Genomic DNA, 44,619 nt, shown 5'->3' on the forward strand with positions numbered 1-44,619 from the left:
AAAATTATGAGTTAGAAGAAATCGACTTACTTTTAACTGATGCCAATATTGCCACTATGGATAGCAATATAAATGCCCCTTATGGCGCAATCGAAAATGCTGCTATAGCCATTAAAAATGGTAAAATTGCGTGGATTGGAGAGCAATCAACATTGCCTAGTTTTGATGTGTTTGCAACGCCGACATTGAGTGTAAAAGGACAGTGGTTAACGCCGGGCTTAGTAGATTGCCATACTCACTTAGTATTTGCAGGTTCAAGATCGCAAGAGTTTGAACAGCGTTTGCAAGGCGTAAGCTATGAGCAAATCGCAGCACAAGGCGGTGGCATAGCAAGTACGGTTAAAGCCACAAGAGCAGCCGACCGTGAACAATTGTTTGTAGATGCAAAAGATCGCTTAAATACGTTGTTAAAAGAAGGTGTAACCACCGTTGAAATAAAGTCTGGTTATGGGCTAGATACTGAAAACGAGATAAAAATATTAGAAGTCGCTCGTTTATTAGGTGAACATCACCCTATTGATATTAAAACTACTTTTTTAGGGGCGCATGCTCTACCGCCTGAATACAAAGGCCGTGCTGATGAATATATTGATTTAGTGTGTACTGACATGCTTGATCAGGTAGTAGCTAATAATCTTGCTGATGCAGTCGATGTATTTTGTGAAAATGTTGGGTTTAGTTATTCGCAAACCAAACGTGTTTTCCAGGCGGCTAAAAAGCATAACCTCCCAGTAAAATGCCATGCTGAGCAGTTATCTAATCAACAGGGTGCTAAGCTGGTGGCGCAGTTTAATGGCCTTTCGGCTGATCATATTGAGCATCTAGATGAAGAGGGTGTAAAAGCCATGGCAGACGCTGGGACGGTAGCGGTGTTATTGCCAGGCGCATTTTATTTTTTAAGAGAAACTAAATTCCCACCTATTGAATTACTTAATCAATATAAAGTACCGATAGCTATTGCGAGTGACTTTAATCCAGGTACTTCACCGCTGTGCTCAGTGCACTTGATGATGAACATGGCATGCACATTGTTTAGATTAACACCTGAGCAAGCATTAGCTGGTGTTACTCGAAATGCAGCTAAAGCACTAGGTTTAGACGACCGTGGTATTTTAAAGGTTGGCGCAAGAGCTGATATTGCGCATTGGCAAATAAGTCATCCATCACAATTAAGTTACCAATTTGGCGTAAATAAACTGTTAAATTTATGGATTTTGGGTAGAATTAATTAGTTTGTATTATTTTTACCCACATATAACTTGGTTTAAACTTTTTTAGCGAATACGGATGCCGTTAATTTGAACATACTAACCGACAGTAATTTCCCAATATTTTTTAGTGGTGCACTATTAATGGCGATGATCGCCACTTTATTTGCTGTTAAAAATACCAGTATTAAACTTAGTTATTTATGCACAGCTGCTGTTGGTTTAGCTATCTTAAGCAGCGGTGCGGCTTGGCTTGCTATTTTACTAGCCTTTGGGTTTTGTTTTCACTTATGGCAAGCATTTGAGCGAAATAATTGGAGCATGATAATTACCAGCTCAATGGCTGGTCTTTTATTTGTTGTTCTATTTTCAGCTCATTTATTATTGGAAGTTCCGCTATTTTGGGTTGTGTTAGCAATATTATTATTAGCTATTGTAGGTTTTTTAAATGATGAAAGTGCTGAAATAGAAGTCGTTATAGAGCCAGAACCTGAAGGTGATGCATTTGTTGAAGAGTCTCCGCTTTCAGTTTTTGCAGATAGAAAACAGTTACGTCAAGGTTACTATACATGGTGCGACAACAAACAAATAAGCGCAGCGTTAATCGTTATTCGCCTTGAAGGCTTTGAGCAAGTTAACCAGCATATTGGACGCGACTTTGGCGATATACTGTTAGCGCAATCGGCTAATCGAATAAAAGAGCTACTTTCAAGTGACGAAATAGTGACTTTAACTGGACAAGAAAAGCTAGCCCACTTAGGGGGTCTTAACTTTGCATTTATTTGTAGTTTCGCGAATCAAAAACACTTACATGAATTAGTTATTGACCAAATACTGGGTGCAACGCTTAAGCCATTTAATGTTGCTAACTGCACTGTAGAAGTAAAAGCGAGAGCGAGTTATGTTGATTGTAATGAGCAAGATAACAACTTTGATAATTTAATATCGTACGCATATCTGGCACTCGATAGCCACCCAGATCGCAAGGTTGTGCCTTATCATCAACAAATGATGATTGAATTGCGAGAGCAACAAGCGCGACTAAAGGAATTAGCAAATATTGATTTTTCGAGCGAGTTAGAGCTTTATTTTCAGCCTATTATTTGTAACGAAAACGGTCAAATTGAGTTTTTAGAATTACTACTGCGTTGGCAGCACCCTAAGCAAGGGATTTTATCCGCTAACAGGTTTATCGACGACATTAGAATTGCAGGGCTTGGTTATCCACTCGCTAAATTTGTAATAGAGAGAGCTGCTGAGCTTGCAATGGCGCTTAGAATAGAAGGTATTTCTATACCGCTTAGCATTAACGTATTTGGTCCTGAAATGCTTAACGAAGAGTTTATTGAATTTGTTGATGTTGTTTTAAGTGAGCATCACTTGGAAGCTGGCGATTTAATTGTTGAATGCCCTTTGCATATTTTTGCGGGACTAGATGATAAAGGCAGAGGCATGATCGCAAGGCTTAATAACATAGGCTTAAAAGTATGTGTTGATGGACTTGGTGATAACCCGGTACTGCTTTCTAAGTTACCAAGCTTAGCGGTAGAGTATATTAAGGTTTCACCTTCACTCACTGCTGACTTTAGTAATCAAAACAATATACGCAGTTTAGTTAGCGGAATGGTTGAAATGCATAACCAACAAAAAACAAAAGTGATTTTTGAAGGGGTAGAAACACTTGAGCAACTTAAGTTTGTAAAAAGCTTAAAAGGTTATGCTGCCCAAGGTTATTACTTTGGTCACCCGCTAAGTAGTATTGGTTTAATGAGCTGGCTAAAAGAGTGGCGATTAGTTCAACAGCGCTAAGTGTTTTCTTTGGCTTGTAGATAGCTATTCACAAGTGCACTGATCACTTGTCCTACATGGGCAGCACCGGCCTCAACTCCGTTAGGGTGCTGGCTAGGCGCTGCTTCACATAAATGTAAGTACTTAGAGTCGCGATGGTTTGCTGCTAAATGCACAAAGTGCTCAGTGTCATTCACACTAAATCCGCAACATGTGTACGCACTCACCGGCATGTAAGTAATACTATCTAAATCAACTTCAATACCCAGTGGTAAATCGTTAAAATTACTTAATGCGTTTTCAATTGCCTGTGTGAGTGTAATTTTTCGCTTAACTTGTATTGATTGATAGCTATCAAACGTAAAGTTAGCTTCACTCATTGCATCTATAATTGCTTGATTGTTTTTTATCTCATGTAAGCCAATAACGTGGTAATTACTTAGATGTTGCTCGTTATAAGCGTAGCGAAAGCCATTGCCGCTATGGCGACCTTCACATTCTCTAAAGTCGGCATGAGGGTCAAAGTTGATAGCATTAATAGGTGTATTTTTTGACTTACTCAGGGCACGGATAATTCCCAAGCAATTATTATGACCTCCGCCAATAACGATTGGCTCAAGCCCCGCTTTAAAAATAAGGCTCAATACCGACTCTACGCGTTCATCAAGCTGTTGGCATAAATCTCGTAATTGAGTTAACTGCTGGCCTTGCTGATTATTAAGCTGGTTGCTTTGCGCCATTAAATCATCAGTATTAACTTCACCCAATAAAAGCACTTTTTGAGTGGCAATAAATTGATTGTGAGGTTGGTTTAAAAAGCGTTTTAAAAAAGCTGGCCATGCTTCGTTTGCACCACCATTTCCTAAGTTTGCTTTTGGGCCGATATCTTCGCAAATACCCAGAAGTACATAGCGGATACCAAATTGAGCAGCGTCAACAAGTGCTTGTTGCAGGTTTACTTGGGTGTCGAGCAAGGCCATTGATTGCCATGCTTTTTTCTCATTTGCGCGGGTAGAGCAAAGTGTTCTAACCGCGCTTTCATCATATACTTTTAAATGGGAAGTCACGTTATACTTCTACAACTTCCAACTCTAATTCTTCTGCAGATAAAACAATGCCTGTGCTATCAGCATAAATAAAGTCGTCATCAAAAAATGATACCCCAGCAAAGTTAACGCCTATAGCATCTTCACCAGCACCTTCGCTGTCGGCTGCAACAGGGATTGAAGCAATTGCTTGAATGCCTAAATCAAGCTCTTCAAGCTCATCAACGTGGCGTACTGCGCCGTAAACAACAATACCATTCCAGTTGTTTTCAAGTGCTAGCTCAGCCAGTTCAATGTCGATTAGTGCGCGACGAGTTGAGCCGCCACCATCAATAAGAAGTACTAGGTCTGTACCATCTTGAGAAAGTAATTCGCGGATGAGTTCATTATTTTCAAAACATTTAACGGTTTTAATGCGGCCACCAAAGCTGTGTCGACCACCAAAGTTGATGAACATAGGCTCTAGCACGTCAACCACGTCAGCAAAGTGGTCGCATAAATCAGAAGTGCTGTAATCCATTATTTTATCCTCAAAAGGTACATTAATTTATATCTCAGTATACCCTCCTTATAAGCAATAACAACGACTTAATCGCAGTAAATTTAGGCAAAACAAGCGCTAAATCATTAATCGCAATAATAGTGTATTAAAAGCGTCACTCAATTGTTATTTACAACACATAAGCTAAATCGGTGTTCATATGTTATGCGATGAGGGATGGTGATGAATAATAATATGCTTAAAAAGGTAACTCAGATAGATGAGCAATTATTTTTAACTTTGTTTAATTGCAATTCACCGAGGTGGTTTAAAACAATGGCCTTTGGTTTGTCTAAAAGCGGTGATGGTGGGCTTTATATATTAATATGCTTAGCAGTGTGGTGGCTTAGTAATAATGAACAGCACCAATTATTGCCTGTCACTATATTAATTGGTTTTGCTATAGAAAGACCTATTTACCTACTAGCTAAAAATAGATTTGCTCGGATCCGTCCATGCGACTGCTTAGTAACAAATGCCTATATAGTACCAAGCGATAAATTTAGTTTACCATCGGGTCACAGTGCTGCAGCCTTTTTAGTGGCAATTATATTAAGCCATTTTTTCCCAGAATATGCATTACTACTATTTAGTTGGGCTACCGGCGTTGCTATGTCTCGTGTGGTATTGGGTGTGCACTTTCCTGCTGATATTATAATAGGCGCAACGATTGGTAGTTTTTGTGGTTTATTTGCGTTAGCACTCGTGGTGCCTGCATGAAAATATTGTATGGAGTACAAGGTACCGGTAATGGTCATATAACGCGCGCTCGGGTTATGGCAAGCTGCTTTAATAAGCTCGGTATTGATGTTGATTATGTGTTTTCAGGGCGCGCAAATAAAGATTACTTTGATATGCACGAATTCTCAGATTATAAAGCGTATCGTGGTTTGTCGTTTAGCACTGAAAATGGGCAAGTTAAAAATTTAAAAACACTTAAAAACATGCGAATTTGTAAGTTGGTGAGTGATATAAAATCGCTTGAGATAAAACAGTACGATTTTGTACTTAACGACTTTGAGCCTGTGACAGCATGGGCTGCAAAACGGGCAGGTATACCCGTTATTGGCATTAGTCACCAAGCAGCATTTTTGTCAGATAACGTACCTATGTTTGGTCGTGGCGTACTGAGAAAATCACTTATCAAGCATTATGCACCAGCGACTACCTACTTAGGCGTGCACTGGCAACCATTTGCAAATAATATAATACCGCCTTTTATTGCTCATCATAATCACGACAACCCTGTAGCAGTAATGAACAAGGTATTGGTATATTTACCTTTCGAAAACTTAGATAGCGTTGTTGATTATTTAAAAGACTTTCCCGAAAAAGAATTTTATTGCTATCACCCAAATGCCAGCAATCAGTCTTTTGGACATATACATTTACGAGCCCCTTCACGTTCTGGCTTTTTAAACGACTTAGCAAACACAAGTGGCGTTATTGGTAATGCGGGATTTGAGCTTGCCAGTGAAGCGCTTAAGTTAGGTAAAAAGTTACTATTAAAGCCTTTAGATGGTCAGTTTGAGCAAGCAGCAAATGCACAAACTTTATTTGCCATGGGCATGGCGCATGTTATGAACTATTTAAACCCACAAGCCCTTGATGATTGGAATAGCGCGCCGCAAAACAAGCAAATAAATTACCCCAGCGATCCCGCGCCTTTAATTGATTGGTTGGTTAAACAACAATGGAATAACACACAATCGTTACATAAAGGTTTGTGGGATAGTGTCGCCTTATAGCCATCACATTTAAACTGTTTAGAATTACCAATAATAAAAAGTTAAATTAATTAGTCGCTGTTGATCTATTAGCTATAATACAAATGCATATTTAAAAAAGGCGTTAGCGATGAATTTTTTACAAAACTTAACAATTAAACGACGTTTACAACTAAACGCAGTCGTTGTTGGTTTAGCAATGGTGGTCCTTTTATGCGTGATTATTTTTGAATCACGTACAACCTTGAGCTTAAACAAGACTATTCAATTAGCAGAAGAGCTCAACGTACATGCATTAGCATTGCGTAAACATGAAAAAAACTTTTTGTTTTATAAACAAGAAGACGCGTTAACTGCATTTGAAACGGATTTTGAGCAGTTAAGTGATAAAGTAAAAAAGTTACAACAGTTAATGGCTAACCAAAGTATCGCACAGGAGCAGGTCCAGCGCTTTGAGCAACTAATAAATAGCTATAATAATGATTTTGAAACTGTTGTTAAGCTTCAAAAAGAGATTGGTTTAACCCCGACCGACGGGTTATATGGCAAGCTTAGAAGCTCGGTTCATGAAGTTGAGCAACTATTAAAAGAGCAGCAAAATTACCAACTGCTGTCGTCAATGCTGCAACTAAGACGCTCAGAAAAAGATTTCATGCTGAGATTTGATATTAAGTACCTAGGGCGTTTTAATGAGGGAATTAATACATTTAAGCAGCAGGTAGCTGCAGCACAGCTGCCAAGCGACTATAAAGCACAAATTAATCCTTTGATTGATATATACCAAAGCGAATTTCAAACACTTGTGCAGGCGCAAACTAAGCTAGGGCTAGATCTTGAGTCAGGCGCACTTGGAGTAATGCGTGACAGTGTAGATAAAAGCGACGCCATTGTTTCTAAAATCGTTAAAGACACTAAGTTACAAGTAGAGCAAAGTGTAGAGCAGGCTCAATTTTTAGCTATTTTGGTATTTGTGATTGCAGGTGTGATTGTATTAGCACTCGTTTATTTTACAAGCCACTCCATTATTGTACCTATTGAGCGGGTTTATCACACCATTAACGATATTCGTCGTAATAATGATTTGAGCGTGATGATAGAGCAAACTGGTAAAGACGAAATTACCACCATGACGGTCGACTTTAATAGCTTAATAGGCGATTTTAAGAACTTAATTAACGAAGTTAATGGTGCTTTAAACACGCTTAATGTAGCAACAGAGCATTTATCACAAAGTACCGCAGCAACAAGCTCTGGTATGCAAGAGCAACTACATGAAGCCGACATGGTTGCAACGGCAGCCACCGAAATGCAGGCGACGATTCAGGATATTTCACATAATACTGAAGCGGCTGCGAAAAAAGCAGAGTCAACAAATTTAAGTGCACAACAAGGGCGTAGTGAAGTAGATTCTACCGTTAAGCACATTAGGGCCCTATCTGATTCGCTGGGGAATGCATCAAATGTAGTGTCGCAACTTGAAAAAGATGGTGAAACAATTGGTTCAGTGCTTGATGTAATTCGAGGGATTGCAGATCAAACAAATTTACTTGCACTTAATGCGGCAATAGAAGCGGCCCGTGCTGGTGAGTATGGTCGTGGTTTTGCTGTTGTTGCAGATGAGGTTCGTTCATTAGCAAAGCGTACTCAAGAGTCTACAAGTGAGATTGAAGGTATTATAAGTACCTTACAGCAGCGTACTCAAGAAGTGGTGAGTATTATGCACAAATGTCGCTCTCAAGGTGATGAAAGTGCCTCGCAAGCAATTAAAGCAGGTGAGCTATTAGGCGCAATTACTGAAGATGTACAAACAATAATGGAAATGAGCTCTCAAATAGCGGTTGCTATTGATGAGCAAAGCCAAGTGGCGTCAGAGGTTAATAAAAATGTAGTAAGAATTCGCGATATTGCACAAGACGCAACTGAACACGCTGCTAACAATGCGCAAACAAGTGAAGAAGTCTCTGAGCAGGCTCGCGTTCTGTTCAATGCAATTGATAAATTTAAGGTTTAATAACGCTTAATAGAACGGGCCTACAAAGTTTAAGGAACAAATTTTATAGGCACGCTATCTTTACTTTTTTCGTGTTCAGTTACCCGCGCTAAATATTCACTCCACAATGTATCTTGTTGCTGTTGTAGTTTTTCAAAGTAGCGCCAGCTAAATAGTCCGCTGTTATGGCCATCGTCAAAATCTAAACGAAGTGCGTAATGCCCAACAGGTACAATACTTTTTATTCCTACAGCTTGCTTATTAAGTACTAGCTTCATTGGGCCAGAGCCATGGCCCTGCACTTCAGCTGAAGGGGAGTGTACACGTAAAAACTCACAGCTAAATACAGCTTTACTGTCATCATCAAAGTAAACATCTAGATTTTTACTTACACTGTGGTAATGCACTTTTGTTACGTGTTTCATTTAATATATCCCATTAAAAAGCCCCCAATCTGGAGGCTTTTAGTATAACGTTTATATTCGTTTTATAGAATAAAGCGGCTTAAGTCTTCATCTTCAACAAGTGCACCTAAGTGTTTCTCAACATAAGCGGCGTCGATTACTAATGACGAGCCTGCTTTTTCAGAAGCGTCGTATGAAATTTCTTCCATCAATCTTTCCATTACAGTGTGTAAACGACGAGCACCGATGTTTTCGGTTTTCTCGTTAACTTGCCAAGCTGCTTTGGCAATACGTTCAATTGCATCGTCGCTAAACTCAATCGATACCTGCTCAGTTTTAAGCAGCTCTCGTTGTTGCTCGGTAAGCGATGCATGAGGCTCTGTAAGGATGCGTTTAAAGTCATCTGCAGTAAGTGCTTCAAGTTCTACTCGAATCGGTAAGCGGCCCTGTAGCTCTGGGATCATATCTGATGGCTTTGCCATCTGAAACGCACCAGAGGCAATAAACAGCATATGGTCAGTTTTAACCATTCCGTGCTTAGTATTTACAGTTGAACCTTCAATTAGCGGTAGTAAGTCGCGCTGAACACCTTCTCGGCTCACATCTGGACCTGAAGAATCGCCGCGCTTACAAATTTTGTCTATTTCATCAATAAACACAATACCGTTTTGCTCTACTGCAAAAATAGCTTGCTCTTTTAGCTCTTCAGGATTTACTAATTTAGCGGCTTCTTCTTCCGTTAATAGTTTGAAGGCTTCTTTGATTTTTAGTTTACGCTTAGTGCGCTTATCGCCGCCCATGTTTTGAAACATGCTTTGTAGCTGGTTGGTCATATCTTCCATACCAGGAGGCGCCATAATTTCTACGTTTGGTTGTGCTTGAGCTAAATCGATTTCAATTTCTTTATCATCTAGCTGACCTTCACGTAGCTTTTTACGGAACGTTTGGCGAGTTGATGAGTTATCATCACGCTGCGTTTCGCCGTATTGATCTTTCGCTGGTGGTAAAAGGGCATCTAAAATGCGCTCTTCTGCTGCTTCTTCGGCGCGATGTTTAAATTTCTTAGTCTGCTGTTCGCGAGTCATTTTAATTGATACATCGACTAAATCGCGGATGATAGTCTCAACTTCTTTACCAACATAGCCAACTTCAGTGAACTTAGTCGCTTCTACTTTAATAAAGGGTGCGTTAGCAAGTTTTGCTAATCGGCGGGCAATTTCTGTTTTACCTACACCGGTTGGACCAATCATTAAAATGTTTTTTGGTGTTACTTCGCTGCGTAAATCTTCTTTGAGTTGCATGCGGCGCCAGCGGTTACGAAGTGCGATAGCCACTGCTTTTTTTGCTTTAGCCTGACCTATAATGTGCTGATCTAGCTCGTGAACAATTTCTCTTGGGGTCATATCAGACATGATAGTTCCTATTATAATTCTTCGATTGTTTGGAAGTTATTAGTAAATACGCAGATGTTGCCTGCAATAGTTAAGCTTTTCTCTACTATTTCACGAGCGCTTAAATCTGTATTTTCTAAAAGGGCGGTTGCAGCTGATTGTGCAAAGTTACCACCACTGCCAATTGCAATTAGGTCGTTTTCAGGTTGAACCACATCGCCATTACCGGTAATAATTAAAGAGGCTGTTTCGTCTGCTACAGCGAGCAGCGCTTCGAGTTTTCGAAGTGCACGGTCGCTGCGCCAATCTTTAGCCATTTCTACTGCGGCTTTAGTTAGGTTCCCTTGGTGCATTTCTAATTTGCTTTCAAAGCGTTCGAAAAGAGTGAAGGCATCAGCAGTACCGCCGGCAAAACCAGCGATTACTTTGCCATTATAAAGACGTCGAACTTTACGGGCGTTGCCCTTCATTACGGTATTACCAAGAGACACTTGGCCATCGCCGCCAATTACAACCTTGTCGCCACGGCGTACACTTACGATAGTAGTCATGTTATTCCTCATCATCGAGCTGCAGAGGCAACTCGTAAAAAACGATTATGAAGAGGTTATATGGGTGAATGGTTTATTTTCAAGTCCAGCCCCAAATTCCGCAGCCGACTATTTTTACACGTTTAAGTTTGTTTTTATCACTTTCGGCTTGGCGTTTGGTTTTATAAGGGCCTAAGCGCACTTTATACCAAGTACCATTGCTGCCTTCAGCCTGTTTTATTTCAGAAATGAGGCCTGCAAATGCTATTTTAGCTTTTAGCGATTCCGCTTGTGCGTGGGTTTTAAACGAACCACACTGCATAACGTAAGGACCTTTTTGCTCAAGTTCTTTCACTTCAACTTGAATCTCGTGGTTTCTAATTTCTTTAATAAACTCTGGTGTGCGTGGAATAACCACTTCTACTTTTGCGGGCGCAGTGGGGTTTGCTTGTTTTTCGACAAGTTTTGGATCTGCATTACTTTTAATAAACCATAATGTATAAGCAAAACCACCGACGAGTAAGATGGCTATGACAGCTAAAAGAATAGGAAATGGTTTTTTAGCGGGTGCGTTTTTTTTACTGTTTCTGCCTGCAGGCTTTTTGTTAATATAATCGTGCTGTGCCATGGTGTTATTTTGGCCTTAACCTAAATCATGTCTATAGGGTCTACGTCTAAGCTCCAGCGTACTTTTTGTGCAAGTTTACTTGAACTTAAATAATCAACCATTTGCGCAAGGTACTGATGTAATATGCGGCGATCTTGCGCTTGAATATGTAATTGAAAACGATACATACCTGCGACTTTTTCAAGTGGAGCAGGGATCGGACCGAGCAATTGTATACCAGATACCCCATTCACAGGAACCAAATCCGTCAAAAAATCGACGACTAGCTTAATGCTGTGTCCTTGTGCACGGACAATAGCCATATTTGTAATGGGTGGTAAGTCTGCATCATCGCGTTCACTCAGTGCAAAGCGAGCAAAGTCTTGGTAACCATTATTAACTAAGTCTTGTAAAAGCGGGTGTTCTGGAAAGTGTGTTTGTAATAATACTTGTCCAGGTTCCCCTGAACGCCCAGCTCGCCCCGCGACCTGAGTAACTAACTGTGCTAAATGCTCTGTCGCCCTAAAGTCGCATGAGTATAAACCGCTATCTACGTCTAAAATTATAACAAGGCTTACATCTGCAAAGTGATGGCCTTTGGCAAGCATTTGTGTGCCAACTAAAATGCGTGCACCGCCTAGGTTTATTTCACCTAGTGCTTTTTCAAGGCTGCCTTTACGGCGAGTTGAATCGCGGTCTATGCGAGTAACGGGTGTATCTGGAAACTCGGTCGATAAAAACTCTTCAATTTGCTCTGTACCTTTGCCATTTGGAAATATTTGCGTACTTCCACAATCAGGACATTGGTGAGGAACAGGGTATTGATCGCCACAGTGATGACAAATCATTTGCCCAATCGCTTTATGAAATGTGGCGCTGGTACTGCAGCGTTTACATTCACTTAGCCAGCCACATTCATGGCAAATAAGAGTGGGTGAAAAACCTCGGCGATTTAAAAAAACCATAACCTGTTTACCGCGATTTAAGTGTTGGCGCATAGTTGCAAGGCTTGCATGTGCAATACCTGCTTGGTCGGGTTGGCCTTTCATATCGAGTAACTTAAATTGGTTATCTGTCGCAGTTTGCGCGCGCTCGGTTAAACTTAGTAGCTGATATTTGTTATTAATTGCTTTGTGAAGTGTTTCAAGTGCGGGTGTAGCACTGCCTAATATAAGTGGTATTTTATGCTGAAAAGCTCTGTATGCGGCCAAATCACGAGCATGGTAACGAAGGGTATCTTGTTGCTTAAATGATGAATCGTGCTCTTCATCGACAACTATCATACCGAGTTTTAAAAATGGCAGAAAAATACTCGAACGTGTGCCTATAACTATTGCACAACTGCCTTTTTCGCAAAAACGCCATGTTTGCAATCGCTCGTTGTCGGTAAGGGCTGAATGCCAAAGCATAATGGGTGTATCAGGAAAGCGGCGACGAAAACGGTTTACAGTTTGTGGCGTTAAGCCTATTTCTGGCACTAATACTAATGCTTGCTCGCCACGTTTTAATACTTCTTCTAGGCACTGTAAATACACTTCTGTTTTACCACTGCCAGTTACGCCCTCTAATAAAAAGCTGCTAAATCCATTGCTTTGATTGATTGCTGTACAGGCAACCGCTTGTTCTTTATTAAGTACAGGTTTACTACCGACAGTTGGTGCAACGCTTTGCCATTGGTTATCGTGTTCAATAGTTTGCGTAATGAGTTCTTTATCTATTAGGCTATCTATTGTTTTTTTACTAAAGCCAAGAGCTTTTAATTCGGTTAACGATGATTTCCCCGATTGCGACAACTGCTTTAATAAATTGAGTTGTGTTTTGGCTTTTAATGACGGTACTTTTGAGCCTTTTTCTGTCAGAGCAACCATGTTAATACTGGTTTTATCTGGCGATTCACCTTGGCGAAGTGCACTCGGTAGCGCTATGTGAATAGTTTCGCCTAAGGGATAGCAATAATAGCGGGCAGTAAAGCTAAGGAGTTCTAAATGTTGGGCGCTTAAAATAGGGGTGTCGTCTATTACCTCTATAATATTCTTAATTTTATCTAAAGGGACGTCGGTACTGTTTTTAATACCCAGAACAACAGCTACTTTTTTTTGATTACCAAAAGGTACTAAAACCCGCATGCCCGGTAGTATGGGTGTTGATAAGCCACTGAGCTGCTCTTCTATTTTATAATCAAAGGTGCGTGGAAGCGGGACTTTAATAGCAACTTCAACAAAACTCATAACAACTCAACCCGTAAAATTAATGCTGTAATGTACTAAAAATACCGCTAAAAACCTACTAGCAATAGTACTTGAGAAAGAGATTGTTCACTTTTTTAGCGAAAAGATAAATAAATACTTGTGCAGGGGAAGGTTGTTGGATAAAATCCGCCACCAACAAATTTGTTTTAACGACGTATGGTGCCAGACTTCGGGTTTGGAGAGCGATGCGGCCTTAACTAGAGGTTCCTATGAAAGAAGGTATTCACCCTAAGTACGAAGTAATTTCTGCAACATGTTCATGCGGAAACAAATTCGAAACTAGCTCAACTCTTTGTAAAGACATTCACTTAGACGTATGTTCTGCGTGTCACCCGTTTTACACTGGTAAGCAAAAGATTTTAGACACTGGCGGCCGTGTTGATCGCTTCAACAAGCGCTTCGGTGCACTTAGCAGCAAGAAGTAATTATTGCTGTTTAGTTAAAAAAAGCACCTTAGGGTGCTTTTTTTGTGTCTAAAATTTACTACTTCTTATCTTATTTAGCTTGCTCGAGCTACATCACACCTTGCATAACTATTTCCTATTCTTATTCTGAGTATGCATAAACCTTTACAGACAAATCGATAGATATTCTCTATATTTTAAATAGTACAAATTTTAACTAGGTTGATAAAAGTAGCTAACGTGGGCTTATCTGTTTTTAAAGTAGTGTAGTAGGCTGTTATTTTAAGTTTATGATGATGCGTTAAACATACATTTTTTTAATATTGTAATAGACATAAACGCACCTCAAAACTTACTTTTTTGGTGAATTTTTATTTATCAAATGTTTATATAATCCTGCAAAGTTACTGAAAAACCTCTTAAAATTAAAGGATATAGCATATAACAGGATAGACCTGATATTGCTTGGAATTTAAAAATAATAAGGGTATCGTACCCCAAGACTCCACCTCTCACTTTAACTTAAATTGCAGGATACCATCGCGTTATGTCTGACTTTCGTGAACAAGCACTACATTATCACTCACATCCCGTACCTGGTAAAATTAGCATTGAGCTAACAAAACCAGCTGAAACAGTTCAAGACTTAGCCCTAGCTTATAGCCCAGGTGTCGCTGAGCCTGTACGTGAAATTGCCGCAGATCCTGCAAATGCATATAAATATACCGGTAAAGGTAACATGGTTGCGGTTATCACTAATGGTACTGCAATTTTGGGCTTGGGTAATTTAGGTCCTTTAGCGTCTAAACCAGTAATGGAAGGCAAGGCGTTATTGTTTAAACGTTTTGCAGGGCTTGATTCTATTGATATTGAAGTAAAGCACAAAACAACAGAAGACTTTATTAACACGGTTGCCAATATTGCTGACACATTCGGTGGTATTAACCTTGAAGATATTAAAGCACCAGAGTGTTTTGAAATTGAAAAAGCATTAATAGAGCGTTGTAGCATTCCTGTTTTTCATGACGACCAACACGGCACCGCCATTGTTACGGCTGCCGGCATGTTAAATGCACTAGAAGTACAAGGTAAATCAATTGAAGATGCAATAATTGTATGTTTAGGTGCAGGCGCTGCTGCAGTTGCGTGTATGGAACTGTTAATTAAGTGTGGTGCACTGCGTGAACACATTTATATGCTTGACCGCAAAGGTGTTATTCATACTCGTCGCGATGATTTAAATGAATATAAACAGCTTTTTGCTAACAATACCGATAAACGCACATTGCAAGATGTAATTGCAGATGCTGATGTGTTTGTTGGTGTTTCGGGTCCTAACTTGTTAGCTGCCGAAGATTTAAAACTAATGGCAGAAAAGCCGGTCGTGTTTGCATGTTCAAACCCAGATCCAGAGATCGATCCTGCACTTGCACACGGCGCACGCAATGATTTAATTATGGCAACAGGGCGCTCTGATTACCCTAACCAAGTAAATAATGTTTTATGTTTTCCGTTTATTTTCCGTGGTGCACTTGATGTACGTGCAAGCGCGATTAACGATGAAATGAAAATTGCTGCAGTTGAGGCTATTCGTAGTATTGCCAAAGAGCCTGTACCTGCAGAAGTTTTAAAAGCCGCAGGCGTAGATAAGCTAGAGTTTGGTGCGCAGTATATTATTCCAAAACCAATGGATCCGCGCTTACTACCGCGTATAGCTAAAGCTGTAGCACTTGCTGCGGTAGAGTCGGGTGTTGCGCAAATTGACTTGCCTGAAAATTATATGGCGTAATATATAACGCTTAAACAAAAAAACCTCAGCAATGCTGAGGTTTTTTGATTAAAAAGGTAACGATTTATTCTTCGTTTAAAATAGGCACTTCTAAACCCATTTCTTGCATTATCTTTTTAACTTCTTCTGGTACTTTTTCTGCGTTGTCTTTACGTAGGTCATCGTCATTTGGTAAAGGTTGGCCAGTAAATGCATGCAAAAACGCCTCACATAGCAATTCACTATTTGTTGCATGGCGAAGGTTGTTGATTTGACGACGCGTACGCTCATCCGTTAAAACTTTTAATACATTTAGCGGGATCGAAACGGTGATCTTTTTAACTTGCTCTGATTTTTTCCCGTGTTCTGCGTATGGGTGAATATACTCACCATTCCATTTAGCCATAAGATGTATCGTTGCCTCAGATTATTAATTTCTCACACGGTATAAAAAGCGTGTAAATATGCGTGAAATTCTATCGATTTAAAAAAGATAGTCAAATAATAGATACCGATCTATCTTAATAAGCCTATTTGGGATGTAAAAATAAGCTCACTTTTGTGAGCTAAAATGTGGTACTAGCAAACGCCTTTCCTAACTTTAGCCATCTAGAGCTTTAAAATACTTTGACTTATTAAAACGGATAACTTACTCTTTTAGACGTCTAAACATCCAAATTAATCAGGTGACGAATATGAGCGAAAAAAACAAAGCGACCATTGCTGTACGTAACGGCGTTGATGCTGATAAACATCATGGTGCAGTGGTGCCGCCAATTTATTTATCAACGACTTATTCGTTTGCCGACTTTGATACTAAGCGTGAGTATGATTATGGCCGCAGTGGTAACCCTAATCGTGATATTTTAGCAGAGACGCTTGCTAAGCTTGAAGGTGGCGCTCGTGGCATAATTACGGCCACTGGTATGGCTGCCGTGCATTTAGCTACTCAGCTACTTAACAGTGACGACACGTTAGTAATTCCACATGATTGTTATGGTGGAAGCTATCGTTTATTTACATCGTTACAAAAACGCGGACTATTGAAGCTTGAAGTATTAGATTTAACAAAAGAAGAAAGCCTTCAACAAATTTTAGCAATTAAACCTAAACTTATTTGGATAGAGACTCCAAGTAACCCAGTACTTCGTTTAACCGATATTAAAGCGGTTACCGATGTTGCTAAGCAATGCGGTGCATTGGTTGCCGCAGATAACACGTTTTTGTCTCCTGCCTTACAAAACCCTATTAAGTTTGGTGTAGATATTGTGGTGCATTCAACTACTAAATATATTAACGGGCACTCAGATGTAGTGGGCGGCGCTGTTATTGCTGCAACACAAGAGCTTGGTGATGAGCTTGCTTGGTGGGCAAATAATATTGGTATTACGGGCGCCCCTTTTGATAGTTATTTAACGCTTCGTGGTCTACGTACTTTAAATGTGCGCTTAAGGCAGCACCAAGAAAATGCGCTAGCAATAGCTAAGTACCTTGAAAGTTCCAATTTTGTAAGCCAAGTTTACTATCCTGGACTTGAGTCGCATCCTCAACATGAACTTGCTAAAGCACAACAACTTGGCTTTGGTGGCATGGTTAGTTTTGATATTAAAGGCGATATAAACGACGCGGCAGCATTTTTAACTAGCCTTAAAACGTTTAGTTTAGCTGAGTCACTAGGTGGCGTAGAGAGCTTAATTTGTCACCCTGCAACTATGACGCACGCAGGTATGGAGGCAAAGGCACGTTTAGAAGCGGGTGTGGGCGATACGCTTATTCGTATTTCGGTTGGGATTGAAGATATACACGATTTAATAGCTGACTTTGAACGAGTATTTGAACTTGTAAAACCAGGGCAAAATAAAAATGTTGGCCGTGTAGGCAAAGGTGCTGGCACTTCTGGTGGAAACGTTAAATTAAGTGCAGCCCGTCCAGCGCTTTGGTAATTAATACCAATCCGCAATAATACCTAATCAATTTGAGGGATTAAACCGCACGATAACATCGTTAAAAATTCCTAATATAGAACAACTAAATAACGAAATTTTTGCCTTGTTATCGATACGGTTTTCTTACCTCAAAATAGACAACTTAATTAAGCGAATTGGTATAAATATGGTCAATTGTGTACATAAATTTGGTGGTTCAAGCTTAAGCTCTAGTGAGCGCTATCAAAGCGTAGCTAAAATAATTATTGGGCATACTCAGCCGGGCGACTGTGTTGTGGTGTCTGCTGCAGGTAAAACTACAGATACACTTGTGTCATTGTGGCAAAGTTATCAGCTGCAAGACACGCAAGCTGTCGCTGATATTTTACTGCAGTTAAATAACCATCAAAGTGATTTAATTGAGCAGTTATTACAAGCTGATTTAAAGCGCTGCGCACTTAGAACACTAAATACCGAGCTTAGTAATATTGCAGAACTTGCTCAAGCTGAGCAGCTAAAAGAGGCTGCGTTACTTGCGCACGGGGAACTGTGGTCAGCACGTTTACTCGCTACTTATTTACAGCAGCTAAATATTGAGGCGTGTGCTCAAGATGCCCGTAGTCTTTTTACCTTAAACGATGGTGAATTAATGCATGCGCAAAATGCGCAGCAATGTCGACAGTCAATTTTACCTAATAAGATAAATGTTGTTACTGGGTTTATTGCCGCCGATACGAAAGGTGAGACCGTAACACTTGGACGCAACGGTAGCGATTATAGTGCAACACTACTTGCAAATTACTGTGATGCTAAGCAGGTATGTATTTGGACCGATACACAGGGAGTGTTTAGCACTGATCCTCGAAAGGTAAAAAAGGCGATTAAGTACGGCAAAATTTGTCGCGGACAAGCTAATTTATTAGCTCGTTTGGGTAACCCTGTATTACATGCAAAAACACTATCGCCACTTAAAAACAGCGATATTAAGCTAGCTGTTCGTAGTAGTTTTGATGTGCAAGCAAGCCCAACAGATATAGTAAAAGAAGGTTCAGCAAAGAAAAAGCGCTTTATAACCACGCTGCAAAATGTTGATTTGTTAATGGTTGAAGGATTAAGTGAAGGTGAGGTCGCAAGCGTTAGTCAGCTTATTCAGCATAGCCTTCATCATTTTAACCATAATGGTGAAGTGTATTTAGTAGTACCGGCTGCACAAACATATCAAGTTATTAATTACTTTGCTGGTAGAGCTAATATTAGTGAGTCAAATTTAAATGGCTGTGCAATTGTTGCCCCTGAGCAAGACGTTAGCGTACTAAAACTGCAAGCTTTAGAGGTATTAGCTGAGCAGACTATAAAACCGCGTTTTGTGCATCAAGATAATGGTTATGTTTTATTACTAACAGACCAATTTATAGATAGCGATATACAAAGCGTCTTACACGATAAGCTAATCAATAAAGGCCAAGAAATAGCCGTTATAGTTGCGGGCCTTGGCAATGTAGGCGATGCTTTTATTGAGCAGTTATCGGCACAATTTGAGCGTTTATCAGGCGACTTTAGTATTAAATTGGTAGCGCTGGTTCGCTCTAAACATATGTTATTTAATGCAAGTGGCATAAATATATCGCAATGGAAAACTCAATGGCAGCATGAGGCGAATAGCTATGAAACTGCGGATTTACTTAATGCGATAAGCGAGCTTGACTACGAACATAAAGTTTTAATTGATATTACTGCAAGTGAGCAGTTTAGCTTTTTATATACAGATTTTGTAGACAGAGATTGTCATTTAATTAGTGCTAACAAATATGCAGGTACAGCACCGACTTCTTGGTATAAAGCACTTCGTAGTAACCTTGGCGAACGTAATTTACATTGGCGATATAATACAAGTGTAGGCGCAGGCTTACCTATCAATTTTGCTTTGGCTGATTTGCAAAATAGTGGTGATAAAATTACGCGTATTGAAGGCGTGTTCTCGGGTACGCTTTCGTGGTTATGTAGTAAGTATGATGGTACCACTGCTTTTTCTGAGTTGGTATTAGAAGCTCAGAAAATGGGGTTCACAGAGCCTGACCCTCGCGAGGATTTATCTGGACGAGATATGCAGCGTAAGTTACTTATTTTAGCCCGAGAGTTAGGTATAGAGCTTGAGCTTGATGATATTAGCTTATCGGCATTAATGCCCGGCGATCTTGCGCTAGGAAGCTGGGAAGACTTTCTAAACAATAAAGCCCAGCTAGATGCGTTCATTGAAGAGCATGCTGATACAGCAAAAGCTAATAACTCAGTACTGAGATACACAGGCCTATTAGATATAACAAAAACTGAAGTTATCGCTAAAGTAGGAATTACGTATGTGACCAATGGAGATGTGTTAGCAAACCTTACACCTGGCGATAATATTTTTGTAATTAATAGCAAATGGTATAGTGATAACGCGCTTGTGATTCAGGGGCCTGGGGCTGGGAAAGAAGTAACCGCTGCGGGTGTACACTCTGACTTATATTGGCTTGTTCAAAACTTAAAATAAGCCATTATTTAAATTAAAACGGCAGCTTAAATAAGCTGCCGTTTTTTGTATTACAGAGATATTATTAAAATAGCTCTTCTTCGGTTTTTGTGTCTTCTTCAAATATATCGTTTGGCTGAGATAGCACATACTTTGTCGGTGCAGTGCCTTTTTCGAAGTATTCAAAGCGGCTGGTGTAGTCATTTTTGTGGCTTAGCAAACCAGTGGCTAAATCAATACGAATCGAAACAAGCCCCTCAGGTGGCTCAATTGGCGCTTCAGGTGTTCCCTCAAGTGCGGCTTTCATAAATTCAATCCATGCAGGCTGCGCTGTTTTAGCCCCCGATTCAGCACCAGATATTTGGTTGCTATCTAAGTTGTTATTGTACGTAGAACGGCCAAGAGCGTTACCTGGGTTATCAAAGCCCACCCACACAGAAGTCATTACTTTACTGTTAAAGCCACTAAACCAGGTGTCTACAGAATCGTTAGTTGTGCCTGTTTTACCCGAAAGGTCACGACGTTCTAAAGCTTGTGCGCGCCAACCTGTACCACTCCAACCCGTTTTATGGGCCCAACTACCGCCGCCCCAAATACCACTGTGCATTGCATCAGCAATTAAAAAAGCATTCTGCTTAGAAATAATTCTCGGTGCACATTTTTTTGTTGGCTTCACTTCATCACTACTATTATGAAGTGAGAATTCATTATGTGTTGGTAAAGACTCTTCGTCACAGGCAAGGGCAGGGTTTGCTTTGAACAATACATTACCGTAAGCATCTTGAATTTCTGAAATAAAGTAAGGTTCAATTAAGTGGCCACCATTGGCAAATGCGCTCATGCCACGAGCAAGTTCAAGTGGAGTAATGGAAGCACTACCCAGTGCTAGTGATTCACTGCGATTAATGTCTGAATCTTTAAAGCCAAACTTTAATAAATGATCAGCTGTACGTTGTAATCCAACGCCGCGTAGTAAGCGCACCGAAATAACGTTTTTAGATTGTGCTAAAGCACGGCGAATTCTTATCGGACCATTATATACAGCAGGACTGTTTTTGGGACGCCATGCTACGCCTTGGCTTTTATCCCATTGGTTTATAGGAGCATCGTTTAATATAGACGCAAGCGTGTAACCTTTTTCAAGTGCTGCTGAATATATAAAAGGTTTTATATTAGAACCTACTTGACGCTTTGCTTGTACCGCTCGGTTATATTGACTTTGCTCAAAGCTGTAACCACCTACAATAGCTTTAATTCTGCCATCTTGTGGGTCGAGTGACACAATAGCACTTGATGCTTCTGGTATTTGGCTTAGTAAGTAGCTGTCATCTTCATTTTTACGCACCCATATTTGCATTCCTGGCGTTAAAATATCTGTAGCTGCTTTTGGAGCAAAACTTTGGCGGTAACGAGTAATATATTTACGCGCCCATTTTAAGTTATCCCAAGTAAGAGTTGTGCGCTCGCCACTTTTAAGTAATACCGACGCTGTTTTATCATTAACACTAAGCACGGCTGCTGCTTTCAAAGTACCCAACTCATTTACGCTTTGTAATTTATTGAGTATTTGTTGCTCAGTTAAAGCAGGTTGTGTTTCAGGGTCCCATAAAACATCTGTTGGTCCTCTAAAACCATGGCGCATATCGTAATTATGTAAGTTATTTACAAGTGCGTTTTGCGCTGCTTTTTGAACTTTAGACTCTACCGAGGTGAAAATTTTAAAACCTGAGTTGTAAGCTTTATCTATTCCATAACGCGAGACCATTTCAGCGCGCACCATTTCAGAAATATACGGGGCGTATAAATTTATTTCAGCACCATGAAAATAAGCGGTGATAGGTTGGCTCGTTGCTTCGTTATATTCTTCTTGAGTAATATAATTTTCAGTTAATAAACGCCCTAAAACAACATTTCGGCGTGCTTTTGCACGCGTTGGGTTACGAATTGGGTTTAAAGCTGAAGGGGCCTTCGGTAAACCTGCAATCATCGCCATTTGTGCAAGTGTTAAATCTTTTAACTCCTTACCGTAATAAACTTGTGCTGCAGCACCAATACCAAAAGCGCGATTACCTAATTCTATTTTATTAAGGTAAAGCTCTAAAATTTCGTCTTTTGTTAATACACCTTCAATATGTAGCGCTATAAATATTTCTTTAACTTTACGAATATATGCTTTTTCGCGAGTTAAAAAGAAATTACGAGCAAGCTGCATAGTAATAGTACTTGCGCCTTGTTTTTTCTCGCCGGTAGATATAAGAACAATAGCCGAACGCACAATACCTATAGGATCTATGCCTATATGATCGTAAAATCGATTATCTTCTGTCGCTAAAAATGCATTAATGAGTGTTTGAGGAATTTCATCAATAGTCACTGGAATACGACGCTTTTCACCAAATTGATTGATTAAAAGCCCATCTTTTGTGAATACTTGCATAGGAGTTTGTAATTGCACGTCTTTTAAAACTTGCACACTGGGGATATCAGGTTTAACGTAGTAATAAAGACTGACCAAAGTGATCAGACCAATTAACACACAAATGATAAAAAATTGTAAAGTTCGTTTTAATAAAATCACTTATATTTCCCTAAATGGACTCCCAATTGCGAGTTTTGACTGCTAGTATATATTGATTAAAAAATGAATAATATTTTTTCAGATAAAAATTATAACTTGTTTATTATTAAAACAAAGGCCAAGTTGAAACATGCTAAGTCAACTATTTCAAAAACCGTCCCCGATGATGGTAGGAATTGATATTGGATCGCACTCTATCAAAGCGGTGCTTTTACGTGAAATTGAAACTGGATTTCGACTAGAAGCACTTGCAATTGAGCCGATGCCAAAAGGTGCGATGAGTGAGCGCACAATCCAAGATATTGAAGCGATTGGTAACGTTATTACAAAATTAAGAAAAAAATTACCGAAGTCGTTAAAATCTGCTGCAGTGGCTGTTTCTGGCCAAACAGTTATTACAAAAGTGATCTTCATGGATGTATCGTTAACAGATGCTGAACTTGAATCGCAAATTGAAATTGAAGCTGATAGTTTAATCCCTTACCCACTTGATGAAGTGAGCCTCGATTTTGAGAAGCTTTCGACGAATGAGGCCGATCCTAGCAAAATGAATGTTTTGCTTTCGGCTGCTCGTACTGAGAGTGTTGAAGCACGGGTGGGCGCTTTAGAAGCCGCAAATTTAGAGGCCAAAATAGTAGATGTAGAAAGCTACGCATTGAGCCGTGCTATGGACGTTTACTATCAACAATTACCTAGCGATGCATTTAATAAGTGTGTGGCTGTGGTCGATATTGGCGCAGTTTTAATGCTTGTGAGTGTTGTGCAAGCTGGGGAAACCATTTATACCCGTGACCAAGTTTTTGGTGGCGATCAATATACAAATAGTATTGTTGCTTATTATAATAAAGGCTTTGATGAAGCCGAAATAGGCAAAACATCAGGTGATTTACCGCCAAACTATACCTTTGAAGTATTAGCCCCTTTTCAAACTTCGTTACTTCAACAAGTTCGCAGAGCTGTGCAAATGTTTTTAACAACCAGTGGTAAAGAGCAAATAGATTATATTGTATTAACGGGCGGTACATCGATGATAAAAGGTATCGACCGATTGCTTATTGAAGAACTCGGTATCCACTCAGTTGTTGCAGAGCCTTTTGTAAATATGGAAATTTCCCCAAAGGTAGACCGTAATATAATGCAGCGTCACAAAACGCAGTTTGCAATTGCAACAGGGTTGGCATTAAGGAGTTTTTCAACATGCCACATATAAATCTACTGCCTTGGCGTGAATCACAACGCGAAGAATCGAAAAAGAAATTTGTAACTATACTTGTTGGTGTCGTTATACTTTGTTTTGCAAGTATGTATTTATTAAGCTCTTTTTATAGTGCCTTAAAAGACGGTCAAAACTTAAAGAATAATTATTTAAGCTCAGAAATTAGCATGCTAGATAAAAAAATAAGTGAAATACGAAGCTTAGATAAAAGAAAGGAAAATTTACAACAGCGTATGAGGCTCATTGAAGAATTGCAAAGCAGCCGTAACTTGGGTACGCAAATAATGGATGAAGTTGCCAAAATAGTGCCAGGTGGTGTTTATTTAACAAAACTGGAGCGCAAAGGCAGCCAAATACATGTTTTAGGACGTAGTGAATCTAATAATCGTCTATCAACAATGCTCCGCCAAGTACAAAGCTCATATTTACTAGAGAATCCTTCAATGCAGGGCATTGTTGCAGGCGATCAATCTTCGCGTTTACTTAGTGATTTTAATATGGAATTTTATGTAAAACCATTTGATAAAATTGGTGAGGTTAGCGATGAACCTTGATTTTAAAGCACTGAGTGAAATTGATTGGAATGAAATAGAGCTTGATAACATTGGTGATTGGCCAATTGCTGTTAAAGCAATTTGCTGCACATTTGTTGCGGGCCTTGTATTGTTTTTTAGTTATAGCCTATTAGTTTCTGATGAAATTGACAGCTACCATAGTGCCGTGGCAAAAGAAGTTGAACTACGAACAACTTATCGAACTAAGTATGCAGTAGCGAGCAAGCTTGAAATATATCGTCAACAAATGATTGAAATGGAAGATAAGTTTTCACAGCTATTAAAGCGTCTACCCACTTCGAATGAAACTCCTGGTTTACTTGATGATTTATCATATGTTGGGACAACGAGTGGTCTGACTTTTTTAAAAATAGGTTGGCTGCCAGAAGTTGAAAAAGAATTTTATACCGAGCTGCCTATTAAAATCGAAGTAATAGGTAGCTACCATGAGTTTGGTGAGTTTGTAGGTAAAGTGGCCCAGTTACCCCGAATTGTAAGCTTACATGACTTTTCTATTTTATCATCGGGCGATAAACAGTTAACATTCAGTGTTGTTGCAAAAACATATCGTTATGAAGAAGGGATTAAAAAATGAAACTCCTTCGCGTAGTACCTTTAGCTATAGCATTTGTTTTAGCTGGTTGTAATGATGACACTTCTGAGCAAAAAGAATTTATTGATCAGGTAAAAGCAAGCACCACACCAAAGGTTGAGACGATTCCTGAACTGACAAAGTTTGAAATATTTGAGTACAGTGCTGGTCAGCTACGTAGCCCGTTTGTAGCGCCTCAGCCTGAGATTATTCAAAATAAACTAACGCAGGTAAAAAACTGTTTGCACCCAGATCAAGAGCGTCGCCGCGAACCGTTAGAGAAATACCCGCTAGATAATTTAGCAATGAAAGGCACAATTGGCTCTAGTGGACAAATATGGGCATTAATTACAGCAACAGATGACACTTTGCACCGCGTAACGGTAGGGAATTATCTTGGAAGTTATGATGGCAAAGTAAAAAGAGTAAGCAACGACTATATAGAATTAGTGGAATTAATCCCTGATGGGTCTGGCTGTTGGAAAGAGCGCCTGACGAAATTAGAAATGTTAGAGGCGGCAACAGATGGCGCAAATTAATAATAAAAAAGGTAAAAATAGGATGCATAAGGATGTACTTTGGCTTCATCGTATTTCACGGACATTACTGGCTGCTGTTGCTTTAGTCACTGTAAACTCAGCCATAGCTGGGCCATTGCTTTATGATGTTCGTTATAATCCATTACTTAAAGGCGAAACTGAATTACAGCTTGTTTTTGATGAAGAGTTAACCTTTGAACCAAAAGTTCAAGTGTTTAATAGCCCAGCCCGAATCGAAATGTTTTTTGATTCTGCAGAGTTAGAAGTTGGTTTAAATGATGTTGAAGTTAATCAAGCTGGAATTAGCAGTGTTACTAATGTTTTAACTAACAGTGGTTTAAAGGTAACGGTAAACTTAGATAGATTAAAAATTTATGAGACTGAAGTTCATAATAATTTAGTATCGATACGTGTCTCTGATAACCCTCTTACAGAATCTGAAAATGAAGATGTAGTGATGGACTCAGGTGATGTAAGTGGAAATTACATTAACCGTATCCAGTCAATTGATTTTAGACGTGGTGAGAAGGGTGAAGCAAAAGTACTTGTATTTTTACAAGACACTCAAGCTGCAATTGAAGTCCATGAAAGTGGCGGGAAAATTTACGCTGACTTTCATCACACCGATATTTTAGACGATCTACTTTATGAATTAGATGTATTAGATTTTGGAACTGTTGTAAGTAATATCGAGACTTTTAAAGAAGATGGTTTAAGTCGTGTTGTTATCGAACCTAATGCTCAGTTCACGTTTACGTATCAGCAAATAGATAATATTTTAACGTTGACAGTAGAAAAAGATGAAACGCAAAATGCGTACTTAGATGGTGGGGTTGAGTATCAAGGTCGCCCTATGACCTTAAATTTTCAAGATATCTCTGTGCGTGCAGCACTGCAAATTATCGCGGGTTACAACGACTTTAACTTAGTAACCAGTGATTCAGTAACGGGCAATATAACGCTGCGCCTAGATGGTGTACCGTGGGATCAAGCGCTTGACGTAGTACTACGTATTAAAGGGCTAGATAAGCGCATGGATGGCTCTATATTAATGGTAGCGCCTGCAGAAGAACTTGCAGCACGTGAAGCCAAAGACTTAAAAGCTAAACAGCAAGTTGAAGACTTAGAGCCCCTATATAGTGAATACATCCGATTAAACTATGCTAAAGCCGAAAATTTTGCTGATCTATTAAAAACAGATACAAACAGTATTATAACTGCCCGTGGTAGTGTATCTGTTGATCAACGTACAAATACTTTGTTGGTAAAAGATACTGTAAAGAGTATAGAAAACATTCGCCGGATGATAGAAACGCTCGATATTCCAGTGCAGCAGGTTGTAATCGAATCTCGAATGGTAACGGTACGCGATAACGTTACTGAAGACTTAGGCGTACGTTGGGGCTTTAGTGACCAAGGCAGTAGTGTTGGTATTTCAGGCTCTCTTGAAGGCGCAGAAGGTATTTATAATGCGACATCTACTTCAGATGCACCAAGTATTTCAGACCGATTAAATGTAAATTTACCTATCACTAACCCTGCGGCTAGCATTGGCTTACACATAGCAAAACTGGCTAACGGCACGCTGATTGATTTAGAGCTAAGTGCGCTTGAAGAAGAGAATAAAGGTGAGATTATTGCTAGTCCACGTATCATAGCGGCTAATCAGCAAAAAGCCCGAATAGAGCAAGGTACTGAAATTCCTTATACTGAGTCAGCTTCAAGCGGTGCTACTACCGTAAGCTTTAAAAAAGCGGTACTGAGCTTAGAAGTTACACCTCATATCACACCTGATAATAAAGTAATTCTAGATTTAATTATTACTCAAGATACACGTGGTGATACTGTACAAACAGGTACTGGTGAAGCGGTGTCTATTGATACTCAAGAAATTCAAACACAAGTGTTAGTCGAGAATGGCCAAACCGTAGTACTCGGTGGTATTTTCCAACAGCAAATCATTAATACTACGAGTAAAGTGCCAATTTTAGGTGACATTCCTTACGTAGGAAGACTATTTAAAACCACAAGTGAGTTTAATGAAAAGCGTGAATTACTTATTTTCGTGACACCGAAAATACAAATTGATTAAAATACAGTGGTTTTATGTTAACCAACGGGTGATTATTTAGATTAATTGCTCGTTATATGGCTTTTTATTCTAATTGACTTGAAATACCCCTGCAATTACTGAGATAATCCCCTCCTTAATTTTGGGGCCAGGTCGTTAGGCGGGGTTTTATTTCAAATTTTAGAGTTTGTTTGTACTAAAAGATATGGCTGAGAAACGTAATATATTTCTAGTTGGCCCCATGGGGGCTGGCAAAAGCACGATTGGTCGTCACATCGCTGACCAATTACACCTTGAATTTGTTGATTCTGATCAAGAAATCGAACGCCGCACAGGTGCAGATATTGCATGGGTATTCGATCTTGAAGGTGAAGAAGGCTTTAGACTTCGAGAAGAGTCTGTTATTGGCGATTTAACCGAGATGCAAGGTATTGTACTTGCTACCGGTGGTGGTTCAGTAATGAGCAAAGAAGTTCGAAACAAGCTTTCGGCTCGAGGTATCGTTGTATACCTAGAGACACCTATAGAAAAGCAAGTTGCACGCACGCAACGCGACAAGCGTCGCCCATTACTGCAAACTGAAGAAGCACCTCGTAACGTACTAGAGCGCTTAGCAGAAGAACGCGAGCCCCTATACAAAGAAGTTGCCGATTTTGTTGTACGTACCGATGAGCAAAGCGCTAAAGTTGTTGCTAACCAAATCATCGAGAAATTAGATTTTTAAAAACCAATAATAAGGAAATAACTAAGCATGCTTAAATTAACAGTTAATTTGGACGAGCGAAGTTATCCTATTTTTATTGGGCAATCTGCACTTCAAGATAATGGCCGCCTGGTTCACCACATTGGTGATTGTCGGCCTATCATCATTACTAATGACACAATAGCGCCTTTATATTTACAAGCGTTACTTGACTCATTAGCAGATCAAAATCCGCTATCTTTTATTATTCCTGACGGTGAACAATATAAATCACTTGAATGGTTTGAAAAAATATCAGCATTTTTACTACAAAATAACTGTGGCCGAGATACGTGTTTAATTGCGTTAGGTGGCGGTGTTATAGGTGATCTAACTGGTTTTGTAGCAGCGTGTTATCAGCGCGGCGTACCGTTTATTCAAATACCAACGACAGTGCTTTCACAGGTTGATTCATCGGTAGGTGGTAAAACGGCAGTAAATCATCCTTTAGGTAAAAATATGATAGGGGCATTTTATCAGCCTCAAGCGGTTTTTATTGATACACAAACATTACACACCCTACCAGCAAGAGAGTTTGCAGCAGGTATGGCTGAAGTAATTAAGTATGGTCTGATTTACGATACCGAATTATTTGCATACTTAGAGCGAAACGTAGCTAATTTGCAGCAACTAGATGAAACGTGCTTACAGCATATTATTTTTAGATGTTGTGAAATAAAAGCGCTTATAGTTGCGCAAGATGAAAAAGAGCATGGTTTACGTGCTTTATTAAACTTAGGTCATACATTTGCCCATGCAATTGAGGCAGAAATGGGCTACGGCGTTTGGTTACATGGCGAAGCTGTTGCAACAGGCATGGTATTAGCAGCTAAACTTGCCAAGACACGCCAAGATTTAAGCGCAAGTGAAGTTGATCGAATTATTAAGCTGCTTGAGCTATATAATTTACCAACAGAAATTCCAAAGCAAATGACTAGTGAGCAGTTCCTAACGCATATGCGTAAAGACAAAAAGAATAAAAGAGGCACTATACGCTTTATTCTACCTACCCAATTTGGCCAGTGTGCATTAGTTGATGATGTTTCTGATGACCAAGTTAGAGACTTAATCGAGCAGTAAATGCAGTCACAAATTTTACCAAGCCGTGCGGCTTTGGTGGATAGAATCGCACTGCAATTTGAGTACGGACAAAATTTAATAGTTTTACTTGGCACATCGGGGCTAGGTAAAAGTTATATGCTCGAAACCTTCATTACAGATAAATACAATGACTTTAATAAAGCGTTTGTGCAAGTAAGTGCACAAATGACTGACGCTCAGCTAATGAGCGATTTATTAGAGCAAAGCTTTAATTCCCCTTTAGTTGATCATAATTTAAGTTTACCTGAAAACTATTACCAGCTGCTTGAGCAACAGCAGTGCGGACCTTGTTTATGGGTGCTTGATGGCGGTAGGCAATTATCTGAAGAGATACTAATTGAGCTTGAGCTGCTTTCTAAAAATAGCCCTAATACGTTGTATATCATAATTGCATCACAGTCTAAACTTGCTTTAAATGATGCTGTCGAAATTTACTTGGAGCCACTGACGCTTCGAGAAAGCAAGATGTTATTGCAGTGGTACTTTACTGATTTACCTTATGATGAAGACCCTGTTTTTAGTACTTTTTTAGCCGAGGCTCATGGTAATCCCAGCTTATTGCTTGCTTGGCAACCTAGTGAGCACATAGCCGATATTATCGTTAAAGATAAAGTATCTTGGCGATTGCACTTATTGATTTTGATGTTGTTAATTATGCTTTTAATTATTGGTCTGCTTTATAAGTCTGATATGACGCAGTGGTGGCAACAATATTATCAGCAGGAAGAAGCGCAAGTCCTAAATACAGCAATATCTGTAGAGCAAGTAAGTGAGCCGGTTATAAAGCAAAATGAGTCAGTAGTTACCTTAAATGACCCTGAAGTAGTTGAGCCAGATATTGAGCCAGATATTGAGCCAGAGAGCGTACACATTAATGATGTGCCTGCTATCATGCAAAGTCTTACCGAACCTGCAAATACCGTCAAGGTATTAGACAATGCTATTGATAATAGCGTTAAAAACAAAAGCAGTGAAGCAGGTGAAGTTGTATCTAAAGCTCTAAAAGTAGAGAAAGTAAATACAGCAGAGCAAACTCAGATAAGCCAAGATAATATTTGGTACATGCAGCAAGCAGATACAAATAGTGTTATTCAATTATTAGCGGTAACTCAGCAGGAAGTTCGCGATAATTTCATTGCTCAATTCAATCTACAGCAGCAAGCACATTCTTACCAAACGAAGCGAAATAATCAAATATGGTGGGTTGTTACATTTGGCAGCTTTGAGAGTATAAACGAGGCAAAATCAGCAATGGATACTTTACCCCCTGAGGTTAGAAAAAATAAACCTTTCTATAAAAAAATTAGTAAAATAAAGCAAGAAATAGCAGTCGTTGATCAGTAAAACACACTGCTTTAGTGTAAAATCGCGCAACACCAGATTGAAGTAAAGAGCCAATGCAGCAAAAAAGTAGAGCCTTCCTTAAATGGGCCGGCGGAAAATACAGCCTAGTTGAAAACATTAATGCGCGATTAAACCAAGCTAGCAAGCATGCTGATACTTTGGTTGAACCTTTTGTTGGTGCAGGCTCTGTGTTTTTAAATAGTGACTTTAAGCACTATATCCTCAATGATATCAATGCAGACTTAATTAACTTATATAAAGAGCTTAAAAGCTCTCCAGATGAGCTTATTAGTGACGCTAAAAAGCTATTTGTTGATTTGAATAATCACGCAGATGCGTATTACGAATATCGTGTGCAGTTTAATCAAAGCCGTGATGTATACGAACGTTCAATCTTGTTTTTATACATGAACCGCCATGGTTACAACGGACTGTGTAGGTATAATTTAAAAGGCATTTTTAATGTGCCTTTTGGTAAGTATAAAAAGCCTTACTTTCCTGAAAAAGAAATGTATTTTTTTGCTGAAAAAGCACAAAAAGCAACGTTCACTTGTTTAGATTACGATGACGTTTTTAAGTTAGTGCCTAACAATGCTGTTATTTATTGCGACCCACCTTATGTACCATTAAGTAAAACGGCTTCTTTTACGTCTTACGCAAAAGGGGGGTTTAATTTAGATGATCAGGCTAACTTAGCTAATTTGGCAGAACAAGCCGCATTTGAAAATAACACACCTGTGCTTATTTCAAACCACGATACCGTGTGGACGCGTAAAATTTATAGCCAAGCATCGCTTGAACAAATTCAAGTAAAGCGCACTATTAGCCCCAAAGGTGGCTCTAGAAATAAAGTTGACGAGTTGATGGCTATGTATTTAGCACCCAAGCAACCACTGCGTAAATTGCGATAACAAAAGCAACAAATAGTACAATCGCAATTAAAATGATGGATAAAGGGGAATGTTGTTTAAAATCGACTTGGCGTTTATTTTCAGACTGAACACCAAAAAATGCAGCTAGCACACTTTGCAACGCGCTAAAAAATTGTAGCATTATTTAAAATAAAGGTTTTAAAGAAGGAGTGTTTTTAGAATCTTCAGAACTAGTAAGTAGTTCCAGTAAATCAAGGTAATGAAACTGAGCACTACGGCTATCGCCAGTTAACCACGAAAACCATGATGACTCTTCTTCAGCTTTAATACACGCAGTTAAAGTGTTTTGAGCACTTACCACTTGTGTATTATGACAATTACTCACTGAGCTTAATTCTTGCTCAGAGCTTGAACCAAAGCTAAACGCCCCGATAAGCAGTAATGCCGACGCAATTAATATCCCAATTTTAAAAGCACGCATGATGAAATCCAATAATTTGTTACTTTTTTAATCATAGCAAATACTGGTTAAATATCAAACTTAAAGTTACCTAAAATGGGGGCTATTACGCCATATTACTTGGGTAACATCTTCAATTAAGTTACATTAACGCAATACACTATTTATTGATGGAGTTAATCATGTTTAACCCAGAGCAAAAATATTTAATAGCCCCTTCTATTTTGTCTGCTGATTTTGCAAAGCTAGGCGAAGATGTTGATAAAGTTCTCGAAGCGGGTGCTGATGTGGTTCACTTTGATGTAATGGATAATCACTATGTACCTAATCTCACAATTGGTCCTATGGTGTGTAAAGCACTAAGAGATTACGGTATTACAGCTCCTATCGACGTACATTTAATGGTTAAGCCTGTAGATAGCATAATACCTTTATTTGCTGAGGCTGGTGCTTCTATTATTACTTTTCATCCTGAAGCCAGTGAGCACGTCGATCGTACAATACAGTTAATTAAAGATCACGGCTGTAAAGCAGGCTTAGTGTTTAACCCAGCAACAAGCCTAAGTTATTTAGATCATGTTATTGATAAGCTAGATACCATTTTACTAATGTCGGTAAATCCTGGGTTTGGCGGGCAAAGCTTTATCCCTCATACGCTTGAAAAATTACGCCAAGCCAAACAGCGTATTATTGAATCAGGCCGAGATATTCGCTTAGAGGTTGATGGTGGTATTAAGGTCGATAATATTGCAGCAGCGGCTCGAGCGGGTGCTGATATGTTTGTTGCAGGCTCAGCTATTTTTAATCAACCTGATTACAAAGTGGTGATTGATCAAATGCGTGAGCAGCTTGGAAGTGTTAAGTAATGAAGTACGATGTCGCCTTATTTGATTTAGATGGTACTTTGGTTGATAGCGTTTACGACTTGTATATCGCTATTAATTTAACCTTGAGCGATTTTGCTTTTCCTATTGTTAGTCAACGCTTGGTTGAAAGTTGGGTTGGTAATGGTGTTGAAGTCCTTGTAAAACGCGCTTTGAGTGGCGATATGCAAGTGAGTGAAAATTTAGATGAGTCACTTAGTGGCAAAGCAATATTACAGTTCTATAAGTATTATGAACAACAAGTTGGTGAGTATAGTGTTTTGTACCAACATGTAGAAACAGGGCTTGCAGCACTTCGCGGTATGCCTAAAGCATTAATCACTAATAAGTCTCGAATTTTTACAGAGAAACTACTCGAAAAATTGGCACTAACGAGTCATTTTGATGTGGTTGTATGCGGTGACGACATGGCAAAAAAACCATCGCCAGAACCATTGCTATTTGCCTGCAAAAAACTAAATGCGGAGCCTAATAAAGCAATAATGATAGGTGATTCTAAAAGCGATATACTTGCAGCTAAAGCCGCTAATATAGACGTAATTGCACTTAGTTATGGCTATAACCAAGGTGAAAGTCTTGAGGATTATAATCCGCAGTACCTATGCGATAACTTCTTAGATATAATACCTGTTCTAACGCAGCGTTAAATATTATTCATTAAGCAAAATAAAGGAAAATCATGAGTAAACCAGTAGTTTTAAGCGGCATTCAGCCAACCGGTGGTATGACAATAGGCAACTATGTTGGCGCTATTAACCAGTGGCTAAAGTTACAGGAAGACCACGAAAGTTTCTTTATGTTAGTAGACTTACACGCTATTACGGTTCGCCAAGAGCCTGAATTACTGCGCTCTCGAGTGTTAGATGGTATTGCTCTTTACGCGGCATGTGGCATTGATCCTGAAAAATCTGCGTTATTTGTACAATCGCAAGTACCTGAGCACGCACAATTAGCGTGGGTATTAAATTGTTACGCGCAAATGGGTGAGCTTAATCGAATGACTCAGTTTAAAGACAAGTCATCTAAGCACGCAAATAACGTAAACGTGGGCTTATTTTCATATCCGGTATTGCAAGCTGCAGATATTTTATTATACCAAGCTGATCAAGTACCAGTAGGGGATGATCAAAAGCAACACTTAGAGCTGACTCGCGATATAGCCACACGCTTTAATAATTTATATGGCGACGTATTTAAATTACCAGAGCCGTACATCCCTGAGTTTGGTGCACGCGTAATGAGCTTGCAAGATCCACTTAAAAAAATGTCTAAGTCTGACGAAAACCCAAATGGTTACATCATGTTATTAGATGAGCCTAAGCAAATTGTGAAAAAGCTTAAAAAAGCAGTAACTGATTCAGATGAACAAGCACGTATTTATTTTGATCGCACAGAAAAGCCTGGCGTATCAAACTTGCTTACTTTATTGAGTGTTGCAACTAAGCGCTCAATTGAAGACCTAGTTCCTGAGTATGAAGATAAAATGTATGGCCATTTAAAGAAAGATACAGCAGATGCAGTTGTAAATATGATTGAGCCAATTCAAGCACGCTTTAAAGAGATCAGAGAAGATCAAAACCTACTTGATGGCATAATGAAGTCAGGTGCTGAAAAAGCAAGTGTTCGTGCTGAGAAAACATTGAAATCGGTATACGATGCGCTTGGTTTTATTCCTCGCGGGTAAGTTTATTAAAATAAAAAAATGCCGCTTGTTAGCGGCATTTTTTATATAGCACATATCAACATGATGGACCCAAATAGAAACAGTAGCGATATAGCTAGTTTGTCTGTTTTATCCATTATTCAGCCCCTCTTACTTTTATATCTGCCGTGCTATCAATATCAACTAAAGAAACTTTATAGCCCTTATTTTCAAGTAAGGTAAGTAAACTATCTTGTCCTGCAAGATGGGCAACTCCAACAAGTACAAACTCATTTTTGTCGTTGTTAAACATGGCTTCTACTTTTGGTAACCAATCATTATTTCTATCTGTAATGATTTGTTTGTAGCTATTCGGATCATTTTGCTGCATATCTTCAAGTGCTACTTTATTTAGGGTGTCTGTATCACCTTTGCGCCAGGCAGCTAAAAGTCCTTTAAACATATCGCCATAGTTGTGAAGCTCGGCTAAGTTACGTTTAATGAAATCGTTTTCGTTGCCTTGACCCATTTTTTTAAAAAGCTCTAACTGAAATTCCATTGTTTCTAAGTAATTTTTTGTTTTGTTATCTTCAGTCGCTTTTTTAGTAAAATAAGCATCAACCCCTTCACCCATTAAATTTTGCTTTTGAAGCTCCATCGACATTAAAACAATACCAACCATAGCAGGGCGAAAGCCATCTAACTTAGCGAGGTTAGCGCCAAACTCGTTAAGCTTATTTTCAAGTGATGCCTTAATCTCGGGTTCTAGTTTTTGACTTAACGTTTCGTTATTTGTATACGATAGTGCGCCTAACATTTGCATTTGCGCATTAGTGTCGACTGGGTCAGTTATCGGTGCTTCTAAAATAATTGTATCCGCTTGTTCATAAGCATGGTTAAACTCAGCGGGTAGTGGCATTTCAGCTTTAGGTAGTATGTGAACTGTACCGCCAATAAATAGTGAGTCATTACCATTGCTTACTTGCCATACAGAGCTTTGGGCCTGTGCTGTATTTGCTAAAAGACTACAGCTAAGTAATACGCTGGCAGATACTAATTTTTTTGTGAATTTTTTCATGATAATTCCTTTATGTAACTTTTAATTTTATTGTTTTTAGTTCGATAACACAGTGCTGAAATATGCAGTGATTGAGGATGTTAACTTTGAAAGGTTTTTATCAATTTGCGAGTTTATTTTGCTCATTGAAGAGTCAAGCTCAGCTGATATTTTTTCATCTATCGAAGAAAGTAACGTTTGTGTATCAACATTACTTTTTAAAGACTCAGTGGCGTCTATGTTGTTTGTTTCTTGCTGCTTTTTATTAACTGGGTTAATCGCCTCTACGCTTTCACCAATTATGCATTGATTAAAATTACTTTGAACGGTGTGTTGTTTAGCGTCAGCTGCAATAACTGAAGTTGTATTAAAAGCAGTTGCTAGTAGTAAAGCCGGTAGTACTTTTTTCATTGTGCTATTCATAATTAAACCTTTTATATTTTTAATTGCAGCCAATTTAGAATCACAAATGATTTTTTACTAAGCTGCTTGTTGATGACGGTTTAAAGAATATCGCTGAATTTATTGAGAGTCGCTTATCTAGTTATGAGCAATTAATAGATAAGGTTTTTAAATTAAATAATTGTTTTAATTTAGAGGGTTAGCCTTAAACCTTATAATGCTAATATAAGGTTTAAAATGCTTTTTCTATAAAAGAAAGTGTAGATGTGATACGGTTTATAAAAATAAAAATACGTAAAAACTATGAATTATCAAATCGGACCTTGGCAATTTATTAGTAATCGCTGTGTGATTACTTCAAACCATTTAGAAAGGGAATTAGATCCACTTTTAGTAAAGCTATTACTTCACTTTATAGACAAGCCTCAACAAATTGTTTCCCGCCAAGAGCTTATTGAGAGTGTGTGGCAACAGAGCTTTGTTGATGATAATGCGATTAACCGTGCAATCTCAGAGTTAAGAAAGCAGCTTGCCCACCCAATTGAAAAAGCGCCGCTTTTAAAAACGCATTACCGTAAAGGATATAGCCTAACAGTAATACCTGAGCGTTTAACGCAAGCAAACGTTTTGAAAGAGCCTGTAAACATTTTGCCTGACTCACCGGGTATTTCTGCCAAAAATGAAGAGATAGCTACTGCAACTACTTCTCAACCAGTTCAAAAAAAGAATAGTAAAAATTTTTTGATTTATTCTTTACTCGTCATTATTTGCCTGTGCTCTTTAGTATGGTTTGGGTTGTTTTTTATTAATGCACCTTCTAGCGAAAAGATTAAACAGATCACGGTTAATAAGGTAGCAAGCACATGGAATATAGGCAGTGAGGTTCACCCTGAGATGTCCTCAGATAAACAATATTTAGCTTATACAAATGTTGAACCTGAAAATGACGTAATGCATGCATTTGTAAAGCGACTATCTGATCAAAGGGAGGTTGAAATTACCTATCCTGGCTTTCAAGTATCTATTTTATCGTGGCAGTTAAATCAGCACGCAGTACTTATACAAGCTACAAACTTAAAACAACAGCAGTGCGAAATGGTACTGGTTGATTTAAGCCAGTTTCCTATTGTTGGTGAGGCTACATTAATTAAAAAGTGTGACCTTAGATACACCGGCTACGCACAAGTAGACGAAAATAGTGAATATATTTATTACACTGAATATAAAAATGAGCAAGATGGCTCAGGTTTATATAAATTTGATTTAGAGTTACAAAAAGAGTCCATTGTTATTCCACCACCAGGTGTAATGTATGGCGTAATAATGCCGCGCTTATCTTCTTCAGGTAATAAAATAGCATATATACTTAGTCAAAAGGGTAAGCCTTTTTCTGTATTTAGCTATAACTTTGAGACCCATGAAACCAAGCGGTTATTTAAAGCAAAGAAAAGCATAATTAGCTTCGCGTTTGACTGGCTTGCAGACGATAAAGGCGTGATTGTTTTTGAAGCCTCTGACCTTTCAACCATTGTGTTTGATGAAAATAATATTAATAAACGCACACTAACGGTTACCCCAGCAATTTCACCTTATTATATTGCAGTTCAATCTGCTAATAGCCTCTTTTACTCAGCAAATAAAACACAAACCTTTTCGTTAATTAAAGCGACTAGTCTTTTTAACGATGTTCCTGAGTATGAAGCACTCTACAAAAGTGATGAAGACGACTACCATATTGTAGAAGTCATTAATGAGAAAGGGCTAGCGCATATTTTTGTATCCGAGCGCTCTGGCAGCAGTCAGTTGTGGTTATCTCAAAATGGACTTACAAAGCAACTTAGTAACTTTACTTATGAAGGGAAATCTACCTTTGCTATTGGCGGGCTAAGAGTATCGAGTAAGCAAGATCGTGTTTTATTAAGAGTTAATAGCGATATTGCATTTTTTGACGTTATGTCGAACAAACTCTATACCATAGCTGAGTTTAAAGGGCGAAAAATACTAAACTATGTATGGTCTAAAGATAATGAAAGTATAATTTATTTAGAGCGAAGTGGTTCAGAAAACCTATTTGCTCAGTTTAATTTATTAACGCGAGACACAACTATATTAGAGGATATTAAAGCCAACAAATTAATTTCAGGCGCTGACGGTACTAATTATGCAATTACTAATAATCAGTTAATTAAATTATCAAATAAACAGAGTTGGGAATTGCCTAAAGACGCGCGACAAGCACAAATTTTTGCCATTAATGGAAATTACCTTTACTACTCTGATGCAATTTCAAGAGTTGCTCGGCTTAATTTAGAAGATAAAACAGTACAAGATGTACATGTAGATTTTAAACCTATCGCATTTTTTATTAGTGATAACAATCAGATTTTCTTTACAGCATCAAAATATAAAGACATGCAAATAATACAGATAAGTTGGAACGACTAGGGCCTGTTTATCTTTCGAGGTTAAATTTGCAGCGGTGTGTTGTTTTTCTTTAATAGCATTTTCGATTTTGTCTAAATGAGAATTTTTTAACACAGGTAGCGACACGTTTAGCCCCGCAAAATGATTAAGTATTATTGCGGATTGGTATTATGTTGATAAATGAAAAGTTAGAGCAAAAAAATAGCGAGAAGTGAGTCTTCTCGCCATTTTTAATTAGGTGTAATCTCGACGGTTAAATAACTTTAATGCCGATTGATTTGTCACAACTTAACCTCTATTTATTTAATAGAGGTTTTAAGTAATGCCCTGTATGTGAACGCTCACATTCGGCTACTTCTTCTGGTGTGCCTGCAATGAGTATTTCACCACCGCCAGCACCGCCTTCAGGTCCTAAATCGATAACCCAGTCTGCTGTTTTAATAACATCGAGGTTGTGCTCAATAACAACAATTGTATTGCCGTGATCGCGCAGGCGATGTAATACAACAAGCAGCTGTTCAATATCAGCAAAGTGTAAGCCTGTTGTTGGCTCATCTAATATGTAGAGTGTTTTACCAGTATCACGCTTTGATAGCTCGCGTGCTAGTTTTACACGTTGCGCCTCACCACCTGAAAGCGTGGTAGCGGCTTGACCTAAGCGGACATACGATAAACCAACGTCCATTAAGGTTTTAAGCTTGCGGGCAATAGCCGGTATTTTGTCAAAATACTCATGCGCGTCTTCAACAGTCATCTCAAGTACTTGGTGTATGTTTTTACCTTTGTATTGGACTTCGAGCGTTTCGCGGTTATAGCGTTTGCTCTTACATACATCACACGGTACATACACATCAGGTAAAAAGTGCATTTCAACTTTAATTAAGCCGTCACCTTGGCACGCTTCACAGCGTCCGCCTTTAACGTTAAAGCTAAAGCGACCTACTTTGTAGCCACGTGAGCGCGCTTCTTGTGTGCCTGCAAATAACTCACGAATACCGGTAAATATACCTGTGTAGGTTGCCGGATTTGAACGAGGAGTACGACCAATTGGGCTTTGATCAATATCGATCACTTTATCAAAATGATCTAAACCGCTAATTGATTTATACGGTGCCGCTTCGGCAGTGGTTGCGCCATTTAGCTCTGTATGAGCAAGTTTAAATAAAGTATCGTTTATTAGCGTTGATTTACCTGAGCCCGATACACCTGTCACACAGGTCATTAAACCAAATGGGATTTTTAAATCCACATTTTTAAGGTTATTACCCGTTGCGCCAAATAGCTCTAGCCATTTGTCGTTCGTTGGGTGACGCTCTTTTGGTATTTCTATTTTACGTACGCCTGATAAAAATTGGCCCGTAACAGACTCTTTGCTTGCTAAAATATCGTCGCGCGTACCTTGAGCAATAATATGCCCACCATGAACACCCGCACCTGGGCCAATATCAATAATATGATCTGCAGCACGAATAGCATCTTCATCGTGCTCTACCACAATAACGGTGTTACCTAAGTCGCGCAAATGGACCAATGTTTGTAATAAACGGTCGTTATCGCGTTGATGTAATCCAATAGATGGCTCATCTAGTACGTACATTACACCTACAAGACCGGCACCAATTTGACTGGCTAAGCGGATACGTTGAGCCTCACCACCTGATAATGTATCGGCGCTACGTTCAAGTGATAAATAATTTAGGCCAACGTTAATTAAAAACGATAAGCGGTCGCGAATTTCTTTTAATATTTTTTCAGCTATTTGGCCTTTTTGTCCGGTTAACTCTAAACCTTCAAAAAATTTCATGGCTTCACCAATACTCATGCATGTGATTGCAGGTAAGTTGGTTTGTCCAATAAATACATTTCGAGATTCTTCGCGTAAGCGCGAGCCATGACAGCTAGGACACGCTTGGCTTGTTTGGTATTTAGCAAGTTCTTCGCGTACAGAGTTTGACTCGGTCTCGCGGTAGCGGCGATTCATGTTATTTAAAACGCCTTCAAACTCATGGTTACGCGTAATTAAATCGCCACGGTCGTTACGGTAATTAAACGCAATTTTAGTGCTACCAGAGCCATCTAAAATAATTTTTTTCGATTCGCTGTCTAAATCTTGATAAGGCACGTCTAAATCAAAATTGTAATGATCCGCAACCGCTTGCAGCATTTGATAGTAATAAAAGCTGCGTTTATCCCAGCCTTTAATTGCACCGCCAGCAAGGCTTAACTCTGGGTTATGCACTACGCGATTAGGATCAAAATATTGACGTATACCTAAGCCATCACAGGTTTGACAAGCACCAGCTGGGTTATTAAACGAAAACAAACGCGGCTCAAGTTCAGTCATTGCATAGCCACAAGTAGGGCAGGCAAAATTTGCTGAAAATAGAATCTCTTCAGCGCTGCTATCGTCCATGTATGCTACATGTGCAACACCATTAGACATTTCAAGTGCAGTTTCGAACGATTCTGCTAAGCGTTGTTGTAAGCCATCTTTTACTTTAAATCTGTCTACAACAACTTCTATTGTATGTTTTTTATGAAGCTCAAGCGTTGGTGGATCAGACAAGTCACATACTTCACCGTCTATACGGGCGCGAATGTAACCTTGGCTAGATAGCTGTTCTAATAACTTAACATGCTCACCTTTACGCTCTTTTACTATTGGCGCAAGCAGCATTAATTTACTGCCCTCAGGTAGAGCCAAAACAGTATCTACCATTTGGCTAACGGTTTGCGCAGCAAGTGGTAAATCATGTGTAGGACATCGTGGTTCGCCGACGCGGGCAAACATAAGTCGTAAATAATCGTAAATTTCGGTAATAGTACCTACGGTTGAACGCGGGTTATGAGACGTTGACTTTTGCTCAATAGAAATGGCAGGAGAGAGGCCTTCGATGTGATCCACATCAGGCTTTTCCATGAGCGATAAAAATTGTCTTGCGTACGCAGAGAGTGATTCAACATATCGGCGTTGTCCTTCTGCATAAAGCGTATCAAATGCAAGTGATGACTTCCCCGAACCAGATAGACCCGTAATAACTATTAATTTATCACGTGGGATGGTTAGGCTGATGTCTTTTAAATTGTGCGTTCGGGCGCCTCGGACTTCAATGTTTTCCATGCTATCTCGTTTGTTACCAAAATTATTTACTCAGTATCGCATAATACGAAGCAATATTAATCCTTGATCAATGAAAAATCCTTACTTATAGGCGATTAATTATTGCCAAGCTTATGGTAGAATCCCAACCTCAATTTTTCATAGAGTAAGATCACGCAGATAATGACCGCATCTTCACTTAATTCACGAGAAAAACGCGCCGCTGTATCACTGGCGAGTGTGTTTGCATTTAGAATGCTCGGCTTGTTTATGCTGATGCCTGTATTGGCTATTTATGGACAATCGCTTGAAGGTTTTTCGCCTATTTGGATTGGTTTTGCCATTGGTGCGTATGGTTTAACGCAAGCTGTACTACAAATACCTATGGGTCGATTATCCGATAAGATTGGTCGTAAAAAGGTTATTGTTGGTGGCTTAGTTGTATTTGCTATTGGCTCTGTAGTTGCTGCATTAGCTGACTCTATCCAAATGGTTACCGTAGGCCGTGCTTTACAAGGTATGGGCGCAATAGCCAGTGCGCTACTCGCGTTTGCTTCAGATTTAAGCCGCGATGAGCAACGACCAAAAGTAATGGCCGTTATTGGTATGAGCATAGGAATGAGCTTTGCCTTTGCTATGTTACTTGGGCCAATTGTCGCCGCTTCGTGGGGTATTGCAGGTGTATTTTGGTTGACTGCTATTTTAGCTGTCTTTGGTATATTTATAGTGACCATGCTAGTGCCAAAGGCGGTAAATAAAGCGCCCAAAGGCGATACATTAGCAAGCTTCAGCGACATTAAAAAATTAATTAAACACCCTCAGTTAGCACGATTAAATGCAGGTGTATTGTTATTGCATTTAACGCTAACCACAATTTTTGTGGTACTGCCGAGTCAATTAATTAAAGATGGCTTGGTTGCCGACCATCACTGGTATTTGTATATTCCAGTGCTATTTTTAGCATTTTTATTAATGGTACCAATAATGATTGTGGCCATTAAAAAAGAGAAAGAAAAACAAGCATTTATTGGCTCGGTAGCCTTGTTAACTATTAGTATGTTAGCAATGTCGGTATGGGTTAATAGTGTAGTAGGCATTGCTGTGTGTATGCTGCTTTATTTTGTGGCGTTTAACTTTTTAGAAGCCACTATGCCTGCGCTTGTATCGCGAATAGCACCTGCAAGCCAAAAAGGTTCAGCAATGGGTGGCTACTCATCTAGTCAGTTTTTAGGGGCCTTTTTAGGCGGTATGTTAGGTGGCTATGTAGCACAAACTACAACGACGCAAGCTGTGTTTGCGGCAGCGGCACTTGTTGGGTTAATATGGCTTATTATTGCGTGGAAAATGCAAGTCCCACCCAAAAGTAAAGTTATTAGTTTAATGACCAAATTAGATTCTGAAGAGCATGCTCAAGTACTTGCTTCTCAGTTAGTTGCTTTACCAGGTGTAATAGAAGCAACTGTAGTTCGCGATGAAAGTCGCAGCTATTTAAAGATTAATGATAAAGAATTTGACCTAGACCAAGCGCGTAAAGTCGCTGGTTTAATCTAACATTTATAGGAGATGGTTCCATGGCACGCGGTGTGAACAAAGTAATTTTGGTTGGTAATTTAGGGCAAGATCCTGAAGTTCGTTATATGCCTAACGGCAACGGTGTAGCAAATATTACCCTAGCAACTTCGGATAGCTATAAAGATAAGAACACTGGCCAAATGGTTGATAAAACTGAGTGGCACCGTGTTGTATTTTTTGGCAAGTTAGCTGAAATTGTTGGTGAATATTGTCGTAAAGGTTCACAAATTTATGTTGAAGGTAAACTTCAAACACGTAAGTGGACCGATCAACAAGGCCAAGAAAAATACACTACAGAAATAGTTGTAGATGGCTTTACTGGTCAAATGCAAATGTTAGGCGCACGTGGTGGCGATCAACAAAGTGGTGGTTACCAAGGTAATCAATCACAAGGTGGAGGTTACCAAGGTAATCAAGCGCAAAGTGCTCAACAAAGCGGTGGTTACGGTCAAAATAATCAAGGCCAAAATAACCAGCAACAAGGTGGTTATGCTCCACAACAGCAAGCAGCACCTGCAGCGCAGCCAAAACCGGCTCCAGCACCACAGCAGCAAAGTAATCAATACCAGCCGCAAGGCGGCTTTGCACCACAACAAAATAGTGCACCGCAGCAGCAAGGTGGTTTCGCTCCTAAACCACAAAGTGCTCCGCAAGGTGGTGCATCAAACCCAATGGAACCAACCATTGATTTTGATGACGATATCCCGTTCTAAATGATATAAAGTTATTAGTGTTAAGTTAATTTAATTTGTAATTAGATTTAGTACTTATAAAACAAAGAAATAGATTGAAGTTAAAGCCTCTTTTAAATGTTAATTTTAGAGAGGCTTTTTTATTATTGAATAAAAAGTAAATATAAAAAATCGTATAGTAAATATATTGTAAAGTTATCTGTTTTCTACTATCTTTAGTTTAAAGCTAGGAGAGATTATGAAAGTAGAAATTATTACACATGAATCAGGGGATTTACTTCCATTGCTACTTGATAGTAACGGCATGCCTATTCCTGCTCCTAATGAATTTATTATAAGTCGTCGGTCATTAAGCCCAAATACACTTGTTCGTAATCTTCGAGAGTTATCTGTCCTTTACCTTTGGCTTGAAAGTGAGAGTATTGATTTAGAGTTACGTATTACAAGTAAGAAATTTTTTAATGAAGCTGAGATTAAAGGTGGATTGGTTGAGTATTTAAAGCGGGATCATGAAAAACGTAGAAAGGTAAAAAAAATAGTTGTTACACCAAACACCTTCAACTGTAGTGGTCAATAAAATTTGGCCACAGTTTTAGAATCTTGATATCTAACCTCAGATTCATTTGGCGCTAAACCGGCATTATAATGATGCGGCCTAACGTTGTTGTAATATCCGTTGATATAATC

At 39.1% G+C, this 44,619-nt stretch carries 39 protein-coding genes (1 of these 39 cut by a window edge); 25 read left to right on the forward strand and 14 right to left on the reverse strand.

Annotation, left to right across the window (positions count from 1 at the left end):
- On the forward strand, nt 1-1,232 hold the 3' portion of the coding sequence (hutI, locus tag H5116_RS14920; RefSeq protein ID WP_165742855.1) for an imidazolonepropionase. It extends 16 nt beyond the left edge of the window; only the last 1,232 of its 1,248 coding nucleotides appear in the window; the start codon falls outside the window, past its left edge; it ends in the stop codon at nt 1,230-1,232.
- A gap of 120 nt (nt 1,233-1,352) precedes the next feature.
- A complete protein-coding gene (locus H5116_RS14925) occupies nt 1,353-3,017 on the forward strand; it encodes an EAL domain-containing protein (protein WP_182716542.1) in 1,665 nt (554 codons plus the stop codon).
- Here H5116_RS14925 and H5116_RS14930 read toward each other — a convergent pair.
- Entirely contained in the window at nt 3,014-4,063 is a 1,050-nt protein-coding gene (locus H5116_RS14930; RefSeq protein ID WP_182716529.1) for a formimidoylglutamase, read from the reverse strand. The genes H5116_RS14925 and H5116_RS14930 overlap by 4 nt on opposite strands.
- 1 nt (nt 4,064) lies before the next feature.
- Entirely contained in the window at nt 4,065-4,562 is a 498-nt protein-coding gene (gene rraA / locus H5116_RS14935; protein ID WP_002959955.1) for a ribonuclease E activity regulator RraA, read from the reverse strand.
- 201 nt (nt 4,563-4,763) lie between these two features.
- Between rraA and H5116_RS14940 the strand changes: the two genes are divergently transcribed.
- The 3 genes from H5116_RS14940 (at nt 4,764) to H5116_RS14950 (ending at nt 8,321) form a co-directional block, all read left to right on the forward strand.
- On the forward strand, nt 4,764-5,303 hold the full coding sequence (locus H5116_RS14940; protein WP_024596307.1) for a phosphatase PAP2 family protein: 540 nt from the start codon (nt 4,764-4,766) through the stop codon (nt 5,301-5,303).
- A complete protein-coding gene (locus H5116_RS14945; protein WP_002958362.1) occupies nt 5,300-6,331 on the forward strand; it encodes an MJ1255/VC2487 family glycosyltransferase in 1,032 nt (343 codons plus the stop codon). Before H5116_RS14940 ends, H5116_RS14945 begins: the two co-directional genes overlap by 4 nt.
- Nucleotides 6,332-6,440: 109 nt before the next feature.
- Complete coding sequence (locus H5116_RS14950) at nt 6,441-8,321, forward strand: methyl-accepting chemotaxis protein (protein WP_182716530.1); 1,881 nt, start codon at nt 6,441-6,443, stop codon at nt 8,319-8,321.
- A 29-nt stretch (nt 8,322-8,350) separates the two neighbouring features.
- Here H5116_RS14950 and H5116_RS14955 read toward each other — a convergent pair whose 3' ends face one another.
- The 5 genes from H5116_RS14955 to priA form a co-directional block, all read right to left on the reverse strand.
- Nucleotides 8,351-8,725, reverse strand: a complete 375-nt coding sequence (locus H5116_RS14955; RefSeq protein WP_002958364.1) for a gamma-butyrobetaine hydroxylase-like domain-containing protein — start codon at nt 8,723-8,725, stop codon at nt 8,351-8,353.
- 62 nt (nt 8,726-8,787) lie between these two features.
- Nucleotides 8,788-10,116: an HslU--HslV peptidase ATPase subunit gene (hslU, locus tag H5116_RS14960; protein ID WP_024596310.1), complete on the reverse strand. Its 1,329-nt coding sequence runs from the start codon at nt 10,114-10,116 to the stop codon at nt 8,788-8,790.
- A gap of 11 nt (nt 10,117-10,127) precedes the next feature.
- Nucleotides 10,128-10,646 (reverse strand): ATP-dependent protease subunit HslV, encoded by a 519-nt coding sequence (hslV, locus tag H5116_RS14965; RefSeq protein WP_002958366.1) that lies wholly within the window; start codon nt 10,644-10,646, stop codon nt 10,128-10,130.
- Nucleotides 10,647-10,725: 79 nt separating this feature from the next.
- Nucleotides 10,726-11,253 carry an SPOR domain-containing protein gene (locus tag H5116_RS14970; RefSeq protein WP_024596311.1) on the reverse strand — a complete coding sequence of 176 codons (528 nt, stop codon included), beginning with the start codon at nt 11,251-11,253 and terminating at the stop codon, nt 10,726-10,728.
- Between the two features lie 20 nt (nt 11,254-11,273).
- Nucleotides 11,274-13,460 (reverse strand): primosomal protein N', encoded by a 2,187-nt coding sequence (gene priA / locus H5116_RS14975; protein ID WP_182716531.1) that lies wholly within the window; start codon nt 13,458-13,460, stop codon nt 11,274-11,276.
- 230 nt (nt 13,461-13,690) lie between these two features.
- Between priA and rpmE the strand changes: the two genes are divergently transcribed.
- Nucleotides 13,691-13,906, forward strand: coding sequence for a 50S ribosomal protein L31 (gene rpmE / locus H5116_RS14980; RefSeq protein ID WP_002958369.1), 216 nt, complete (start codon nt 13,691-13,693; stop codon nt 13,904-13,906).
- Between the two features lie 526 nt (nt 13,907-14,432).
- Nucleotides 14,433-15,674: a malic enzyme-like NAD(P)-binding protein gene (locus H5116_RS14985; protein WP_002958370.1), complete on the forward strand. Its 1,242-nt coding sequence runs from the start codon at nt 14,433-14,435 to the stop codon at nt 15,672-15,674.
- Between the two features lie 64 nt (nt 15,675-15,738).
- Here H5116_RS14985 and metJ read toward each other — a convergent pair whose 3' ends face one another.
- A complete protein-coding gene (gene metJ, locus H5116_RS14990; protein WP_002958371.1) occupies nt 15,739-16,059 on the reverse strand; it encodes a met regulon transcriptional regulator MetJ in 321 nt (106 codons plus the stop codon).
- 289 nt (nt 16,060-16,348) lie between these two features.
- Here metJ and metB point away from each other — a divergent pair, with 289 nt between their 5' ends.
- Both metB and metL read left to right on the forward strand, forming a co-directional pair.
- On the forward strand, nt 16,349-17,596 hold the full coding sequence (gene metB / locus H5116_RS14995; protein WP_039485856.1) for a cystathionine gamma-synthase: 1,248 nt from the start codon (nt 16,349-16,351) through the stop codon (nt 17,594-17,596).
- A gap of 169 nt (nt 17,597-17,765) precedes the next feature.
- Nucleotides 17,766-20,111: a bifunctional aspartate kinase/homoserine dehydrogenase II gene (metL, locus tag H5116_RS15000; protein ID WP_182716532.1), complete on the forward strand. Its 2,346-nt coding sequence runs from the start codon at nt 17,766-17,768 to the stop codon at nt 20,109-20,111.
- A 64-nt stretch (nt 20,112-20,175) separates the two neighbouring features.
- Here metL and H5116_RS15005 read toward each other — a convergent pair whose 3' ends face one another.
- Nucleotides 20,176-22,668 (reverse strand): penicillin-binding protein 1A, encoded by a 2,493-nt coding sequence (locus H5116_RS15005; RefSeq protein WP_182716533.1) that lies wholly within the window; start codon nt 22,666-22,668, stop codon nt 20,176-20,178.
- Between the two features lie 130 nt (nt 22,669-22,798).
- On the opposite strand from H5116_RS15005, the gene H5116_RS15010 reads away from it, so the two are divergent.
- From H5116_RS15010 to H5116_RS15050, 9 genes are all read left to right on the forward strand, one after another.
- The gene (locus tag H5116_RS15010; protein WP_024596029.1) at nt 22,799-23,878 is read left to right on the forward strand and encodes a pilus assembly protein PilM; all 1,080 of its coding nucleotides are present in this window, start codon (nt 22,799-22,801) and stop codon (nt 23,876-23,878) included.
- Nucleotides 23,866-24,438, forward strand: a complete 573-nt coding sequence (locus H5116_RS15015) for a PilN domain-containing protein (RefSeq protein WP_002958376.1) — start codon at nt 23,866-23,868, stop codon at nt 24,436-24,438. Before H5116_RS15010 ends, H5116_RS15015 begins: the two co-directional genes overlap by 13 nt.
- On the forward strand, nt 24,428-25,033 hold the full coding sequence (locus H5116_RS15020) for a type 4a pilus biogenesis protein PilO (RefSeq protein WP_182716534.1): 606 nt from the start codon (nt 24,428-24,430) through the stop codon (nt 25,031-25,033). The genes H5116_RS15015 and H5116_RS15020 overlap by 11 nt, the downstream gene beginning before the upstream one ends.
- Nucleotides 25,030-25,569, forward strand: a complete 540-nt coding sequence (locus H5116_RS15025) for a pilus assembly protein PilP (protein WP_002958378.1) — start codon at nt 25,030-25,032, stop codon at nt 25,567-25,569. The genes H5116_RS15020 and H5116_RS15025 overlap by 4 nt, the downstream gene beginning before the upstream one ends.
- Nucleotides 25,556-27,661, forward strand: coding sequence for a type IV pilus secretin PilQ (locus H5116_RS15030; RefSeq protein ID WP_182716535.1), 2,106 nt, complete (start codon nt 25,556-25,558; stop codon nt 27,659-27,661). The genes H5116_RS15025 and H5116_RS15030 overlap by 14 nt, the downstream gene beginning before the upstream one ends.
- A gap of 184 nt (nt 27,662-27,845) precedes the next feature.
- Nucleotides 27,846-28,364: a shikimate kinase AroK gene (aroK, locus tag H5116_RS15035; RefSeq protein ID WP_004589350.1), complete on the forward strand. Its 519-nt coding sequence runs from the start codon at nt 27,846-27,848 to the stop codon at nt 28,362-28,364.
- A 27-nt stretch (nt 28,365-28,391) separates the two neighbouring features.
- Nucleotides 28,392-29,462 (forward strand): 3-dehydroquinate synthase, encoded by a 1,071-nt coding sequence (gene aroB / locus H5116_RS15040; protein ID WP_182716536.1) that lies wholly within the window; start codon nt 28,392-28,394, stop codon nt 29,460-29,462.
- Nucleotides 29,463-30,827: an SPOR domain-containing protein gene (locus tag H5116_RS15045; protein ID WP_182716537.1), complete on the forward strand. Its 1,365-nt coding sequence runs from the start codon at nt 29,463-29,465 to the stop codon at nt 30,825-30,827.
- A 53-nt stretch (nt 30,828-30,880) separates the two neighbouring features.
- The gene (locus H5116_RS15050) at nt 30,881-31,738 is read left to right on the forward strand and encodes a Dam family site-specific DNA-(adenine-N6)-methyltransferase (protein ID WP_002958383.1); all 858 of its coding nucleotides are present in this window, start codon (nt 30,881-30,883) and stop codon (nt 31,736-31,738) included.
- On the opposite strand, the gene H5116_RS15055 is transcribed toward H5116_RS15050, so the two are convergent.
- The gene (locus H5116_RS15055) at nt 31,695-31,880 is read right to left on the reverse strand and encodes a DUF2970 domain-containing protein (RefSeq protein WP_002958384.1); all 186 of its coding nucleotides are present in this window, start codon (nt 31,878-31,880) and stop codon (nt 31,695-31,697) included. The two genes, H5116_RS15050 and H5116_RS15055, sit on opposite strands and share 44 nt — an antisense overlap.
- A 3-nt stretch (nt 31,881-31,883) precedes the next feature.
- Nucleotides 31,884-32,180: a hypothetical protein gene (locus H5116_RS15060; protein ID WP_024596024.1), complete on the reverse strand. Its 297-nt coding sequence runs from the start codon at nt 32,178-32,180 to the stop codon at nt 31,884-31,886.
- Nucleotides 32,181-32,341: 161 nt separating this feature from the next.
- Between H5116_RS15060 and rpe the strand changes: the two genes are divergently transcribed.
- From rpe to trpS, 3 genes are read left to right on the forward strand one after another with little or no spacing between them, the layout of a single operon-like run.
- Nucleotides 32,342-33,025: a ribulose-phosphate 3-epimerase gene (gene rpe, locus H5116_RS15065; protein WP_002958386.1), complete on the forward strand. Its 684-nt coding sequence runs from the start codon at nt 32,342-32,344 to the stop codon at nt 33,023-33,025.
- On the forward strand, nt 33,025-33,690 hold the full coding sequence (locus tag H5116_RS15070) for a phosphoglycolate phosphatase (protein WP_182671050.1): 666 nt from the start codon (nt 33,025-33,027) through the stop codon (nt 33,688-33,690). Before rpe ends, H5116_RS15070 begins: the two co-directional genes overlap by 1 nt.
- 32 nt (nt 33,691-33,722) lie before the next feature.
- The gene (trpS, locus tag H5116_RS15075) at nt 33,723-34,727 is read left to right on the forward strand and encodes a tryptophan--tRNA ligase (RefSeq protein WP_002958388.1); all 1,005 of its coding nucleotides are present in this window, start codon (nt 33,723-33,725) and stop codon (nt 34,725-34,727) included.
- A 115-nt stretch (nt 34,728-34,842) separates the two neighbouring features.
- Here the strand turns inward: trpS and H5116_RS15080 are convergent, their stop codons facing one another.
- Together H5116_RS15080 and H5116_RS15085 are read right to left on the reverse strand one after the other, a co-directional pair.
- A complete protein-coding gene (locus tag H5116_RS15080; protein WP_182716538.1) occupies nt 34,843-35,763 on the reverse strand; it encodes a TraB/GumN family protein in 921 nt (306 codons plus the stop codon).
- A 36-nt stretch (nt 35,764-35,799) separates the two neighbouring features.
- The gene (locus H5116_RS15085; protein ID WP_182692805.1) at nt 35,800-36,165 is read right to left on the reverse strand and encodes a hypothetical protein; all 366 of its coding nucleotides are present in this window, start codon (nt 36,163-36,165) and stop codon (nt 35,800-35,802) included.
- A gap of 282 nt (nt 36,166-36,447) precedes the next feature.
- On the opposite strand from H5116_RS15085, the gene H5116_RS15090 reads away from it, so the two are divergent.
- Nucleotides 36,448-38,589, forward strand: a complete 2,142-nt coding sequence (locus H5116_RS15090; protein ID WP_182716539.1) for a transcriptional regulator — start codon at nt 36,448-36,450, stop codon at nt 38,587-38,589.
- 274 nt (nt 38,590-38,863) lie between these two features.
- Here H5116_RS15090 and uvrA read toward each other — a convergent pair whose 3' ends face one another.
- On the reverse strand, nt 38,864-41,689 hold the full coding sequence (uvrA, locus tag H5116_RS15095; RefSeq protein WP_182716540.1) for an excinuclease ABC subunit UvrA: 2,826 nt from the start codon (nt 41,687-41,689) through the stop codon (nt 38,864-38,866).
- Between the two features lie 162 nt (nt 41,690-41,851).
- Here uvrA and H5116_RS15100 point away from each other — a divergent pair, with 162 nt between their 5' ends.
- The 3 genes from H5116_RS15100 (at nt 41,852) to H5116_RS15110 (ending at nt 44,509) form a co-directional block, all read left to right on the forward strand.
- Nucleotides 41,852-43,219 (forward strand): MFS transporter, encoded by a 1,368-nt coding sequence (locus tag H5116_RS15100; RefSeq protein WP_149602041.1) that lies wholly within the window; start codon nt 41,852-41,854, stop codon nt 43,217-43,219.
- 20 nt (nt 43,220-43,239) lie between these two features.
- On the forward strand, nt 43,240-43,953 hold the full coding sequence (gene ssb / locus H5116_RS15105) for a single-stranded DNA-binding protein (RefSeq protein ID WP_182712142.1): 714 nt from the start codon (nt 43,240-43,242) through the stop codon (nt 43,951-43,953).
- 217 nt (nt 43,954-44,170) lie between these two features.
- On the forward strand, nt 44,171-44,509 hold the full coding sequence (locus H5116_RS15110; protein WP_182716541.1) for a hypothetical protein: 339 nt from the start codon (nt 44,171-44,173) through the stop codon (nt 44,507-44,509).
- The last annotated feature ends 110 nt before the right edge of the window (nt 44,510-44,619 follow it).

Origin of the sequence: Pseudoalteromonas sp. SG45-2, assembly GCF_014164115.1 — a bacterium.
Taxonomy (GTDB): domain Bacteria; phylum Pseudomonadota; class Gammaproteobacteria; order Enterobacterales; family Alteromonadaceae; genus Pseudoalteromonas; species Pseudoalteromonas distincta.

Bases quoted from the DNA above. Each gene is read 5' to 3' on its own strand.
- H5116_RS14925 (WP_182716542.1), top strand. From the start codon at position 1,353: ATGGCGATGATCGCCACTTTATTTGCTGTTAAAAATACCAGTATTAAA.
- rraA (WP_002959955.1), bottom strand. From the start codon at position 4,562: ATGGATTACAGCACTTCTGATTTATGCGACCACTTTGCTGACGTGGTT.
- H5116_RS14945 (WP_002958362.1), top strand. From the start codon at position 5,300: ATGAAAATATTGTATGGAGTACAAGGTACCGGTAATGGTCATATAACG.
- H5116_RS14950 (WP_182716530.1), top strand. From the start codon at position 6,441: ATGAATTTTTTACAAAACTTAACAATTAAACGACGTTTACAACTAAAC.
- H5116_RS14955 (WP_002958364.1), bottom strand. From the start codon at position 8,725: ATGAAACACGTAACAAAAGTGCATTACCACAGTGTAAGTAAAAATCTA.
- hslU (WP_024596310.1), bottom strand. From the start codon at position 10,116: ATGTCTGATATGACCCCAAGAGAAATTGTTCACGAGCTAGATCAGCAC.
- hslV (WP_002958366.1), bottom strand. From the start codon at position 10,646: ATGACTACTATCGTAAGTGTACGCCGTGGCGACAAGGTTGTAATTGGC.
- H5116_RS14970 (WP_024596311.1), bottom strand. From the start codon at position 11,253: ATGGCACAGCACGATTATATTAACAAAAAGCCTGCAGGCAGAAACAGT.
- priA (WP_182716531.1), bottom strand. From the start codon at position 13,460: ATGAGTTTTGTTGAAGTTGCTATTAAAGTCCCGCTTCCACGCACCTTT.
- rpmE (WP_002958369.1), top strand. From the start codon at position 13,691: ATGAAAGAAGGTATTCACCCTAAGTACGAAGTAATTTCTGCAACATGT.
- H5116_RS14985 (WP_002958370.1), top strand. From the start codon at position 14,433: ATGTCTGACTTTCGTGAACAAGCACTACATTATCACTCACATCCCGTA.
- metJ (WP_002958371.1), bottom strand. From the start codon at position 16,059: ATGGCTAAATGGAATGGTGAGTATATTCACCCATACGCAGAACACGGG.
- metB (WP_039485856.1), top strand. From the start codon at position 16,349: ATGAGCGAAAAAAACAAAGCGACCATTGCTGTACGTAACGGCGTTGAT.
- metL (WP_182716532.1), top strand. From the start codon at position 17,766: ATGGTCAATTGTGTACATAAATTTGGTGGTTCAAGCTTAAGCTCTAGT.
- H5116_RS15010 (WP_024596029.1), top strand. From the start codon at position 22,799: ATGCTAAGTCAACTATTTCAAAAACCGTCCCCGATGATGGTAGGAATT.
- H5116_RS15015 (WP_002958376.1), top strand. From the start codon at position 23,866: ATGCCACATATAAATCTACTGCCTTGGCGTGAATCACAACGCGAAGAA.
- H5116_RS15020 (WP_182716534.1), top strand. From the start codon at position 24,428: ATGAACCTTGATTTTAAAGCACTGAGTGAAATTGATTGGAATGAAATA.
- H5116_RS15025 (WP_002958378.1), top strand. From the start codon at position 25,030: ATGAAACTCCTTCGCGTAGTACCTTTAGCTATAGCATTTGTTTTAGCT.
- H5116_RS15030 (WP_182716535.1), top strand. From the start codon at position 25,556: ATGGCGCAAATTAATAATAAAAAAGGTAAAAATAGGATGCATAAGGAT.
- aroK (WP_004589350.1), top strand. From the start codon at position 27,846: ATGGCTGAGAAACGTAATATATTTCTAGTTGGCCCCATGGGGGCTGGC.
- aroB (WP_182716536.1), top strand. From the start codon at position 28,392: ATGCTTAAATTAACAGTTAATTTGGACGAGCGAAGTTATCCTATTTTT.
- H5116_RS15045 (WP_182716537.1), top strand. From the start codon at position 29,463: ATGCAGTCACAAATTTTACCAAGCCGTGCGGCTTTGGTGGATAGAATC.
- H5116_RS15050 (WP_002958383.1), top strand. From the start codon at position 30,881: ATGCAGCAAAAAAGTAGAGCCTTCCTTAAATGGGCCGGCGGAAAATAC.
- H5116_RS15055 (WP_002958384.1), bottom strand. From the start codon at position 31,880: ATGCTACAATTTTTTAGCGCGTTGCAAAGTGTGCTAGCTGCATTTTTT.
- H5116_RS15060 (WP_024596024.1), bottom strand. From the start codon at position 32,180: ATGCGTGCTTTTAAAATTGGGATATTAATTGCGTCGGCATTACTGCTT.
- rpe (WP_002958386.1), top strand. From the start codon at position 32,342: ATGTTTAACCCAGAGCAAAAATATTTAATAGCCCCTTCTATTTTGTCT.
- H5116_RS15070 (WP_182671050.1), top strand. From the start codon at position 33,025: ATGAAGTACGATGTCGCCTTATTTGATTTAGATGGTACTTTGGTTGAT.
- trpS (WP_002958388.1), top strand. From the start codon at position 33,723: ATGAGTAAACCAGTAGTTTTAAGCGGCATTCAGCCAACCGGTGGTATG.
- H5116_RS15080 (WP_182716538.1), bottom strand. From the start codon at position 35,763: ATGAAAAAATTCACAAAAAAATTAGTATCTGCCAGCGTATTACTTAGC.
- H5116_RS15085 (WP_182692805.1), bottom strand. From the start codon at position 36,165: ATGAATAGCACAATGAAAAAAGTACTACCGGCTTTACTACTAGCAACT.
- H5116_RS15090 (WP_182716539.1), top strand. From the start codon at position 36,448: ATGAATTATCAAATCGGACCTTGGCAATTTATTAGTAATCGCTGTGTG.
- uvrA (WP_182716540.1), bottom strand. From the start codon at position 41,689: ATGGAAAACATTGAAGTCCGAGGCGCCCGAACGCACAATTTAAAAGAC.
- H5116_RS15100 (WP_149602041.1), top strand. From the start codon at position 41,852: ATGACCGCATCTTCACTTAATTCACGAGAAAAACGCGCCGCTGTATCA.
- ssb (WP_182712142.1), top strand. From the start codon at position 43,240: ATGGCACGCGGTGTGAACAAAGTAATTTTGGTTGGTAATTTAGGGCAA.
- H5116_RS15110 (WP_182716541.1), top strand. From the start codon at position 44,171: ATGAAAGTAGAAATTATTACACATGAATCAGGGGATTTACTTCCATTG.